At 75.1% G+C, this 54697-nt stretch carries 58 protein-coding genes (1 of these 58 running past the window's edge); 19 read left to right on the top strand and 39 right to left on the bottom strand.

Going from position 1 to position 54697, the window contains the following annotated elements:
* The 8 genes in view from ABT403_RS01760 to ABT403_RS01725 are tightly spaced (at most 14 nt apart) and all read right to left on the bottom strand, a layout consistent with a single transcriptional unit that may run on beyond the window.
* Window positions 1–258, bottom strand: partial view of a hypothetical protein gene (locus ABT403_RS01760; RefSeq protein ID WP_344167140.1) — the 5' end (the start) only. The gene continues 396 nt to the left of window position 1, outside the view; 258 of the gene's 654 nt are visible here — the first part of the coding sequence; the start codon lies at window positions 256–258; the stop codon falls past the left edge of the window.
* On the bottom strand, window positions 255–548 hold the full coding sequence (locus tag ABT403_RS01755) for a hypothetical protein (RefSeq protein WP_344167142.1): 294 nt from the start codon (window positions 546–548) through the stop codon (window positions 255–257). Before ABT403_RS01755 ends, ABT403_RS01760 begins: the two co-directional genes overlap by 4 nt.
* Window positions 545–2716, bottom strand: coding sequence for an ATP-binding protein (locus ABT403_RS01750; protein WP_344167144.1), 2172 nt, complete (start codon window positions 2714–2716; stop codon window positions 545–547). The genes ABT403_RS01755 and ABT403_RS01750 overlap by 4 nt, the downstream gene beginning before the upstream one ends.
* Complete coding sequence (locus ABT403_RS01745) at window positions 2716–3915, bottom strand: Pvc16 family protein (protein ID WP_344167146.1); 1200 nt, start codon at window positions 3913–3915, stop codon at window positions 2716–2718. Before ABT403_RS01745 ends, ABT403_RS01750 begins: the two co-directional genes overlap by 1 nt.
* On the bottom strand, window positions 3912–4619 hold the full coding sequence (locus tag ABT403_RS01740; protein ID WP_344167148.1) for a hypothetical protein: 708 nt from the start codon (window positions 4617–4619) through the stop codon (window positions 3912–3914). The genes ABT403_RS01745 and ABT403_RS01740 overlap by 4 nt, the downstream gene beginning before the upstream one ends.
* Window positions 4616–5335, bottom strand: a complete 720-nt coding sequence (locus ABT403_RS01735) for a hypothetical protein (RefSeq protein ID WP_344167150.1) — start codon at window positions 5333–5335, stop codon at window positions 4616–4618. The genes ABT403_RS01740 and ABT403_RS01735 overlap by 4 nt, the downstream gene beginning before the upstream one ends.
* Window positions 5336–5338: 3 nt before the next feature.
* Window positions 5339–5866, bottom strand: a complete 528-nt coding sequence (locus ABT403_RS01730; RefSeq protein WP_344167152.1) for a phage tail protein — start codon at window positions 5864–5866, stop codon at window positions 5339–5341.
* Window positions 5867–5880: 14 nt separating this feature from the next.
* On the bottom strand, window positions 5881–7473 hold the full coding sequence (locus tag ABT403_RS01725) for a phage tail sheath family protein (RefSeq protein ID WP_344167154.1): 1593 nt from the start codon (window positions 7471–7473) through the stop codon (window positions 5881–5883).
* A 172-nt stretch (window positions 7474–7645) separates the two neighbouring features.
* Between ABT403_RS01725 and ABT403_RS01720 the strand changes: the two genes are divergently transcribed.
* Window positions 7646–8485: a dienelactone hydrolase family protein gene (locus tag ABT403_RS01720; protein ID WP_344167156.1), complete on the top strand. Its 840-nt coding sequence runs from the start codon at window positions 7646–7648 to the stop codon at window positions 8483–8485.
* A 15-nt stretch (window positions 8486–8500) separates the two neighbouring features.
* Here ABT403_RS01720 and ABT403_RS01715 read toward each other — a convergent pair whose 3' ends face one another.
* Complete coding sequence (locus ABT403_RS01715) at window positions 8501–8977, bottom strand: hypothetical protein (protein WP_344167158.1); 477 nt, start codon at window positions 8975–8977, stop codon at window positions 8501–8503.
* 106 nt (window positions 8978–9083) lie between these two features.
* Complete coding sequence (locus tag ABT403_RS01710; protein ID WP_344167160.1) at window positions 9084–9686, bottom strand: CAP domain-containing protein; 603 nt, start codon at window positions 9684–9686, stop codon at window positions 9084–9086.
* 393 nt (window positions 9687–10079) lie between these two features.
* On the opposite strand from ABT403_RS01710, the gene ABT403_RS01705 reads away from it, so the two are divergent.
* Entirely contained in the window at window positions 10080–11417 is a 1338-nt protein-coding gene (locus tag ABT403_RS01705) for an MFS transporter (protein WP_344167162.1), read from the top strand.
* An 83-nt stretch (window positions 11418–11500) separates the two neighbouring features.
* Here the strand turns inward: ABT403_RS01705 and ABT403_RS01700 are convergent, their stop codons facing one another.
* The 4 genes from ABT403_RS01700 to ABT403_RS01685 all read right to left on the bottom strand — a co-directional run bounded on the left by ABT403_RS01700 (window position 11501) and on the right by ABT403_RS01685 (window position 15259).
* Entirely contained in the window at window positions 11501–12142 is a 642-nt protein-coding gene (locus ABT403_RS01700; RefSeq protein WP_344167164.1) for an isochorismatase family protein, read from the bottom strand.
* 93 nt (window positions 12143–12235) lie between these two features.
* Window positions 12236–13228: a GlxA family transcriptional regulator gene (locus ABT403_RS01695; RefSeq protein WP_344167166.1), complete on the bottom strand. Its 993-nt coding sequence runs from the start codon at window positions 13226–13228 to the stop codon at window positions 12236–12238.
* A 142-nt stretch (window positions 13229–13370) separates the two neighbouring features.
* The gene (locus tag ABT403_RS01690; protein WP_344167168.1) at window positions 13371–14552 is read right to left on the bottom strand and encodes a cytochrome P450; all 1182 of its coding nucleotides are present in this window, start codon (window positions 14550–14552) and stop codon (window positions 13371–13373) included.
* Window positions 14549–15259 carry a cyclodityrosine synthase gene (locus ABT403_RS01685; protein ID WP_344167170.1) on the bottom strand — a complete coding sequence of 237 codons (711 nt, stop codon included), beginning with the start codon at window positions 15257–15259 and terminating at the stop codon, window positions 14549–14551. The genes ABT403_RS01690 and ABT403_RS01685 overlap by 4 nt, the downstream gene beginning before the upstream one ends.
* Window positions 15260–15670: 411 nt before the next feature.
* On the opposite strand from ABT403_RS01685, the gene ABT403_RS01680 reads away from it, so the two are divergent.
* The 4 genes from ABT403_RS01680 to ABT403_RS01665 all read left to right on the top strand — a co-directional run bounded on the left by ABT403_RS01680 (window position 15671) and on the right by ABT403_RS01665 (window position 19797).
* Complete coding sequence (locus ABT403_RS01680; protein ID WP_344167172.1) at window positions 15671–16357, top strand: response regulator transcription factor; 687 nt, start codon at window positions 15671–15673, stop codon at window positions 16355–16357.
* Between the two features lie 87 nt (window positions 16358–16444).
* Window positions 16445–18520, top strand: coding sequence for a sensor histidine kinase (locus ABT403_RS01675; RefSeq protein WP_344167174.1), 2076 nt, complete (start codon window positions 16445–16447; stop codon window positions 18518–18520).
* A 185-nt stretch (window positions 18521–18705) separates the two neighbouring features.
* The gene (locus ABT403_RS01670; protein WP_344167176.1) at window positions 18706–18867 is read left to right on the top strand and encodes a hypothetical protein; all 162 of its coding nucleotides are present in this window, start codon (window positions 18706–18708) and stop codon (window positions 18865–18867) included.
* A gap of 204 nt (window positions 18868–19071) precedes the next feature.
* Window positions 19072–19797: a DUF4232 domain-containing protein gene (locus ABT403_RS01665; protein ID WP_344167178.1), complete on the top strand. Its 726-nt coding sequence runs from the start codon at window positions 19072–19074 to the stop codon at window positions 19795–19797.
* A gap of 27 nt (window positions 19798–19824) precedes the next feature.
* Here ABT403_RS01665 and ABT403_RS01660 read toward each other — a convergent pair whose 3' ends face one another.
* Window positions 19825–20532: a hypothetical protein gene (locus ABT403_RS01660; protein ID WP_344167180.1), complete on the bottom strand. Its 708-nt coding sequence runs from the start codon at window positions 20530–20532 to the stop codon at window positions 19825–19827.
* A gap of 202 nt (window positions 20533–20734) precedes the next feature.
* On the opposite strand from ABT403_RS01660, the gene ABT403_RS01655 reads away from it, so the two are divergent.
* Window positions 20735–21694 carry an SMP-30/gluconolactonase/LRE family protein gene (locus tag ABT403_RS01655; protein WP_344167182.1) on the top strand — a complete coding sequence of 320 codons (960 nt, stop codon included), beginning with the start codon at window positions 20735–20737 and terminating at the stop codon, window positions 21692–21694.
* A gap of 5 nt (window positions 21695–21699) precedes the next feature.
* Here ABT403_RS01655 and ABT403_RS01650 read toward each other — a convergent pair whose 3' ends face one another.
* Window positions 21700–22104: a DUF4440 domain-containing protein gene (locus tag ABT403_RS01650; RefSeq protein WP_344167184.1), complete on the bottom strand. Its 405-nt coding sequence runs from the start codon at window positions 22102–22104 to the stop codon at window positions 21700–21702.
* A gap of 175 nt (window positions 22105–22279) precedes the next feature.
* Between ABT403_RS01650 and ABT403_RS01645 the strand changes: the two genes are divergently transcribed.
* Window positions 22280–23602: a cytochrome P450 gene (locus tag ABT403_RS01645; protein ID WP_344167186.1), complete on the top strand. Its 1323-nt coding sequence runs from the start codon at window positions 22280–22282 to the stop codon at window positions 23600–23602.
* Here ABT403_RS01645 and ABT403_RS01640 read toward each other — a convergent pair.
* Entirely contained in the window at window positions 23577–24992 is a 1416-nt protein-coding gene (locus ABT403_RS01640) for an amidase (RefSeq protein ID WP_344167188.1), read from the bottom strand. The genes ABT403_RS01645 and ABT403_RS01640 overlap by 26 nt on opposite strands.
* A gap of 126 nt (window positions 24993–25118) precedes the next feature.
* Here ABT403_RS01640 and ABT403_RS01635 point away from each other — a divergent pair, with 126 nt between their 5' ends.
* The 3 genes from ABT403_RS01635 (at window position 25119) to ABT403_RS01625 (ending at window position 27323) form a co-directional block, all read left to right on the top strand.
* Window positions 25119–25835, top strand: a complete 717-nt coding sequence (locus ABT403_RS01635; protein ID WP_344167190.1) for a TetR/AcrR family transcriptional regulator — start codon at window positions 25119–25121, stop codon at window positions 25833–25835.
* 47 nt (window positions 25836–25882) lie between these two features.
* Window positions 25883–26656 carry a maleylpyruvate isomerase family mycothiol-dependent enzyme gene (locus tag ABT403_RS01630; RefSeq protein ID WP_344167191.1) on the top strand — a complete coding sequence of 258 codons (774 nt, stop codon included), beginning with the start codon at window positions 25883–25885 and terminating at the stop codon, window positions 26654–26656.
* Between the two features lie 142 nt (window positions 26657–26798).
* Window positions 26799–27323 carry a DUF5133 domain-containing protein gene (locus tag ABT403_RS01625; RefSeq protein ID WP_344167193.1) on the top strand — a complete coding sequence of 175 codons (525 nt, stop codon included), beginning with the start codon at window positions 26799–26801 and terminating at the stop codon, window positions 27321–27323.
* Between the two features lie 60 nt (window positions 27324–27383).
* On the opposite strand, the gene ABT403_RS01620 is transcribed toward ABT403_RS01625, so the two are convergent.
* The 3 genes from ABT403_RS01620 to ABT403_RS01610 all read right to left on the bottom strand — a co-directional run bounded on the left by ABT403_RS01620 (window position 27384) and on the right by ABT403_RS01610 (window position 29929).
* Window positions 27384–28592 (bottom strand): cytochrome P450 family protein, encoded by a 1209-nt coding sequence (locus tag ABT403_RS01620; RefSeq protein ID WP_344167195.1) that lies wholly within the window; start codon window positions 28590–28592, stop codon window positions 27384–27386.
* Between the two features lie 158 nt (window positions 28593–28750).
* A complete protein-coding gene (locus ABT403_RS01615) occupies window positions 28751–29152 on the bottom strand; it encodes a guanyl-specific ribonuclease (protein ID WP_344167197.1) in 402 nt (133 codons plus the stop codon).
* A gap of 318 nt (window positions 29153–29470) precedes the next feature.
* Window positions 29471–29929: a MarR family winged helix-turn-helix transcriptional regulator gene (locus ABT403_RS01610; RefSeq protein ID WP_344167199.1), complete on the bottom strand. Its 459-nt coding sequence runs from the start codon at window positions 29927–29929 to the stop codon at window positions 29471–29473.
* A gap of 129 nt (window positions 29930–30058) precedes the next feature.
* Here ABT403_RS01610 and ABT403_RS01605 point away from each other — a divergent pair, with 129 nt between their 5' ends.
* Window positions 30059–30355, top strand: a complete 297-nt coding sequence (locus tag ABT403_RS01605; protein WP_344167201.1) for a hypothetical protein — start codon at window positions 30059–30061, stop codon at window positions 30353–30355.
* A 76-nt stretch (window positions 30356–30431) separates the two neighbouring features.
* The gene (locus tag ABT403_RS01600; RefSeq protein WP_344167203.1) at window positions 30432–31067 is read left to right on the top strand and encodes a VOC family protein; all 636 of its coding nucleotides are present in this window, start codon (window positions 30432–30434) and stop codon (window positions 31065–31067) included.
* 200 nt (window positions 31068–31267) lie between these two features.
* Here the strand turns inward: ABT403_RS01600 and ABT403_RS01595 are convergent, their stop codons facing one another.
* Together ABT403_RS01595 and ABT403_RS01590 are read right to left on the bottom strand one after the other, a co-directional pair.
* Window positions 31268–32236, bottom strand: a complete 969-nt coding sequence (locus tag ABT403_RS01595) for an MASE1 domain-containing protein (protein ID WP_344168386.1) — start codon at window positions 32234–32236, stop codon at window positions 31268–31270.
* Between the two features lie 658 nt (window positions 32237–32894).
* On the bottom strand, window positions 32895–33845 hold the full coding sequence (locus ABT403_RS01590) for a PP2C family protein-serine/threonine phosphatase (RefSeq protein WP_344167205.1): 951 nt from the start codon (window positions 33843–33845) through the stop codon (window positions 32895–32897).
* A gap of 379 nt (window positions 33846–34224) precedes the next feature.
* Between ABT403_RS01590 and ABT403_RS01585 the strand changes: the two genes are divergently transcribed.
* Window positions 34225–35490: a serine hydrolase domain-containing protein gene (locus ABT403_RS01585; protein WP_425580314.1), complete on the top strand. Its 1266-nt coding sequence runs from the start codon at window positions 34225–34227 to the stop codon at window positions 35488–35490.
* A 22-nt stretch (window positions 35491–35512) separates the two neighbouring features.
* Here the strand turns inward: ABT403_RS01585 and ABT403_RS01580 are convergent, their stop codons facing one another.
* Both ABT403_RS01580 and ABT403_RS01575 read right to left on the bottom strand, forming a co-directional pair.
* Window positions 35513–36208, bottom strand: coding sequence for a phosphatase PAP2 family protein (locus ABT403_RS01580; protein WP_344167207.1), 696 nt, complete (start codon window positions 36206–36208; stop codon window positions 35513–35515).
* A 91-nt stretch (window positions 36209–36299) separates the two neighbouring features.
* Window positions 36300–36824, bottom strand: coding sequence for a GNAT family N-acetyltransferase (locus ABT403_RS01575; RefSeq protein WP_344167209.1), 525 nt, complete (start codon window positions 36822–36824; stop codon window positions 36300–36302).
* Between the two features lie 163 nt (window positions 36825–36987).
* Here ABT403_RS01575 and ABT403_RS01570 point away from each other — a divergent pair, with 163 nt between their 5' ends.
* The 3 genes from ABT403_RS01570 to ABT403_RS01560 all read left to right on the top strand — a co-directional run bounded on the left by ABT403_RS01570 (window position 36988) and on the right by ABT403_RS01560 (window position 39756).
* A complete protein-coding gene (locus ABT403_RS01570) occupies window positions 36988–38562 on the top strand; it encodes an alpha/beta hydrolase (RefSeq protein WP_344167211.1) in 1575 nt (524 codons plus the stop codon).
* A gap of 131 nt (window positions 38563–38693) precedes the next feature.
* Window positions 38694–38861, top strand: coding sequence for a hypothetical protein (locus ABT403_RS01565; RefSeq protein WP_344167213.1), 168 nt, complete (start codon window positions 38694–38696; stop codon window positions 38859–38861).
* Window positions 38862–38958: 97 nt separating this feature from the next.
* Window positions 38959–39756 (top strand): 3-hydroxybutyrate dehydrogenase, encoded by a 798-nt coding sequence (locus ABT403_RS01560; RefSeq protein ID WP_344167215.1) that lies wholly within the window; start codon window positions 38959–38961, stop codon window positions 39754–39756.
* A gap of 3 nt (window positions 39757–39759) precedes the next feature.
* On the opposite strand, the gene ABT403_RS01555 is transcribed toward ABT403_RS01560, so the two are convergent.
* Entirely contained in the window at window positions 39760–40401 is a 642-nt protein-coding gene (locus ABT403_RS01555) for a response regulator (protein ID WP_344167217.1), read from the bottom strand.
* Window positions 40398–41513 (bottom strand): sensor histidine kinase, encoded by a 1116-nt coding sequence (locus ABT403_RS01550; RefSeq protein WP_344167219.1) that lies wholly within the window; start codon window positions 41511–41513, stop codon window positions 40398–40400. Before ABT403_RS01550 ends, ABT403_RS01555 begins: the two co-directional genes overlap by 4 nt.
* A 146-nt stretch (window positions 41514–41659) precedes the next feature.
* Between ABT403_RS01550 and ABT403_RS01545 the strand changes: the two genes are divergently transcribed.
* Both ABT403_RS01545 and ABT403_RS01540 read left to right on the top strand, forming a co-directional pair.
* Window positions 41660–42250 (top strand): RICIN domain-containing protein, encoded by a 591-nt coding sequence (locus ABT403_RS01545; RefSeq protein ID WP_344167221.1) that lies wholly within the window; start codon window positions 41660–41662, stop codon window positions 42248–42250.
* 205 nt (window positions 42251–42455) lie between these two features.
* The gene (locus ABT403_RS01540; protein WP_344167223.1) at window positions 42456–42758 is read left to right on the top strand and encodes a DUF1876 domain-containing protein; all 303 of its coding nucleotides are present in this window, start codon (window positions 42456–42458) and stop codon (window positions 42756–42758) included.
* A 20-nt stretch (window positions 42759–42778) separates the two neighbouring features.
* On the opposite strand, the gene hypE is transcribed toward ABT403_RS01540, so the two are convergent.
* From hypE to ABT403_RS01480, 13 genes are all read right to left on the bottom strand, one after another.
* The gene (gene hypE / locus ABT403_RS01535) at window positions 42779–43840 is read right to left on the bottom strand and encodes a hydrogenase expression/formation protein HypE (protein WP_344167225.1); all 1062 of its coding nucleotides are present in this window, start codon (window positions 43838–43840) and stop codon (window positions 42779–42781) included.
* A complete protein-coding gene (gene hypD, locus ABT403_RS01530) occupies window positions 43833–45005 on the bottom strand; it encodes a hydrogenase formation protein HypD (protein ID WP_344167227.1) in 1173 nt (390 codons plus the stop codon). Before hypD ends, hypE begins: the two co-directional genes overlap by 8 nt.
* Entirely contained in the window at window positions 45002–45295 is a 294-nt protein-coding gene (locus ABT403_RS01525; RefSeq protein WP_344167229.1) for a HypC/HybG/HupF family hydrogenase formation chaperone, read from the bottom strand. Before ABT403_RS01525 ends, hypD begins: the two co-directional genes overlap by 4 nt.
* Window positions 45264–47639 (bottom strand): carbamoyltransferase HypF, encoded by a 2376-nt coding sequence (gene hypF, locus ABT403_RS01520; RefSeq protein WP_344167231.1) that lies wholly within the window; start codon window positions 47637–47639, stop codon window positions 45264–45266. The genes ABT403_RS01525 and hypF overlap by 32 nt, the downstream gene beginning before the upstream one ends.
* Window positions 47639–48466, bottom strand: coding sequence for a hydrogenase nickel incorporation protein HypB (gene hypB, locus ABT403_RS01515; protein ID WP_344167233.1), 828 nt, complete (start codon window positions 48464–48466; stop codon window positions 47639–47641). The genes hypF and hypB overlap by 1 nt, the downstream gene beginning before the upstream one ends.
* A 2-nt stretch (window positions 48467–48468) precedes the next feature.
* The gene (locus tag ABT403_RS01510) at window positions 48469–48846 is read right to left on the bottom strand and encodes a hydrogenase maturation nickel metallochaperone HypA/HybF (protein WP_344167235.1); all 378 of its coding nucleotides are present in this window, start codon (window positions 48844–48846) and stop codon (window positions 48469–48471) included.
* A gap of 102 nt (window positions 48847–48948) precedes the next feature.
* Window positions 48949–49053, bottom strand: a complete 105-nt coding sequence (locus ABT403_RS38990) for a DUF6893 family small protein (RefSeq protein WP_425580315.1) — start codon at window positions 49051–49053, stop codon at window positions 48949–48951.
* Between the two features lie 11 nt (window positions 49054–49064).
* Entirely contained in the window at window positions 49065–49595 is a 531-nt protein-coding gene (locus ABT403_RS01505) for a hydrogenase maturation protease (RefSeq protein WP_344167237.1), read from the bottom strand.
* Window positions 49592–51010, bottom strand: a complete 1419-nt coding sequence (locus tag ABT403_RS01500) for a hypothetical protein (RefSeq protein ID WP_344167239.1) — start codon at window positions 51008–51010, stop codon at window positions 49592–49594. The genes ABT403_RS01505 and ABT403_RS01500 overlap by 4 nt, the downstream gene beginning before the upstream one ends.
* Window positions 51007–51699 carry a DUF6084 family protein gene (locus ABT403_RS01495; protein ID WP_344167242.1) on the bottom strand — a complete coding sequence of 231 codons (693 nt, stop codon included), beginning with the start codon at window positions 51697–51699 and terminating at the stop codon, window positions 51007–51009. The genes ABT403_RS01500 and ABT403_RS01495 overlap by 4 nt, the downstream gene beginning before the upstream one ends.
* Window positions 51696–52331 (bottom strand): DUF5947 family protein, encoded by a 636-nt coding sequence (locus tag ABT403_RS01490; protein ID WP_344167245.1) that lies wholly within the window; start codon window positions 52329–52331, stop codon window positions 51696–51698. Before ABT403_RS01490 ends, ABT403_RS01495 begins: the two co-directional genes overlap by 4 nt.
* Window positions 52328–52855, bottom strand: a complete 528-nt coding sequence (locus ABT403_RS01485; RefSeq protein ID WP_344167248.1) for a NifU-related iron-sulfur-binding protein — start codon at window positions 52853–52855, stop codon at window positions 52328–52330. The genes ABT403_RS01490 and ABT403_RS01485 overlap by 4 nt, the downstream gene beginning before the upstream one ends.
* Entirely contained in the window at window positions 52852–54636 is a 1785-nt protein-coding gene (locus tag ABT403_RS01480; protein WP_344167250.1) for a nickel-dependent hydrogenase large subunit, read from the bottom strand. The genes ABT403_RS01485 and ABT403_RS01480 overlap by 4 nt, the downstream gene beginning before the upstream one ends.
* Between the last annotated feature and the right edge of the window lie 61 nt (window positions 54637–54697).

Raw genomic sequence — 54697 nt, 5'->3', positions numbered from 1 at the left:
GTGGGCGGCGGGGTCCGCCAGCTGTTCGGCGGCGTCGAACTCCGCCTCGAACTTGTACGTCTCGTGCGCGGGCCCCTTGAGCCGCTGGGCCTCCAGCCGGTCCCCGGGTTCGGGGCCGATGCCCTGCGCCTGGACGGTGCGGGTGAGGGAGTCGGGGTTGTACTGGAAGGGGACCGTCCGCAGGGGGCGTCCGGTGTCGGGGGCGAGGAGGACGAAGCCGCCGCGTACGGGGCGGGCCGCCCCGGGGAATCCGGTCACGGGCGCCGCTCCCCGGGCCGGGCGGGTGCGGCGGGGTCCAGGGCCGCGTACACGGACCGGGCGACGGCCCGCCCGTAAGCGGCCGGGCCGTCGGGGGGCGCGGGGGCGCCGAGCGGGGTCTCGGCGCGGCGGACCGCGCGGGGTTCCCAGGGGGCGGGGCGGGTGAGCAGGGCGGTGAGTTCGGCGGTGAGGGCCTCGCGGAAGGCCCGTTCGCGGTGGGCCGGCAGGGCGCGGGGGTCGAGGGCGGTGCCGTCGACGACGAGCCGGTCGATGTGCAGTGCGACCCTCATGAGAGCGCCTCCTCGCGGGTGCCGTCCGGCCGGGGCCGGGTCCAGGTGAAGTCCCGTTCGCGCACGGGGTGCTGGAGTTTGCGGAACTCCTCCCTGGCGGCCCGGAGCACGAGCGGCATGGTGATGACCCCGCCGTCGGCGGCCGCCAGGAAGGCCGCGTTCAGGGCGATGGTGCGGGTCATGGCCCCGCTGACGTCGAGCCGGGCCAGGCGGTCGTAGTCGAGTGCGTCGCGTCCGGGGGCGTGCTCGGGGAACGCCCGCCGCCAGATCTCCGCGCGCCGGGCGGCGTCCGGGAAGGGGAACTCGACAACGAACCGCAGGCGGCGCACGAGGGCCGCGTCCAGTGCGGCGCGCATGTTGGTGGCCATGATGGCCAGGCCCCGGTAGGACTCCATCCGCTGGAGCAGGTAGTCGACCTGCACGTTGGCGTAGCGGTCGTGCGCGTCGCGGATTTCGCCGCGCCGGCCAAGCAGGGCGTCCGCCTCGTCGAGGAGGAGGACGGCGCCGCCCGCCTCGGCGGCGTCGAAGAGGCGGCGCAGGTTCTTCTCCGTCTCGCCGATGTACTTGCTCATCACGCCGGACAGATCCGTGCGGTACAGGTCCAGGCCGAGTTCGCGGGCGAGGACCTCGGCGGCCATCGTCTTCCCGGTCCCGCTGGGCCCGGCGAACAGGGCCGTCACGCCCAGGCCCCGGGTCACGCGGTCGGCGAAGCCCCACCGGTCGTGGACGGTCTCCTGACGGGTGACCTGACCGGCGATCTGGCGCAGCAGTCCGGTCGCCTCCTCGGGCAGGACGAGGTCCTCCCAGCCGACCTCCGGGCACAGCCGCTGGGCGAGCCCGTCGAGCCGGGTCCGGCCGCGGGTCACGCAGGCCTCCCGGATCCCGTCGGGGCCGCCGGCGCGGGCGGCCTCGTGGATGGCGGGGACGTCCATGGCGAACTGCGCGGCGAGCAGGCCCGCCCGGCCGGGGCCGGCCGCCGGGCCCAGGGCCTCGCGCCAGGCGGCGGCGCGTTCGCGGGTGGTCGGCGGCGCGACCTCCACGACGACGGCGCGGCGGCCTTCGGGAGCGGGGTGGGGGTCGCGGGAGGCGAGGAACACGGGGGCGCCGACCCGGCTGAGGAAGCGGCCGACGAGGGCGGGTGCCTCGGGGGCGGCCTCCTCGTCGGCGTCGAGGTAGAGGGCGACGGGCAGCAGCGCGGCCTCCCTGTCCCACAGCCGGGCGAGGTGGTCGAGGTCGGCGGGGTGCGCGGGCAGCAGCGCGGCGGGCAGCCGGTACGGGGTCAGCCCGAACTCCCGGGCCGTGTGGGCCGCGACCAGGTGTTTGCTGCCGGGCTGCGGGCCGGTGAGGTGGAGTACCGGGGGTGTGGCGGACGGCTGGTCCCAGGCGGCGGCGCAGCGGTCGGCGGCGGCCCGCTGCGAGGGGGGCAGCGGGGTGCCGGGCCCCTCGTACGGCAGGGGGGTGACGAGGACGGCGAGGCGTTCGTCGAGGTGGCCGAGCCCCTTGACGTGGTCGACGACGCGTTCGTCGGCGCGGACGGGGCTGGTGACGAGGGCCGACCCGGCGGTGTGGCTGATCTCCACCAGCCGTCGTGCGCGCAGGGTGCCGTGCGGTGAGGCGGCCTCCCAGGTGGGGTCGGGCAGGACGGCGAGGGCGAGGGCGAACGTGGGGTGGGCCATGGCCGCGCTGCCGTGGGCGGCGGCGAACAGGGCACCGACGGCCGGGGAGAGTTCCTCGGCCAGGCACATCAGCAGCACGTCGCGTTCGAAGCGGCTGAGGCCGAGGCGCCGGGCGAGGGTGACGAGCGCGGGCGGCGGTTCGACGTCCTCCGCGGCGGCCACCCGGGCCGCGGCGGCGGCGAGTTCGGCGGGGGCGGGACCGGGGTGCGGGGCGGGGGCCGCGGGCGCAGGTGCGGGCGGGCTGGGGGCGCGCCGGCGCCACCGGGGCGGCGGCGGGGCCGGCCGGCCGGCCGGGGCGGCCTCGGGACCGGCACCGGCACCAGCACCAGCACCAGCACCAGCACCAGCACCAGCCGAGGCGTGGGCGCGGAGCAGGAGGCGCAGCCAGTCGAGGGAGGCGGCGAGGAACTCGGCGTTGCGCTCCTCCCACGCCGTTCCCGGGTCCGGGGCGGCGTCAGGGCGGGCGCCGGTGTCGGGGCGGGTGCGGGTCATCACGTCACCGTCAGCAGCTGGGTCGGGTCGTACGCGGGCGGGTCGGCGCCGGGGTCGGGGACGAGGAGGCTGTCGACGCCGTCGACGCGCAGCCGTACCCGGTGTGCGCCGGGCGGCGCCTGCGGCAGGGCGAAGACGGCGGCGGGGCCCGTGGCGGTGCGGGCGCGGTAAGCGTGTTCCCCGAGCAGCAGGAGGACCTGCTGGCCGGGGGCGAAGGGCGGGACGGCGGTCAGGGCGAACTCGGCGTTCCCGGAGGCGTCGCGGGTGACGGTGGCGGGCAGCGGGCCGGTGATCCTGGGGGCGAGGGCCAGGTACCAGGGGCCGACGGGCAGTTCGGCGCGCGGGGCGCCGGCGAGCAGGGTCACCGCGCACACCCCGGCGGGCAGGGAGCCGGGGAGGGTCAGGGCGAGGCTCCCGGGGTGGGCGGGGGCCGCCGGGACCGGCAGGTCGGCGATGGCCCCGGTGTTGACGTGGGTGAGCCGGACGGCGCCGACCCCGGCCAGGTTGGCGCCGTGCAGCTCGACGGTCTCGCCGGTACGGGCGGCGGCGCGGCCGGCCGGGTAGCGCACGGTGTCGACCCGGGGCGTGGTGGAGCGCACCGCGGCGGACGTGTGCGGGCCGCGTCCGTCCGTACCCCGGCGGAGCACGGGCAGCGGGGTGCGGGGCGGGCGCCGGCTGCCGATGAGCACGGCCCGTACCTCGAAGGCGGCGGTGAGCCGGTAGGGGGTCTGGAAGACGCTCCACAGCGAGTAGATGTCCTTCTCCTCGACCGGGTGCCAGGTGACGCGGATCGAGTCGGCCTGCCGGGCGACGTCGCTGTAGGGGGCGGTCTGCGCCAGTTCGGCGCGGGTCAGGACGGGCCGGGTGTGCAGGGCCTGGAGGGCGCCGCCGAGCAGCCGGTGGGCGAGGAGGTCGTCGCCGTCCGGCGCGAAGGGGGTCAGGAGGTAGCGCAGGACGAGCGGGAGGGCGGGCTCGCCGCTCTCACCGGGGGCCAGGCCCGGCGGGGGGTCGTTGCGCAGGGCCGGGGCGATCTCCGTCTGGTAGAGGAACAGGTTGACCTGGGCGTTGCGCGCCGTGGTGCTGACCTGGTGCGGTGGGTGGACGACGGCCGCCGCGCCGGGGGCGACGGCTTTGACGCCGTCGTCGACGAGGGCGCGCAGGGTCTCGGTGACGGCCTCGATGGCCCGGGCGTCGCTCACCGGGCACCGCCCGACCGGCGGCGCAGGTACTCCTCCAGGGGGACGGCCGGCTCGCGCGGCGGGCGCCGCACGGCCGCCGGGGCGGCGGGCGGGGTGGCGGAGCGGATCTCCAGGCGGCCGATGGTGATGTGGACGGTGGTCTCCTGCGGCCCCGGGACCGCTCGCGGGGGCGCCGGGCGGGCGGTCCCCGGCCCGGGGCGGGGCTCCTGCGGGGGCCCGGGGGGCGGGAGTTCGGCCCGGGCGGGGGCCGGCGGCCGGGCGATGGTCCGGGCCGCCGGGGGCGCGGCGGGGGCCGCCCCGGAGCGCGCCCGCGTCCCGGGATCCGGTACGGGGACGGGCGCGCCGGGGGCCGGTGCGCCCGGGGCCGTCACGGCGGTGCGGTCCTCCGCCGGCCGGGGTCGCGGACCGTCCGGCCCCGTGGGGGCGCCGGCGTGCGGGCCGGCGGCCCCGGGCTCGTGCGGCGGGGTCACGGCCGGGCGGGGGCCGGGCGGGGCCGGGGTGCGGGGGGCCGCCGGGCGGGGCGGGGCGGCTGCCCGCGCCGGGGCGTGCGCGGCGGTGGCGGCGGACCCGCCCGTGGGGCCGTACGGCTCGAACGGGCCGGTGGTGGCGGCCAGTTCGCGGGGCGGGTCGAAGGGGGAGGCCGTCCGGGGGCGGATGGCGCCCGGGTCGGGTATGCCGAGGGCCCGGTCCACGAGGTCGGTCATGCGCCGATCGCCTCCAGGTAGAAGCGGCGCCGGGCGGGGCCGAGGGCGAGGATGTCGGCCTCGGGCCAGCCGTAGGCCAGGGCGAGGGCGTGCACGTCGGCGAGCAGGCCGCGGGCGCAGGCGTCGACGTCGGCCCAGACGTGGGCCGGGACGTCGAAGGGGGCGGCCCAGCCGTGCCCGCACACGGCGCAAGTCAGATCGATCCGCAGGTCGGCGCGGGGGTCGGCCTCGGCGAGGGCCGCCGCGACGGCGGCGACCGCCTCCCGGGGCAACTCCCCTCCCCCGTCCACCGGTAGGCCCTCCACCTCCAGGACGCACCGGCCGACCAGCCGGCGCCGCGCGTCGGGGGCGGCCGGGTCGACGGCCAGCACGTCGAGGCCGGTCAGGGGCCGGTAGCGGACCCGTACGCCGCCCGCCGTCACGGTGGCCTCACCGGGCGGGGCGGGGGCGGGTTGCCGCAGGTCGGACAGCGGGACCGCGACGTCGAGCTCCTCCCCGCAGCCGGGACAGCGGGCCAGGCACTGGAGGTCTCCGGGGAAGCACGCGGCGCGCAGTTCGACGAGCAGCGCGTCGCGGGCCCCCAGCGGCAGTGCGCCGGCCTCGGCGAAGGTGTGCCCGCCGGCGGCCGCCGCGAGGGCCACGGCCCGGACGGCCGGGCCGTGTCCGGCGGCCGCCTCCCAGCCCGCCAGGAGTTCGGCCTCGGTGAGCGCGCGCACGGGTCACACCGCCGGGTCGTCGAAGGAGACCTCGGCCGCCGCCGGCAGGTCGACGTCGCGCACCCAGCCCTCGTTCTCCAGCCGGATGTGCTGGACGAGCACGGCGTTGGCGTTGGCGTCGAGGTCGGAGAGCGGCTGGTACTCCGAGACCCAGCAGTTGAAGACGTGGTACGAGAGCACCTTCTGGCCGGTCTCGTCGTGGACGTCGATGACGATGTCGCGGCGGAAGTCCTTGAGGGAGGTCTCCCGCCCGCCGGCCGCGTTGGTGAAGCTCCAGGTCTTGTTGGCCCACTTCTCGAAGTCGTGGCCGTTCACGGTGACTCCGCGTTCGAGGACGATCGGGTCGAACTCGACGCGGCCGGGCAGCTTGGCGCTGGTCGAGGGGTCGCCGCCGCTGCGGTGTTTGATCACCTCGGCGGTCCGCTTCATCCCGGTGATCTTGTGGACGCCGAGGAACGGCGCGGTGCCGTCGCTGTAGCGGACGCGGAAGCGGAAGTTCTTGAGCGGGTCGACCCGCGCGGTGGTGGCCATCGTCTCGCTCCTCCTCAGACCTGCAGCTGACCGGCGAGCTGCTCGATGTGGATGATCACGAACTCGGCGGGTTTGAGCGGCGCGAAGCCGACGACGACGTTGACGATGCCCCGGTCGACGTCGTTCTGCGGGTTGTTCTCGCGGTCGCACTTGACGAGGTAGGCCTCGCGCGCGGTGGCACCCTGGAAGGCCCCCTGCCGGAAGAGGCCGTTCATGAAGGCTCCGACGTTGAGCCGGATCGAGGACCACAGGGGTTCGTCGTTCGGCTCGAAGACCACCCACTGGGTGCCCCGGTAGAGGCTCTCCTCGATGAACAGCGCGAGCCGCCGCACGGGGAGGTACTTCCACGGGTCGGCGAGCCGGTCCGCGCCGCGCAGGGTCCTCGCGCCCCAGGCCACCGGGCCGATGACGGGGAAGGAGCGCAGGCAGTTGACGCCGAGCCGGTTGAGCCGGCCGTTCTCCGGGTCGGTCATGGGGACGGTCAGGTCGCTGACCCCGGCGAGCGAGGCGTCGGTGCCGGCCGGGGCCTTCCAGACGCCGCGCTGGACGTCGGTGCGGGCCATGACCCCGGCGAGGGTGCCGCAGGGCGCGACGGTGACGGGCACCCCGTTCTGCGCCGGGTCGGGAATGACCAGCTCGGGGAAGTACACGGCGGCGTTGCGCGCGGTGTCGCCGGCGACCGGCGGGGTGGCCATGCCGCTGACGGCCGAGTCGATCCCGGTCCAGGAGGCCGGGGGGTCCACGAGGTACAGGGCCCGGCGCTCCAGGCAGAGGGCGGCCGCGGGGGCGCGGACGGCGGCGGGGGCGCCGGGGAGGCACAGGAGGTTGAAGATGTCGGTCTTCAGGAGCTGGTAGAGGCCCTTCTTGTCGGCCTGGCCGGTGGCACCGCCCTGGTAGTCGGCCGGGCCCGGCGCCGCGCCCTCGGCCCCGCCGAGGGCCTGGGTGTAGCGGGTGGGTTTGGCGTCGTCGAAGGGGTCCTGGCTCGGGTCGGTGGCGGCGATGGGCGCGTGGGCGGTGGGGACGGCGTTCAGCACCGCGCCGGTCGCGGGGACGGCGACCAGGGCGGAGGAGACGAGGGCCTTGTCGAGCGCGTTGGCGTCGGCGGGGCGGGAACTGACGTTCAGGAAGCGCTCGGTGGCGCCGGTGTCCCGGTCGAAGACGGTGAGGTTGTACAGGGTGGGGGCACCGCCGGCCGGGACGGTCTCGCTGGTGTCGTGGTCGACGCGGACCCGCAGGGCGTCGCCCCAGGTCCCTTCGCCGCGCGCGACGAGGGGGACGGGCGTGGAGCCGGGGAGCTGGAGGGCCGAGGCCTTGGCGTTCTTCGTGTCGTCGGAGTCGCCCGTGTGCACGAGCCGTACGACCTCGGCCTCGCTCCCGCCGTTGGCGTAGAACTGGTACACGGCGTACCCGAGGGCCCGGCCGGGGGCGACCCCGCCGAAGACGCGCTGGAAGTCGGCGAAGCTCGTGAGGTGGACGGGCCGGTCGGTGGGTCCCCGTAAGGCCGTCCCGACGAACGCGGCGACGGATGTCGGGACCCCGGTGATGGTGCGGACCGCGCTCTTGACCTCGTCGATGTACACACCTGGATACGTCGGGTTCACCGGCACGTCCGGCCCCCCTCTCGGCTCGGCTGCGGAGCACTCTGCCAGAGCCCGCGTGACCGCAGCGTCACCATCGCGTCACGATGCGTCACCCCTTCTGGAGTCGCGCCGCTTGACCAACCGGCGCTACGTGTCGGTAACTTGAGGCCGTCCATGAGGTTCGACGGAAGGGGAGGCCGTGGCGGACCACGACCTGACCGGCTTCGGCAAGAGCACGTTCACCCACGACGGCGCCACCCGCCGGGTACTGCGCCGGGGAACGGGGCCGGCGGTGATCATCATGGCCGAGGTCCCCGGTGTCACCCCCAAGGTCCTCGAGTTCGCGGAGCACGTCGCGGACGCCGGCTGCACGGCCGTCCTCCCGGTGCTCTTCGGCACGCCGGGCCGGGACGCGAACCCCGCGAGCGCGGGCTGGCCGGGTACCGCCCGCACCGTGGCCTCGACCATGTGGCAGGTGTGCGTGAGCCGGGAGTTCACGCTCCTGGCGACGGGGCGCAGCTCGCGGGTGGTGCGGTGGCTGCGCGCGCTGGCCGCCGCCGAGCACGAGCGCTGCGGCGGGCCCGGGGTCGGCGCCGTCGGCATGTGCCTGACCGGCGGCTTCGCGCTCGCCATGGCCACGGACGAGCGGCTGGTCGCCCCGGTACTGGCGCAGCCCTCGCTGCCGCTGCCCTGGACGCCGGGCCGGGCGGGCACCATCGACATCAGCCCGGGCGAACTGGCCGTGGTCCGGGGGCGCTGCGAGCGCGAGGGGCTCCAGGTCCTGGGGCTGCGGTTCAAGGGGGACCGCCTCTCCCCCGGGGACCGGTTCGCATTCCTGCGCCGCGAGCTGGGCGACGCGTTCGTCGCCGTCGAGCTGGAGGACGCCGCGGCGAACCCGCAGAGCCCCATGCCGGCGCACTCCGTCCTGACGGAACACCTCGTGGACGAGCCCGGCCAGCCGACCCGGCAGGCGCTGGACACCGTCCTCGACCTGTTCCGCGGGAAACTCCTCGGGCAGGAGCCCGCGACCGCCGGGTGAGCCGTACCGCCCGGTTCACCACACGAGCTTGTAGGTGACGTCCTTGTCCACGGGCGCCGGCGCGGAATCCGTGTACAGCAGCCGGATCACGGTGAAGCGCTGGACCCCGGGATGGGTGGGCCAGGGGCGCGGCGCGCTCAGGGTGACCGTCACGGGGTAGGAGCGGAACCGGCCCGCCGCGCAGTCCGGACGGCAGTCGTTGACCATGTCGGTGCCGGTGGCGGTCGCCGTGCTCGCGCCCCAGGTCCGCCAGTGCAGCCCGGCGAGGCGGTTGTTGCCGTCGCCACAGGCGAGGATGTACTCCTCGGGCTGCACCTGGGCGGCGGAGAAGCAGTCCACGACCACGACGGGGTACGGGTCCGCGGGCGCCTGCGCGGCCGCGGGCGCGGCCACCATCGCCGCCGCCAGGGCGGCCGCCGCGCACACCGGGCCGGCCTTCCGCGGCCACGGCCGGGGTGCGCGGGGGCGCCGCCCGTCTCCTGAAGCGTCCACGAGCCCCTCCTCGCCAGTCGGCCCGGCGGCCGGCGCTGCCGCCGCCAGGTCCAGCTTTGCCCATCCGCGCGGGCCGCGCACCCGCAGGGCGCGCGGCCCGCCGCCGTCACTGCTGACAGCGCCCGAAGGTCACCACGTACGTACCCGCCCCGCTCGCCCCGGCCCCGGCCCGGTCGGCCGCGCCGTCCTGGGCCCAGCTGCCGTACTCGCGCAGCGAGCCGTCCAGGATGATCCTGCGGTGGCCCGGGCTGTTCATCCACCAGGTGACGGCGGCCTTCGGGGTGCCCGATCCGCCCCAGCCGGTGTACGCGATCTCGGCGACCGCCCAGGACCTGGGGTTGGGGCAGTAGCCGGCGGCCTTGATGCGGCTCTCCGGGGTGGAGCCGGTCTGCGGGTTGCGGTGCGCGTCCTTCCCCGGCCCCCACCACTTCAGCTGCACGGCCGCCGCGGTGTGCTGCTGGGCGGCCGCCGTGAGGGAGGGGTTGGTGGTCAGGGGTTGCAGTCCGCGCTGCGTCCGCTCGGCGTTGATGAGGCACGCGACGGCGAGCCGCGCCGCGTCGGCGGCGTTGCCCGGCGAGCGGGCGGAGGCGGCGGGGTCGCAGTACGCGGCGGACGCGGGGGCGGCGGCCACCGGTACGAGCGTGGCCGCCAGGCATCCGGCCGTCGCCAGGCTCAGCGCGATCCGGGCCGGCGAAGCGATTCTTCTCACGGGTCCCACCTCCTGCGAACACGACAGGACCAGGAATCAGGAACGGGGTATCGGGAACGGGGTGTCGGGAACGGGGTCTCTCGCGACGGAGACCACCGGGACCGCCGGCCGGCGCCGTGGCGTTCCGGCGCGGGGCTCCCGTCCCAGCCTGCCATCGCACCCCTCCGCCCGCCACGCGGCCGCCCCCGGGCCGGCCGGGGTACGCGGTGCCCTCCCGGTGACCCGGGGACCCGCCGATTCCCGGGACGGCGGCGGGGCGTGTGCGGTTTTCTTAGCGGAGCGTCAGGTCTGGGTGACGGGGCTTGTCCGGGTGCGGTGGCCGTTCCAGGCTGGGCACTTCCCCGCATCCGGGGTGCCTCCCCTCCCCATCAGGGACTTCCGTCTGGAGCCGCCATGTCCTCGTCCGCCGTCTCCCTCGCTCCGCCGCCCGGGGACGAGCGCCGCAGGCGCCGTCTCGCCCTCGTCGGCGGGTCGCTCGGCAACCTCGTGGAGTGGTACGACTGGTTCGTCTACGCGAGCTTCGCCATCTACTTCGCCGATTCCTTCTTCCCCGGCGACAACCCGACCACCCAGCTGATGAACACGGCGGGGATCTTCGCCGTCGGGTTCCTGATGCGTCCCGTCGGCGGGTGGATCCTGGGGCGGGCCGCCGACCGGCACGGGCGCAAGAGCGCGCTCACGCTCACCGTCACCATGATGTCGGTCGCGGCCCTGCTGATAGCCGTCGCCCCGACCTACGGCCAGGCCGGCTACTTCGGCGCCGTCGTGCTGCTGCTGGCGCGGCTGCTCCAGGGGATGAGCATCGGCGGGGAGTACGCGGCCAGCGCCACCTACCTCACCGAGGCCTCGGCGCAGGGCCGGCGCGGGCTCGGCTCCTCGTTCCAGTACGTGTCGATGACCTGCGGTCAGCTCCTGGGCCTGGGGATCCTGATCACGATGCAGCACACGCTGACCAAGCAGCAGCTGGGCAGCTGGGGCTGGCGGATCCCGTTCGTGCTCGGGGCGGTGTTCGCGCTCGTGGTGTTCTGGCTGCGGCGCCGGCTCCAGGAGACGGACGCGTTCAGGGAGGGCGGGGCCCACGACGACAGCGCGCGCGGTTCCCTCAAGGCCCTGTGGGAGCACCGGCGGCAGGCGGGGCTGGTCATGGCGCTGACCCTCGGCGGCACCGTCGCGTACTACACGTACACCACCTACCTCACCAAGTACCTGGTCGGCAGCGCGGGCATGGCCAAGAACACGGCCACGCTGGTGAGTTTCACCGCCCTGGCGCTCTTCGCGGTGCTCCAGCCCTTCGCCGGGATGCTCTCCGACCGGATCGGGCGCCGCCCCCTGCTGATCACCTTCGCGGCGGGCTGCACCGTCGGCACCTACCCGATCATGACGGCGCTGGGCTCGGCGTCCTCGTACTGGCAGGCGCTGGGCCTGTCCCTGCTGGCCCTGGTGATCGTCACCGGCTACACCTCCATCAACGCGGCGGTGAAGGCCGAGCTGTTCCCCACCCGGGTCCGGGCGCTGGGCGTGGCGCTGCCGTACGCGATCGCCAACGCCCTCTTCGGCGGCACGGCGGAGTACGTGGCGCTGTGGTTCAAGAACGGCGGGCACGAGAAGGCGTTCTTCTGGTACGTGTCCGGGTGCGCCCTGGTCTCGCTGGTGACGTACGTGCTGATGCCGGACACGCGGGGCGCGGCGCTGAGCCGGGCCGAGGAAGAGGAGGCGGCGGCGCGGCGGTAGGGCCGCGCGCGGCGGGTGCGGGCCGGCCGGCCGCCGTGCACGTGCCGGGCGGGGCGCGGTCACGGCGGCGGGCCGGCCCTTCGTCACGCGCGCAGGGCGTCCGCCGTGGGGACGACGACGCCGAACATGTCGGTGATCGTCGTCAGGGCGGCGGCCTGGAGGGCCGCGGCGGGCAGGACGGTGCCGTCCGGGGCGGTCAGGGCGCGGGTGGCGGTGGCCTCGGCGACGACGGTGGGCCGGTAGCCGAGGTTGAAGGCCTGCTGGGCGGTGAAGGTGACGCACATGTGCGTCATGAACCCGGCCAGGACGAGGTCCTTGCCGCCGCCGGCGCCGAAGCCGAGGCCTTCGAGGGTCTTCTCCAGGCCGGTGGCCTGGAAGGCGTCGGGGAAGTGCTTGACCACGACCGGCTCGCCCTCGGCCGGGGCGACCTCGTCGCTGAGGGCGCCGATGTGCTCGCGGACGTCGTACGGGCTGCCCTCGCCGCCGTCGTGGACGACGTGGACGACGGGGGTGCCGGCGGCACGGGCCCGCTCCAGCAGGCGGGCGGCGGCCGCGAGGGCCTCCTCGGCGCCCTCCAGGGCCATCACGCCGGTGCGGTAGGTGTTCTGGAAGTCGATCAGGACCAGGACGGAATCGGCCAGCCGGGGCGGCTCGTTGTCCAGTCCGCTCAGCACGCGCAGGGTGGTGGACGCGGTCGGGGTGGTGGTGGTGGTCGTGGTGCTCATCGGGTGCCTCTCATCGGGATGCGTGGCGCCGGAAACGGGCAGGGCACGGCGGCCCGCCCGGCACGGCGCCGGTGGGAAGGGGTGGGGTACCGCCTAGGCGGTCTGCGTGCGGAAGCGGCGGCGGTAGGCCGCCGGGGTGGTGGCGAGCTGACGCCGGAAGGCCCGGTGCAGGGTCTCCGCGGAGCCGAGTCCGGAGCCGGCAGCCACCTGGTCGAGCGGGCAGTCGGTGGTCTCCAGCAGGCGCCGGGCCAGTTCGACGCGGACCGCTTCGACGTAGGCGGCGGGGCTGGTGCCCGTCTCCTGTTTGAAGACGCGGGCGAAGTGCCGTTCGCTCAGGCACATCCGGGCGGCCAGAGCCGGCGCGGACAGGTCGGCGTCGGGGTGGTCGGCGATCCACAGCCGTAGTTCGTCGATCTCCCGCCGCCCGGCGGCCGGGCGGCTGAGCGGAACCGAGAACTGGCTCTGGCCGCCCTGCCGCTTGAGGTACATCACCAGCTGCCGGGCCACGGCGAGCGCGGTCTGCTCGCCGAGGTCCTCGGCCACCAGGGCCAGCGCCAGGTCCAGGCAGGCGCTGATGCCGGCCCCGGTCCACAGCCGTCCCCGGTCGGTCCGTACGAAGATCGGGTCCGGGTCGACCGTGACGTCCGGGTGGTCGGCGGCGAGCTGGGCGGCGGTCGACCAGTGGGTGGTGGCCGTCCTCCCGTCGAGCAGCCCGGCGGCGGCCAGCAGGTGGGCGCCCACGCACACCGACGCGACGCGCCGGGCGTGCGGGGCGGTCTGGCGCACCCAGGCGACGACCTCCTCGTCGACCCGGGCGACCGGGCCGTCCCCGGTCATGTCGACCGCGCCGGGCACGAGCAGGGTGTCCACCTCCGCGCCGACCTCGGCGAAGGTCACGTCGGTCAGCAGCCGTACGCCCGCCGACGTGCGCACGGCCCCGGCGGCGGGCCCGGCGAGGCGGACCTCGTACCCGGCCCGGCCCGCGGTCTCGCGGTTGGCCAGCGCGAAGACCTCTGCGGGGCCGGTGACGTCGAGGAGGTCGACATCGGGGAAGACCGCGATGACGACACGGTGTGCGGTGGGCATGCGCCCATCCTCCCCGCGGCCGCCGTACGGCCGCAATGACGCTTCCCCGTCACATTCGGACACCCGGCTGAACGGCCGAGGCCCCCCGCCCCGCGTCCGGGGTGGGGGGCCTCGTCGTGCCGTCAGCGGGACCGGCCGGCGGCTACCACATCACCGGCAGACGCTCGGGCAGGCGCTTCATGAAGCCGGTGCGCCACACGAGCTGTTCGACGGGGACGGCCAGCCGCAGCCGGGGCATCGCCGCGAGGACGGCGCGCAGGCCGATCTCGGCGTGCTTCTTGCCGAGGGCGGTGGCGGGGCAGTAGTGGGAGCCGCCGCCGAAGGAGAAGTGGGCGGAGGAGTTGGCCCGCGTGAAGTCGAGGCGGTGCGGGTCCGGGAAGACGGAGGGGTCGAAGTTGGCGCCCTCCGGCAGGACGAGCACCAGCTCGCCCTTCTTCACCTCGACGTCGCCGAGGGTGATGTCCTCCATGGCCAGGCGGGGCAGGCCGTCGCCGATGGACAGGTTGATCCGCAGGAGTTCGTCCACGGCCTGGGGCATCAGCTCCGGGTGGTCGGCCAGGTGGTCGGCCTCCTCCGGGTGGGTGAGCAGGGTGACCAGGGCCATGGCGAGGAAGCCGGCGGTGGAGATGACGCCCGCGCCGAACAGAGTGACGCCGACGGTCGCGAACATCTCGTCGCTGACGTGCTCGTAGCCCTCGGTGCCGCGCAGCTTGGCGAGGTCACCGATCAGCCCCTCCTCGGTGTCGTCGAGGCGGGCGGTCATGTACGCGATGTCGCGGTCCCAGTTCAGCCGGGCCGCGGGGATCTCGCGGGGGCTGTTCATGAACGCGATCGGCAGGGACTCGGACAGCAGCGGGGCCGCCTCCTGCGGTATGCCGAGGATCCGGCAGTGCATCGCCTCCGAGAAGGGGTCGGTGAACATGGACCGGATGTCGACGGGGGCGCCGTGCCTGAGCATCCGCTCGACGAGCTCGGCGGCGTGTCCCTCCATCCACTCCTGGAGGCCGGGGGCCTTGGGGTTGATGGCCTTCATGACGGCCTTGCGCAGGCCGGCGCCGGTGATGTTGCCCATGTTGTTGACGACCTCGGGCGGGATCGTCAGCGCGTACTGGCGCGGCACCCCCGGGTCGGAGGTGTTCTTGAGGCTGAACCGGTCGTCCTCGAGCACCTTCTTGACGAGCTCGTAGGAGGAGACCAGCCAGGCCTCGGCTCCGGCGATGGTGCGGACCTTCACCACCGGGGCGAGCTCGTCGAGCTGGGCGGGCAGGTGGGTGCCGTCCCACGTGAAGGGGAAGTCGAGGATCGGCTCCGCGTGGGTGGTCACAGCTGGTCTCCTTCGGTGGCGGGGGTGACGACGGCGTGGCCCTGGTTGCGGGAGGCCCGCAGTCCGGCGCCGCGCGAGTAGAGCAGGTCCGCCATGGGCAGCGCCTGGTGGTAGCAGTTCAGCGACGAGGGGACCCCGAGGATCGCGGGGGTGTCGAGGAACAGGGGTGCCTCGGCGCACACGTAGTCGAGGCAGACCTTCCGCTGGTGTTCGGTGGCCTGCTGGCCGCCGAGCACCTTCGAGGACAGGAAGATGTCCACGAGTTCGTTGGCGGTCTGGGCGAACGCCGGATCGGTGCCGAGCCGTTCCAGCAGGTCCGCGTGCATGCGGTCGTAGGCGGGGATGCCCTGGAGGGAGGACATGGGCCTCCCGCGCAGGCGGGTCCCCGAGGGGTCGATGTCGGCCACCGCGTTCGTCACCTTGGCGCGTACGCCGCGGAGGTTCTTGACCGTTTTTCGACGGGCCTCGTCTTCCGGATAGCCCATGGCCACATACATTTCGGCCACGTGCAGATCGGTGTAGATGAGGTCGGCCTGCCGGAAGTTGTCGAGGGCCCATTCGGCGAGCGCGTGGACCCGCTGGGCGGAGAAGTAGGAGTTGCCGGGCGAGATGCCGATGACAGCGTGATCGCCTTCACCGGCGATGACCTGGCAGTGCGGGGTGTAGGGATCAACGCGGAAAGCACTGATCCGAGTTGCTGTGGTCATGGGAGTGGTCACGTCCCTGTCGCCGCGATTCCCCGATCGGACCCCGTGTCCCGGGTGCGGCGGCGACGCTCAGAACCTATCCGCAAAGCACGGCTCCGGTTGGATTACCGCACAGTTCGTCTCGGCTTCTGGACTGGGATGTTGCCCCAGTCAACAGCCGTGACCTGTGGGGTTGTTGTTCTGCCCCGCAAGGTGGCGATGAGATGGGTTCGCTGGCTCATTGCCGCCTTTCCGCTACAAGATCGCCGGATGGGTCACATGTGCCCGGTGGCCGGATGTGACAGGCCGGAAACCGTTCCCCTTCCGGGTCCGTTCCAGCGTCCCCCTTCCGGGTCCGTTCCGCCGGACGCGGACGGCGGGTCCGGGGCGGGCCTTCCCGGGTTCGGGACCGTGATCGCCCATAGTGGGCCCATGCAGTCCGAGAAGACGCAGGTACGTGTGGTGATCGTCGAGGACCACCCGCTGTTTCGCGAGGGGCTGAGGTCGGCACTGGAGAGCGCCGACGACATCCACGTCGCGGGCGAGGCCCGGACCCTCTCCGAGCTGTCCGCGGCCGTGGCGGCCGGCCGGCCGCAGGTGGTGGTGATGGACCTGACCCTGCCGGACGGCTCGGGCATCGAGGCCACCCGCCGGCTCGGCGAGGAGCACCCGGAGCTGAGGGTGCTGGTGCTGACCATGGCGGACGACGACGGCACCCTCCTCGCCGCCCTGCACGCGGGGGCGCGCGGCTACCTGGTCAAGGGCGCCGGGCGCGAGGAGGTCCTGCACGCGGTGCGCACGGTGGCGGCCGGGGGCGCGGTCTTCGGGCCCGACGTGGCCGCCCGGATCGCCGCCCTGGTCACCGGCGGGCCCCGGCGCGACGCCGGACGGGTGTTCCCCGCGCTGACCGCCCGCGAGGTGGAGGTGCTGGACCTGGTCGCCCGGGGCTACGACAACCGCCGGGTCTCGCGCGAGCTGTTCGTGGCGGAGAAGACCGTGCGCAACCACCTCACCCACATCTTCGAGAAGCTCGACGTCGCCACCCGGGCCGAGGCCGTCGCCCGCGCCCGGGACGCCGGGCTCGGAGCCGCCGGGGAGACGGGCGGCACGGCCGGCTGAGACCGGGACGCCGACGGGACCCCGGTCCCTTCCGCCCGGGACGGCGGCCGGGCCACCCTGGCGGGATACCTGCTCGTGGAGGGCGTCATGGACGAGGCGGCAGCGTACGGACGCCGGCAGCCGGGACCTCCCGGCCCGGTCTCCACGGTGTGCCTCGTCGCGTTCGTCTCGACGGCCGTGTGGTTCGTGCTCCGCTTCGCCGACGCGGGCGTGCCCCGGCTCCAGCGGTCCGGGTTCTCCGACTTCGCCGCCAAGGAGCTCCTGTGCCTGGGCACCGTCCTGTTCGGGGCGCTCGTGATGGCCCGCTCCCCCGCCCGCCCGCTGGCCTGGCTGCTGCTCCTCGCCCCGACGGCCGTGCTGGTCGCCGAGGCGGCCCTGGCGTCGGGGGCGGCCGTCGGGGTGTCGGGGGCGGCGGCCGTCGTGCTGATGCTGGGCAGCGTGCTCGGCGAGGCCGTCTGGGACACCGCCGTCCTCACGCTGCCGCTGTGGCTGCCGTCCGGGCGCCCGCCCCGGGGCGCGGCGGGGCGGGTGCTGCTCGCCGGCTCCGCCGTGTGGGCGCTGGCCGAGACCTGGTGCGCGTACGCGGTCAGGGCCCCGTACGGCATGCCCTCCCCGCTGGACGCGGGCGCCTGGGAGGGGTTCACCGGGCAGGTGTGCGCCCTGCTGCGGCCCCTCGCGGGCGTCCCGCACCCGGTCCTGCCGCTGCTCGCGGCCGCGGTCATGGCCGCACGGTGGCCGGGCTGCCGCCGACGCGGGGAGGTCCTGTGCGGGGCGCTGCTGTGGCCGCTGCTGACCGTGTACGCGGCGGTCTTCGTGTGCACCAACGTGGTCGCGTTCCTCTACGAGGAGCTCGGCGAGGAGGCCTCCAAGCTGATCCTGTACCTCCCGGTGGTGCTGTGGCCGCCGGCGATCGCGTACGTGTTCGTCCGCGACCACGCCTGGCGGCCGGGCGGCGCGGTGCACCGGGCTCCGCTGCCGCTGGTGTGGGTGACGGGGGCGGTGGTGGCGTACGTGCTGCTCGTGCTGCCGCTGTCGGGGTGGCTCTCCGGCACCCCCGTCGCCTTCGGCCTGCTGCTGAGCCTGGGGGCGGTGGCGGCCGGGTTCGGCGCCCCGTACGCGATGCGCCGGGTGATGCTGGCGGCGGACCGCAACGTCCAGGGCGAACGGGCGCGCTCGTACCGGGCCGTCCGGGAGCTGGCCGGCCGGCTCAGCGCGGCGGTGCGGCCGGACGTGGCGCCGGGGCTGCTGTGCGACACCGTGGCGGAGGCCCTCGCCCTGCCGGCCGTCCGGGTCAGCCTGACGACGGCGGACGGGCCGCACGTGGCGGCGCTGCGCGGCGAGGCCGCGCAGGCGTGGTGGCAGCGGTTCCCGCTGCGGCACGAGGACGCCGTCATCGGCTGGCTGGAGGTGGGGCGGCGGGCCGACGAGGACGGGCTGGCGCCGCTGGACGCCGGTGTGCTGCGGCTGCTCGCGGACCAGGCGGCGCCGTCGGTGGCCTTCCTGCGGCTGTACGAGGACCTCCAGGCCAGCCGGGAGCGGATCGTGCTGGCCCGCGAGGAGGCCCGCCGCCGGATCCGCCGCGACCTGCACGACGGGCTGGGGCCGGCCCTTTCGGGGCTGCGGCTCCAGCTCGACACCGTGCTGGCGGCCCTGCCGGCGGACGAGGAGGTGTCCCGGCGGCTGGGCATGGTCTCCCAGGGGGTGGCCGAGGCCATCGGCGAGCTGCGCCGGATCACCGACGGGCTGACCCCGGAGGCCCTGGACCGGGGCGGTCTCGGGGCGGCGCTGCGGGTGCTGGCCGAGAGCCTGGCCGCGCCCCGGCTGACGGTCGTGATCGCGCTGGAGCCGGATCCGCTGCCGCCGTTCCCGGCGGGGGTGGAGGTGGCCCTGTACCGGATCGCGGCCGAGGCGCTGCACAACGTGGTGCGGCACGCGCGGGCGGGGCGGGCCCGGCTGTCGGTGCGGGCGGGTGAGGGGCGGGTGGTGGCGGAGGTCGCCGACGACGGTACGGGCCTGGTCGCGGACTCGGGGCCGGGCGGGCTGGGGCTGCGCTCGATGGCCGAGCGGGCGTCCGAGCTGGGCGGCACGCTGACGGTCGGGCCGGCGCCGGGCGGCGGGACGCTGGTCCGGGCGGAACTGCCGCTGCGGGACCGGCCGGAGTGAGGGACCGGCCGACGTGAGGGACCGGCCGACGTGAGGGACCCGCAGGGCGGGCGGGGCTGGGACGGGAGCGGTCGGGACCAGCGGCTCATGAACCCGGGACGGCGGGCGGGCCATCGTCTTCGGTGACGGATCCCCCGTCCGCCGGCTCCGAACCCGGGGCGGCGCGACCGAACGGAGGACTCACCATGACCCCCAAGCCCTGTGACCGCCGTACCGGACCGGCCCTGGCCGGATTCGCCTCGGGGGCGGCGGCCGCCCTGGCCCTGCTGGCCCTGCGCTACCGGCGCGGCAGATCCGGCGCGCCGGCCCCCAGGCCGACCCGGCGCTGTCCGAACCCGCCGTGCTGAACACCGCCGGGCGTGCCCCCTCCCCCGCACGGGGAGGGGGCACCGCCGTGCCGGGGTGCCCCCCGGACCGCCGGATGCCACGTCGTCCAGGTCATGTCACGAAACCGCCACAGCGGCCCGCCCCCGGAACCCGGGCGGCGCGCGGCGCGTGTCCGTCGACGCGAGTGCCGGCGCGGGACCGGTCGTGAACCACGGGAGCACCCCATGCAGTACGCAGCAGGACTTCGGCGCACCGCCACGGCACTGGCGGCGGCCGCCGCAGCCACCGCCCTGATGACGGGCTGCGGCCCGGCAGGGGACACGGGCGCGGCCGCCCGGCCCTCCTCCCCGCCGGCGGCCTCGGGACCGGCGGCGACGCCCGCCGGGGCCGCGACGGGCGGCACGGGGGGCTCGGGCGGTGCGGGCGGTTCCGCCGGGTCCTCCGCCACCGGCGGCACGGGCGGCGGCGGGGCGAAGCCGACGCCCTCCGCGCCGGGCGGCGGCGGCAAGGCGAAGGCCTGCACGATCGAGGACCTGGAGGTCTCGCCGGCCCACCAGGCCGACGTCCGCCCGACCGGTACCGGTACGGGGGCCGTCGTCATCTCGGTCAAGAGCCGCTCGACCTGCACCCTGCTCGGCTTCCCCCAGGTCGCGGGCGCGGGCAACGGCTCGCCCGACAAGAACCTCCCGCTGGCCACCACCAACAGCGGTACGGCCGCCCCGGTGTCCCTGACCCCGGGCGCCCGCGCCTGGACGAAGCTGACCTTCGTCAACGTCCAGGGCGAGGCGGACGGCTACTGCGTGTCCGGCTCCACCCCGGTCGTGTTCCCCAGCCTGGTCATCCGGGTCCCGGGGGCGGGTTCGCACCAGATCGGCATGGACGACGGGCAGTTCGCCGAGTGCGACAACAAGGTGACCGTCACGGCCTTCTCCGCGACGAAGCCCTCCTGATCCGGCCGGGGGTGGCGGGGGGACGGGTCAGGAGATCCCGTACCACTGGCTGCCCCAGCCGGTGTTGATCGTGCTGGTGGACTGCTCGGCGAGGTTGAGGGTGGGCGGCAGCGAGGTCTGGCCGGTCAGGACCGTGCTGTAGCGCAGAGCCGGGGGCGCGAGGCCCGCGTTGACGGAGATGCCTGCGCCGGTGGCCTTCAGGGTGAGGGCGTTGGTGGCCCAGTTGCCGTTCAGCAGGAGGGCGATGAAGTAGGTGCCGGCGGGGGCGGTGAAGGGCTTGGTGAGGGGCAGCGGCTTGGCCACCGCGTCGGTCATCAGCTGGGGCGAGACGTCCGCGGTGGACGCGACGAGCTTGCCGGTGGCGTCGTACACGCCGAGGTAGCAGTTGGAGAGCTGGGCACCCGTGTCGATGCCGGCCAGCCCCAGCCAGATGTTGGACCAGGTGATCTGTTCGCGCAGGCCGACGCGGACCAGGGTGATCCGTCCGCCGACGCCGGCGGCCGACTGGGCGGTGACGTGTCCGGCGTCATTGGGGTCCCCGGTCCAGGCCAGCAGGTTCTGGTCCTGCGGGCGGGGCCCCTCGTACCCGGAGGCGCCGCCGGGCGCGGGGGCGGGTGCGACCGCCGGGGCGCTCGCGGCCGGGTGCGGACCGCCGTCCGGGGACGTGCACCCGCTGAGGGCGAGCAGTGCTGCGAGGGCGGCGGCGAGGCCGGCGGTGGTGGTACGGGTGCGCATGGTCCCCCCATGTGGTGCGGATGTGCCGGGGGTCATCGTCACATGCGTGCCCGCGACCGTCGCGGGCGCCCGGTGCGCGGGGCGGGCGGGGTGCGGTTCCGGCCTTCGCCCGGGCGGAGTTGGGCCGGGAAGGCGGTCGCCGGGCGGGGCCCGTGGGCCGATACTGCACGGGGCGGACCGGAACGGCCATGGAGGGGAACCGATGGGGTCGAGCAGGACGGGGCGCAGCGCTGTGCGCCGGCGCGGGCGCGCACTGGCCGTGCTGGCCGTACTGGGGGCGCTGGGCGCGGGGGTCCTCGTACCGGCGGGGACCGCGCGGGCGGCGCAGCGGTGCGCTTCCGCCGGGGCGGGCGGGCCGGTGCAGGTGGGGTACGTCCCGGACTGGGTCGAGTCGATCGCCGTGGACCGGCGGGGCCGGATGTTCGCCACCGCGTACTTCAGCGGCCGCGTGTACCGCATTGACGCGCCGGGCGCGGCTCCGGTGGCGCTCACCGGGAACATCGGCGCCGACGGCGGGATCGTGGTGCGCGAGGACGGGCGGCTGCTGGTCGGTACGGGCAACGACCTCGCGCACTCGCTGACCGGCGGCCTGCTGCCGGTCTCGAAGCTGCTGGAGGTGGATCCGGAGACCGGGGCCGTCTCGGTGTACGCCTCGGGGCTGGGCGGGATCGACGGCGTGGCGCTCGCGCCCGACGGGACGGTGTACACGACGACCCTGGGCGGTTCGGGCATCGGACGCGTCACCCCGGACGGCCGGGTGGACCCCGCATGGGCGCGGGTGCCGCAGCCCAACGGGATCGCCGTGTCCCCCGACGGGTCGCAGGTGTACGTGGTGCAGACGACCCTGGCCCCCGGGGTGTACCGGATCCCGGTGGACGACCCCGGCCACCCCCGCCGGTGGGTGTCGGCCGGGGGAACCGACGCCCTGGCCCTCCCGGACGGCCTGACCCTCGACGCCCGCGGCCGGCCGCTGATCGCCACGCACGCGGCGGGTGAGGTGTGGCGGGTGGAGGACGGGAGCCTGTGCGCCGCGGCCTCGGACCCGGCGCTGCGGCTGTCCACGCAGCTCGTGTACGGCCGGGGCGAACAGGGGTTCGCGGCGGGACGGCTGTACCGGGCGGGGGTCGACGGGAGGATCTACGAGGTACCGGCCGGGGGTTGACTTCCCTAGAAGTCGTCCCAGGCCATCGAGCTCATCCGCCAGCCCGCCGGGGTGCGGACGAACTGGGTGGTCTTGTGACCCCCGCCCTCGAACCACCGTCCTTCCAGGCGGCCCGACTTGCGGTACTCGCTGAAGCGGTGGGCGATCGAGCCGAAGATCTCGGTGCGTTCGGACACCTCCCACTCCGAGAACTCCGTCAGCGTCCCGTCGGTGAGGATCGTGCGCCGGGGTGCGATGAAGGCGTCGAGGTCGTGGACGACGGGTTCGCCGCCGACGTTCTTGATGATCATTCCTTCGGGTATGAACACCCTCCGGACGGCGTCGACGTCCGGGGCGGCGCCCGCGGTGTTGGTGAACGCGCCGAGGAACACCCGCATCAGCTCGTCGAGTTCGGTCTTCACGTCGGACACGGATGCCCCTCCCACGGGTCCACGGGCCGCACGGCCCCGTACGGAGGCGATCGTATGCGGACAGCCGCCGCTCCAGAAGATCCGTACGGCCGGTACGGCGGGGTCCGTCCGCGTACAGTCCGTGCTGTCCCGCACCTCACGACGGCCGGGCCGCCGGCCGGACAGGAGAAGCCCCGTGGCCGCACACGCCGTGCCCGAACTGGACCCCGCCGAGGTGGAGCGGTGGCGCGCGGAGGGCGGGGAGCTGATCGACCTGCTGGCGCGGGCCCGCGAACGGCACGGCGGGGTCACCGCCGTCCGGCTGGGCCCGCGGCCCACCGTCCTGGTCACCGGGCCGGAGGCCGTGCAGCACGTCCTCGCGCTGCGTCCCGACCGGTACGTCAAGCGCTCCCACCGCGCCCGCCTGCTGATCGGCGACGGGGTGCTCGCCGCGACGGGTGAGGCCTGGAAGCGGCAACGACGGCTGCTCCAGTCGCAGTTCACCGGTACGGGGATGCGCCGCTACGAACGGCGGATCGCCGGCGCGGCGCGGGCCGCGGCCGGGCGGTGGGAGGGGTACGCGCACACCGGGGAGGTCTTCGACCTCGGGGAGGAGATGCGGCACTTCGCGCTGGACACCATCTGGCGCTCGCTGACCGGGCATCCGCTGGACCCGGTCACCGCTCGCGAACTGGCCTCCGTCGCGGCCGTGGTGGCCGCCCTTCCCCAGCTGCCCGCCGATGCCGTGGAGGCGCGGGACCTGGTGGCGCGGGACCTCGCCCGGATCGACGCGGTGGCCCGGGAGGCGGTGACCGCCGCGCGGCGCGGGGAGCCGGGGCCCGACGGGCCGGGGCTGCTCCAGGTGCTGGTCGACGCTTCGCGGGAGCGTCCCGAGTACACCGACCGGCTGGTGCGCGACGAGCTGGTGACCCTGCTGGTGGCCGGGCACGAGACCACCGCCACCACCCTGACCTGGCTGTACCTGCTGCTCGACCGGTACCCGGGGGCCCGCGAGGAGGCGCTCGCCGCCGGCGGCGAAGGGTCGCCGGCGCGCAGGGAGGCGGTGCAGGCGCTGGTCAGCGAGACCCTGCGGCTGTACCCGTCCGCCTGGATCCTGCCCCGGTACACGGCGGAGGCCGACACGGTGGCGGGGTACGCGGTGGAGGCGGACAGTGACGTCCTGGTCTGCCCGTACCTGACGCACCGCGATCCGGGGCTGTGGCCGGACCCGGAGCGCTTCGACCCCCGGCGGTTCACGGACGGGGGCCGCCGCCCCGGCGGGACGGGCGCCTATCTGCCCTTCGGGATCGGGCCCCGGGCCTGCCTGGGCACGCAGTTCGCGCTGCGGGAGTCGACGGCGCTGCTGGAGGCCCTGCTGCCGTCGCACGTCCCGGTGCTGTCCTCCGTCCCGCGCGGGGCCACCTACAGCATCACGGTCCGCCCGGACGGGCCGACGCCGGCCACGCTCGCACCGGGCCGCCGGGACCGGCCCGTCAGGACCGGGGGTCGACGGGGGTGAGGACCCCGAGCCGGTCCTCGACCGCCTGGGCGGCGTCGAGGCACAGGTCCTCGCGGAAGGCCCGGCCGATGATCTGCACGCCGGCGGGGAGCCCGTCGCGCAGGCCGGTGGGGACGGCCACGGCGGGTACGCCGATGAAGCTGGTCGCCGTGCACAGGCGCATCCCGGAGGCGACCCGGTCCCGGCCGGCCCGGTCGCGCGACTCCAGCCCCGGCTCGACGGGCGGCTCGGTGAACGAGGGGCCGAGGACGAGCGGGTGGGCGTCGAGGAACTCGGCCCAGGAGCGGCGGAGGTTCAGCCAGGTGCCCGTCAGCCGGACCAGTTCGTCGGCGGTGGCGGGCGGGGTGCGGTCCATGGCGAACCGAAGGTAGCGGTCACCGCCCTCGCCGAGGAGGGTGCGGACCGCCGGCCAGTTCGGGGCGAACTCGGTGAGGGTGATGCGGTCGTACGCGTCGAGGGTCTCGTCCAGGCGCGGTACGTCGGCCACTTCACGCACCCGGTATCCGGCGTCGGCGAGGGCGGCGGCCGCGTCGGCGACGGCGGCGCGGACCGCCGGGTGGACCCCGCGGCCGCCGGGGTCCGTCACGACGGCGACCTCGACGGGGCCGGGGAGCGGGGGTCCGTAGGCGGGTACGGGGACGGCGCGCGGGTCGCGGGGGTCGGTGCCGGCCAGCGCCTCGTAGGCCAGGCGCAGGTCGGCCACGCTGCGGGCGAGGGGGCCGTCGGTGACGAGCGCCTGGGAGGCCGGGCCGGGGTCGTCGGGGCCGAGGACGCGGTGGTCGGCGGGGAAGCGTCCGGTGGTCGGCTTCAGCCCGGCGACCCCGCAGAACTGGGCCGGGACGCGGATGGAGCCGCCCGAGTCGTTGCCGAGGCCGAGGGCGGCCATGCCGGTGGCGACGGCCACGGCGTCGCCGCCGCTGGTGCCGCCGGGGGTGCGGGCGGGGTCCCAGGGGTTGGCGGTGTCGCCGAAGAGCTCGCTGCGGGTGTGCATCCCGGCGAGGATCAGGGTGGGGATGTTGGCGTGGCCGATGGGAATGGCCCCGGCGGCGCGCAGCCGGGCCACGGGCGGCGCGTCGGCCCGGGCGACGAGGTCGCGGAAGCGGGGGACGCCGAAGGTGGTCGGGACGCCCTCCACGGGGGTGGTCTCCTTCACCGTGAAGGGGACGCCCGCGAGGGGGCCGAGCTCCTCGCCGGCGGCGCGCCGGCGGTCCGTCAGCGCGGCGTCCGCGCGGGCCCGTCCGGCCATCAGCTGGGTGACCGCGTTCACCTGGGGGTTGACCTCGGCGATGCGTTCCAGGTGGCTCTCGACCAGCTCGGCGGCGGAGACCTCGCCGCCGCGCACCGCCCGCGCCTGTGCTGCGGCCGTCATCTGCCACAGGGCTTCCCGCATGACTCGTACGCTCCCGTCGTCGTCGTTCCGATGCATCCGCATCGGATACCTCGGACCCTATACGGGATCCGATGCGCCCGCATCGAATAAACTGCGGGGCACGCGGCACGGAGGGAGGCGGGGCACATGCCCAGGCAGGTGGACCACGAGGGGCGCAGGCGGCGGATCGCCGAGGCGGTGTGCCGGCTCGCCGACGAGAGCGGCCTGGAGGGGGTGACCCTGCGCGACGTCGCGGGGCGGGCCGAGGTGTCGATGGGCGCCGTCCAGCGGTGTTTCCGCACCAAGGAGGAGATGCTCCGGTTCACGCTCGGGCAGATCGGGGAGCGGATCGGCGAACGGGTACGGGCCCGGCTGGTGCGGGGCCCGGCGCAGTCGGCCGCGTCCGCCCTGGGCCACGCGGCCACGGAGGTCGCCCTGCTGCGCGAGGAGCACCGCGCGGAGGCCCGGGTCTGGCTGGCGTTCGTCGCGCAGGCGGCCGTCAGCGCCCCGCTGGCCGAGACGCTGCGGACCGCCTACGCGGAGCTGGAGGCGATGTTCACGCGGCTCCTCGTAAAAGCGGAGGGGGCCGGGGCCGGCCCGTCGCCCACGCCCCTGGACCCGCAGCGGGAGGCCCGCACCCTGCTGGCGCTCGCGGACGGTCTCACCACACACGTGCTCATCGGCCACCTCACCGCGCGCCAGGCCCGGGAGGTGCTCCACGCGCACCTGGCCCGGCTCTGGGAGCGCGAGGGGGCCGGCGGAGCCGGTGGCCCCGGTGGAGCCGGTGGAGCCGGTGGAGCCGGTGGAGCCGGTGGAGCCGGTGGAGCCGGTGGAGCCGGTGGAGGGGCGTCGTCGGGGCTGTGAAAGAGTGCCCGGGGCATCCATTCGACAGGCCAGAAGGGCACACCGGCATGAACAGAGCCGACCAGATCGACCACCGGGCGGCCGTGGCGGCGGAGGCCGCCCGGTTCGCGGACCTGGTCCGGGGCGCCGACATGGCGGCCCCCGTACCCACCTGCCCCGGCTGGGACCTGACCGATCTGGTCCGGCACACCGGGAGCGTGCACCGCTGGTTCTCGGTGCTGCTGCGCGGGCGCATTCAGACGCCGCCGACCAGCCGTGACGTGGACCTGCGCCTGCCGGAGCGGGCGGACGGGTACGCCGACTGGCTGGCCGAGGGCGCCGCCGAGGCGGCCGAGGTGTTCGCCGCCACCGACCTGGACGCACCCATGTGGGTCTGGGGGGCCGACGGCCACGCCCGCTTCTGGGTGCGCCGGATGGCCTTCGAGACCCTGGTCCACCGAGTCGACGCGGAACGGGCCCTGGGGCTGCCCTCCGCCCTGGACCTCGCGCTCGCCCGGGACGGCGTGGACGAGTTCCTGGTGAACCTCCCGTTCGCCGCCCTCTTCGCGCCCAAGGTGGCCCACCTGCGCGGAGCGGACCGGACCATCCGCTTCACCTGCACGGACACCGAGGGCTCGTGGCTGGTCCGGCTGCGCCCCGACGGCTTCGGCGTGGTCCCGGACGGAGCCGGCGACGAGGTTCCCGCCGACGCCCTGGTCCGCGCCCCGGCCGCCGATCTGCTCCTGCTGCTCTACGGCCGCCTGGACCGTTCGGCGGCGACGGTCGAGGCGGGCGGGGACCAGGAGCTGCTCGACCTCTGGTTCGCCAACTCGGAGTTCTGACGCCACCGCGCGGGCCGGAGCCGCGATGCGGATCCCCAGCCGGTGTGACAGCGTGGTAGCGGACCCGTCCCGCGAGGGGCGGGCCGGCCTGACGTGCTCGTCTTCGCCGCCGTGCGCGGCCTCGGGCTGAAGGGATCCTCTCGTGGCGTCTCCTGGTGATCCGCCGTCCCCGGCCCTCACGGCCGAGGTCGCTCCCGCGCGCGGAGGACCGCCCGGGGAGGGCCCGACCCACACGTGGGCGGTGGGCCTGCTGATGGCGGCGGCCCCCTGCTCGGTGCGCGAGGCGAAGCAGATCCTGCTGGCGGCGGCCGAACTGGCCCGCGTGACCGCCGTGGAGGTGGCGGCGGCGATGGTCGCGGGCACCCTCGGCATACCCATGCCCGTACGGATCGAACGGGCCCTGCGCCGGTCCCTGGAAGCGGCCCGCGCGCCGAGGCACCCGGGGGCGGTCCAGACGATCGGCATCCTGCCGAGCCGGCTGCGCACCGAGGAGGTCCTCTCCCGGCTGCGCGGCTGCCAGGCCCGCCTGGCGGCCGCGCCCACGGATCCAGGCACCCTCAGGGCGATGGACGACGTGGCCTACACCCTGTGCGTCCTGATGGGCCGCCCGAGCACGCACCAGGCGGTCCTGGCGGCGGAGGAACACCTGTCGGCCGCCGCCGACTAGCTCCGGCCGCAACCGGCTGGAACCGGTCCCGGGACCCCGGTCGGGGCCCCGGGAGGCGGGTCACCAGCTGACGGGCAGCCGCTTCACACCGCGGATCAGCATGCCGGGGACCCAGGGCAGCTTCGCCTCGTCGACGTCCCCGGTCAGCTCCGGGAAGCGCTCCAGCAGCGACCGCAGGGCGATCCGGCCCTCCAGACGGGCCAGCGGGGCGCCGAGGCAGTAGTGCAGCCCGTGCCCGAAGGCGATGTGGCCGCGGGCGTCACGCCGGATGTCGAACCGGTCCGGGTCCTCGAAGCGGGCCGGGTCGCGGTCGGCGTCGGCCATGGCGATCAGGACGGTGGAGCGCTTCGGGATGACCACGCCGGCCATCTCCACGTCCTCCAGCGCGAGGCGCTCGGTACAGGTCTCGACCGGCCCGTCGTAACGGAGTATCTCCTCGATCGCGCCGTCGAGCAGCCCGAAGTCCGCCCGCAGGGCGGCGAGCTGGTCAGGGTGGGCGAACAGGGCGCGCATCCCGTTGCCGATCATGTTGACGGTGGTCTCGTGGCCGGCGATGAGCAGCAGGACGGACATGCCGATCAGCTCGGACGGCGAGAGCCGGTCGCCGCCCTCGTCGACGGCGTGGATCATCGCGCTGAGCAGGTCGTCGCCCGGGTCGGCGCGCTTGGCCTCGATGAGGCCCGTCAGGTACCCGATCATCCCCGCGTAGGCGGCGGCCTCGGCCTCCGGGCTGGTGCGGGCGACCGCCTCGTTGGACCAGGCGCGGAAGGCGTCGCGGTCCAGGCCGGGCACACCGAGCAGCTCACAGATGACGGTCATCGGCAGCGGGAAGGCCAGCGCCTCGAGCAGGTCGCCCCGGCGTTCCTCGTTCGCCTCCATGGCGTCGAGCAGCTCGTCGGTGATCTGCTGGATGCGCGGCGCCAGCTCCTCGATGCGGCGCGGAGTGAACGCCCGGGCGACCAGGCGGCGCAGCCGGGTGTGGTGCGGCGGGTCGGCCATCAGCATGTGGGCGAGCGCGGGGTTGTCCTGCTCGACGTTGATGATCTGGCTGATGTCTCCCGAGCGGAGCCAGTCACGGCTCAGCCGCGGGTCGTTGAAGGCCGTACGGCAGGCCTCGTAGCCGACGATCAGCCACAGTTCCTCGCCGTCGGGCGTCCGGACGTGGTGGACGGGGCCGCGTTCGCGCAGCTGCGCGTAGACCGGGTAGGGGTCGCGGACGAAGTCCGGACTCAGCTCCAGCAGATCGACCGTCTCGGTCCCAAGCGCCATTGCAATCCCCCTGAATGCATGTGTTGCCTTGCACGTCACACGCCGATGCGTGTGTACCCCACAGTAGTCGTGGAGTGACCGGAGCGGGGGACCGGGGGCCCTCCCCCGCGGCCGCGCGGGCCGCCGGGGAAGGTCTCAGGGGGTGTCCGAGTCCGCTGTCAGCAGCCGAAGTTGACGCGCCGGAAGGTGGCGTAGTGGTCGGCCGTGTAGTAGTCCTCCCGGTACTGGTTCCCGGTGACGATCCGCCGGGCCCCGCGCGTCGGCGAGCCGGGGGTGATCACCGTGTACTCGTGGTAGTAGCCGGCGGTCTGGGCCGGCAGCACGCGCTCGCGGTTCTGGAAGACGACGCCGTCCTGGGAGTAGGGGAACGGGCCTCCCTGGTCGATGAGTTCGAGGGTGTCGTACGCCTCGTCGGGCAGCGCGGAGTAACAGACGCTGCCGACGGAGGCCACGGCGGCGGATACGGGGGCGGGGGCGGCCGTGGCGGCCGTACCGGTGAACAGGGTGGCGGCGACGGCGGCCGCGGCGGCGACGGCCGCGAAGCGTGGGGGAATCCTCATGCGCACCACACAACGCGCGTAGAGCGGGGACGGTCAACGCCAACGGCCTTGTGTTCCCCGCCTGTTCACCACCCCGGCACGGACTCCCCCACTCCGCCAACCACCGTTCCCCTGAGCCCACGCCTCCCCGTGACGGCGGGGCGCTCGCGATGCCGCGCCGCCCACGACGCGCCACAGTCTCCGGACACCGAGCCCGGGCCGACGGACTCGGCCCACCGCCGGCTTTCTCCCCACACGAACGGCAGCGGTGGGATGTTCAGCGGCGTACGGCCACCGTCCCACAACACCCCACCCGGGCGGGGCGGGCGCCGTGCAGGGTCAGGACGGGGTGCCGTGGTCCTGCGGGAGGCCCGTGCCGCCCAGGCGGGTGAGGAGGGTGGCCAGCTGCTCGATGTCGGCGCCGGCCCAGTCCGGGGCCGCGAAGACGTCGGCCGCGACCTGTTCGGCGGCCTTGAGGATGTCGGTCAGCCGCTCGCGGCCGGTGTCCGTGAGGGCCGCGTACGCCACACGGGCGTCGCGGGCATCGGCCTCGCGGACGATGAGGCCGATCCGCTCCAACGGCGCCAGCCCCCGGGTCACGCCCGAGGCCGTCAGGCCGAGCGCCCCGGCGAGGTCCACCCGCCGCATCCGGCCCCCCTCGGCCCGCCCCAGGTGCAGCAGCACCAGGAAGTCGGCGAGACTCACCCCGAACAGGGACCCCAGCCGGGAGTCGAACTTCCGGACCAGGGCGGTCTGGGCCTTCACCAAGCGCAGGGACACATCCAGCGCATCACTCATTGCTACCTCCTTGACCGCTCAAGCATATCTCAGAAACTTGCGGAGTCAAGGAGTTGTGCAGCACCCCCGCCACAGCCGGCCGCCGGCCGTCGCGTATGTTCGTCCCGTTCCCGAACCGGAGGCGATGCCATGGGGCTCCTGCCGCTGCTCCTGCTGAACGCCTTCGCGCTGGCCGCCTTCGCCTTCGGGCGGCTCACCGTGCGGATGGTGCGCCGCGCGCCCGGGTGGGCGTACGCGCTGGTCCCGCCGCTGACGGTGATCGCCACCGGCTGGGCCGTCGGCTGGCTGCTGTGGCCCTCGTACGCGGCGGGCCCCGCCGTCCTCGTCTGGTGGCTCTGCGGGCTGGCCGGAACCGTCACCTGGTGGGTCTGCCAGGCCCGCACCCACCGGCTCCCCCGCCGCCCTCGCCGCCGTCCGGTCGCCTGAGCCGTGTCTTCGGATCGGGCCGGAGCGGCGGGCGTGGCGTCGCGATTCGTGCGGTTCGTCCGGCGATGATGGCTCGGTGCGACTTGATCACGTGTCCTATGCGGTGGCCCGCGACAGCTTCGTCTCGACCGTCCAGTGGATCGGGTCGGCCCTCGGCGCCGGGTTCGTGGACGGGGGCGTGCACCCGCGGTTCGGCACCCGCAATTTCATTCTCCCGCTGAGCGGCGGCACCTACGTCGAGGTCGTCACCACACTCGACCACCCCGCCGCCGACCGCGCACCCTTCGGCCAGGCGGTCGCACGCCGTGCCGCCGAGGGCGGCGGCTGGCTCGGCTGGGTGGTCTCCGTCGACGACATCGCCCCCGTCGAGGCCCGCCTCGGCCGCACCTCGGCCGAGGGCCACCGCGTCCGTCCCGACGGGTTCGACCTGAGGTGGAAGCAGATCGGCCTGCTGGAACTGATGGAGGACCCGCAACTGCCCTACTTCCTTCAGTGGCTGGTCCCCACCGAGGAGCGTCCGAGCGCCGGCCCGCGTACCTCCACCACCATCCACGGGCTCTCCATCGCCGGCGACGCCGCCTCCATCGCCGAATTCCTCGGCGAACCGGCCGACCACCCCCTCGACCAGATCGACGTCACCTGGGTCGAGGACGAGGAACCGGGCCTGGTCTCGGTCGAGTTCGCCACCGCCCACGGCCCGGTCACGATCTGACCGGGGCCCGGCGGCCCCGCCGGAGCAGCCGGCCGGGGTCTCCCGGCTGAAGGATCCTCCGCGAGGCCCGCCGCAGGCGCGACGGCCTCCCTCACACCGTCCAAGCCGTCGCCACCTTGCGCACCCTCGCCCCGGCCGGGGTGAACCAGCAGGTCAGCGGCGGCCTCGGGCTGCCCCCGCCGTGGCTTCGGCGAAACCCTTCAGTGCCGGCCCCCCGGGCCCTCGCCGCCGCCCGGGGAGAGCTGGGCCACGACCTCGGCGAGTTCCTCGCAGGCCTCCTCGATCTTCAGCCGGACGTTGTTCTGCTCGGTGACCAGGGCCGCCAGCAGGAGCCCGGTCAGTGCCGCCGCGCCGTTGAGGGCCTGGAGGTTGACCATGAGCTCCAGCAGGCTGCGGCCGGTGAACGGTCCGGCGTGATCGGTCGCCGCCCAGATCGACAGGACGGACACCAGCAGGGCGCACGGCGCCGCCCCGGCCAGCTGGAAGCGCACGGCGGCCCAGATGATCAGCGGGAAGACCAGGAACAGCAGGGACAGGGTGCTGTGCGTGGCGAGGACGGTGGCGGCGGCGGTCGCGGCCATCATGGCCACCGCCTCGGCCACCCGGTAGGGGTCGCGGGGCAGCCCGGCGCCGCGCAGCGCCAGCAGCAGCGGGGTCACCAGCAGCACGCCCATGGCGTCCCCGGCCCACCAGGCCGACCAGGTCGGCCAGAAGCTCGCGGCCGGCAGGTTGCCGGTCAGCACCAGCGTCCAGGCGCCGGCGGTCGCGCTGATCAGCATGGGGACCAGCCCGCCCAGGAAGACCAGCGCGAGCCCGTCGCGGAGCCGGTCCAGCTCGGGGCGGAATCCGGCCGCGCGCAGGAGCAGCAGGGCGCACACCGGGGCCAGTACGTTGCCGGCCACGATGCCGAGGTCGACGACGTGGAACGCGGCGATCCCCTCGATGGCGAAGTAGGTGCCGAGGGCGATTCCGGGCCAGACGCGCAGGCCGAACCGCAGGAGGGCGGCGACCGCGATCCCGGTGGGCGGCCACAGCGGGGTGACGACCGCGCCCGCGACCACGACCTGCCGCAGCAGGCCGAGCCGGCCGGTCGCGTAGTAGGCGGCGGCCACGCCGAGGATCAGCAGGAGCGCTGCGCACGAACGGCGCCATTCCAGGGTGCGCACCAGAGCATCAGACAACAGCCCGGACGTCCCGGCCGGGCGTGACACGCCCGAGCGGCCCGCGGACCGGTCCGGCACGGGCGCCCGGGCGTGCGGGGCGCCGGTCGTTCCGGCGCGGCACCGGGGTGACGCAAGGCGCCGGCCGGTCCGGCGGCGTACGCGGCCCCCCATCGACGGGCCCGGACCCGCCCCCGAGGCCGTGACGGCCCTCCCCGTACGCGGCCGCCTGCGCGGCGCCCGGGCGGGCGGGGCCGCCGGTCAGTGCGACGGCGTGCGCGGGGCCACGCCATCGGACCCCGGACCCGCCCCCCCCGGGGGCCGGGGCGGGCCCTCCCGTCGGCGCCCGCCTGCGCGGCGGCCATGCCCCCGGACCCGCCCAGGGGCCGTGGCGCCCCTTCCCAGATGCAGCCGCCTACGCGGCGCCCGGGCTTGCGGGGCCAGCCGGTCAGCGCGGGGACGTGCGCGGCGGCCACGCCACCCGGGCCCGTACCTGCCCGCCGGAGCACCCCTTCCCGTACCCAGCCGCCTGCGCGGCGCACGGCCGGACGGGGACGCCAGTCACCAGGGCCGCGGGCGCGGGAGCCGCGCCATCCGACCCGGACCCGCCGGGGCGGACCCTCCCGTCGGCGGCCGCCTGCGCGGCGCGGGCGGGCGGGGGCGCCGGTCAGTGCGCCGGGGGGCCGGGGGCGGGCGGCGGGTCCTGGGGGACCTCGGTGTCGGCGGACGCGGCCGCGTCTTCGGGGGCGGAGCCCTCCCCGGCCGTGTCCGGGCAGGGTGCGGCGTCCTCGGGGGCGGCGCCGGGGCCGTCGTGGCTGAGGACGAGCACCGCCGCGTCGTCGGCGTGACCGGTGGAGTCGGCCACCTTCATCACCTCGGCGGCCAGCTCGTCCGGGTCCCCGCCCGCCGCCTCCCGGACGATCCGGGACACCCGCTCCAGCCCCGCCTCGATCGGGAACGACGGCCCCTCCACCACGCCGTCGGTCAGCAGCACGATCGACCCCGCCGCAGTCAGCCTGCGCCGGGTGACCCCGTACCCCGCCCCGGGGACCAGGCCCAGCGGCGGCCCTCCCGCGTCCTCGGCGATGCCGTGGCGGCCGTCGACGGTGGCCCAGACGGCCGGCACGTGGCCCGCCCGGGCGCCCTGGAGCTCGCAGGTGTACGGGTCGAAGCGCAGCAGGGTGCACGTGGCGAACAGCTCGCTGTCCAGGGAGAGCAGCACGTCGTTGGCCCGGCCCAGCACCTCCCCCGGGTCCGGGACCACGGCCGCGACGGCGCGCAGGCAGACCCGGACCTGTCCCATGAAGGCGGCGGCCGCGACATCGTGCCCCTGGACGTCGCCGATGGAGAAGGCGAGGGCGCCCTCCGGCAGCGGGAAGCCGTCGTACCAGTCGCCGCCGATGTCCAGGCCGTGCTGGGCGGGGGCGTAGCGGGCCGCGGCCCGCAGTCCCGGCAGGGCGGGGAGGGAGGCGGGCAGCATCTCGCGCTGGAGGGCCTCGGCCAGCTCCACCCGGGCGTGGTGCAGCTGGGCGCCCTCCCGCGCCTGGGCGGTGAGCCTCCCCAGCTGGGTCAGCAGATCGGCGCTGGCCGGCCGGGAGGGCCGCCGGCGCGGGGTCACCGACCACTCCGGGGTGCGTCCATCTGCCTCTCTGCTCCCGCCGTGCGAAAGACCCGCGCACATCATATTTCGGCTCGGCTCGGACCGCCCGGCGCCGAGGGACCCGGGCCGGGCGGCCCGGTTCCCGGGGCGCGCCGCCGTCCCGCCCGGGGCCCTCCGCCCCCGGGGCCCTGCGGGCTCCGTTCCCGGCCCCGCCGGACACTCCGCCGGGACCGGCGCATCCCGCACCGGGATTCTCGTACGAACGGACAACGACTTTCAGCCGCACGGACGATGACGGAACCTCAGGCGGCCTCGGCGGCGTCGATAGGGTCGTGATCACCCCGGCCACGCCCGGGGCCCCGGGAAACCGCACCCACCCACCCCGCCGAGGAGCAACGTGCGCCTGTCCGCGAACCGCCGTCCCCTGAACCGCCGTCTGGCCGTGAGCGCCACCCTGCTGGCCGTGGTCGCCGGCGTGGCGCCCGCCACCGCCGCCCAGGCGGCGACCGCCCCCTCCGCCGAGGCCCTGCGCACCGCGGGTCCCGTGCTGCCGGCGCCGGACATGGAGGCCGTCGACCAGGCGCTCCGCAACACCCTCGCCGCGGGCGCCCCGGGCGCGCTGGCCCGGATCACCGAGGGCGGCCGCGCGCTGAGCGCGACGGAGGGCGTGAGCGACAAGGGCACCGGCGCGGCCATGGACACCCGGGCCCGCTTCCGGATCGGCAGCGTCACCAAGACGTTCTCGACCGTCGTCCTGCTCCAGCTGGTCAACGAGAAGAAGATCGAGCTGGACGTCCCGGTCAACCGCTACCTGCCGGGGCTGCTGCCCGACGACCGGATCACGGTGCGCCACCTGCTGACCCACCGCAGCGGCCTGTCGGACTACACGAACGCCATGTTCGACAAGACCGTCCCCGGCTTCGAGGCCGTCCGCAACAAGGTGTTCACCTACCAGGAGCTGGTGAACCTCTCGCTGGCCGAGCCCAGGACGACCGAGCCCGGGGTCTCCTACCAGTACTCGAACACCAACTTCGTGGTCGTCGGCATGCTGATCGAGAAGGCCACCGGGAACCCGGTGGCCAAGGAGTACGACCGCCGCATCATCAAGCCGCTGAAGCTGCGCGACACCTCGTACGTCCACCCGGGCACGCGGATCGCCGGGCTCCACACCCACGGCTACCTCACCCCGGACGAGGCCGGCGCCCCGCTGGTCGACTCCACCGAGCAGACCGTGTCCTGGGCGCAGTCGGCCGGTGCGATGATCTCCAGCCCGGCGGACCTCAGCACCTTCATGTCCGCGCTGGTGGGCGGCAAGCTGGTCGCGCCGAAGCTGCTGGACGAGATGCTGGTCATGACCCCGACCGACGCGGCCAAGACCCGCTTCTACGGCCTGGGCCTGCGCCGGTACGACCTGTCCTGCGGTACCTCGGTCTACGGGCACACGGGCACGGTCCAGGGCTTCTACACGTACGCGTTCACCACCCGCGACGGCAAGCGCAGCATGACGGCGATGGCGAACACCTCGAACCGGGGCGCCGCGAACACGGCCCTCGGCGCGACCCTCGAGGGCGCGTTCTGCGGGAAGAAGCCGGCCGCCGCCAAGGCCCGCGGCTTCGCCCCGGCCCCGGCCGAGGTGGACCTGCCGGAGCGCGACGTCCGCTGACGGCCTCCCGCCGGGGACCCGCCTAGGGCGGTCCCCGGCGGGCGTACCAGCGGGCGTACCGGCGGGCCGTGAGGACGGCGAGGGCCAGCCAGGCCGTGGCCAGGCACCAGCCGGCGAGTACGTCGGAGAGCCAGTGCATCCCGAGGTAGACACGGCTCAGGCCCACCGCCGCGCCCCAGACGAGGACCAGTGCGGCCGCGATCCGGGGCGGGCGCCCGGAGTGGCGCAGGGCGAGGGCCGCGAGCAGCAGTCCGGCGGTCAGGGCCCCCGTCGTGGCGTGACCGGAGGGGAAGGACCAGTTGTCGGCGTGGACCGCCCAGTCGGCGGCCGGCGGCCGCGGCCGGGCGAAGGCGTACATCAGCCCGCGCCGCACCGCCTGACCCGCGGCGAGGCACAGCGCGAACCCGGCGACGGCCGTGAGCCGCTGCCGGGCGGTGCGGCCGGCGTACAGGCCCGCCAGGACGGCCAGGGCGTACGGCGGCACCCCCGTGCCGGTGTCCGTGACCGCCCGGGCCACGGTCAGCGCGGCGGACGGCCGGTGTCCGACGGACCAGGTGTGCGGGCCGGTGTCGAAGGGCAGCGGACCGGTCGGTGCCAGGACCACCCACAGCGCCAGCAGCGCGAACCCGGCCGAGGCGGTGAGGGCCACCACCCGGGCGGCGGGGCCGGCGCCCGGCGGGCGGGCCGGCCGCCTGCGGTCGGGGACGGGTTCGGCCATGCGACTGCCTCTCACGGTCCGGGCGGGCCCGGTGTACGGGGTTCCCCGCACTGTAGCCGTGCCGGGTGGGACGCCAGGGGACGAGACCCCGTCAGAGGCCGATCCAGTAGCGGCGCTTGGGGCCGATCAGGGTCTCCCGTACGTCCTCGAGCACCCCGCCGGCCCGCTCGATCGTGCGCCGCGAGGCTTCATTGCCGGGGTCGCAGGTCAGCAGGACCTGGTCCATCCCCAGCAGGCGGGCCTCGTGCAGGGCCTCGCCCAGGGCCCAGCCGGCCAGCCCGCGCCGGCGCGCCGAGGGGCGGACGCTGTAGCCGATGTGGCCGCCGGCGTCGAGGAGGAACGCGTTGAGGTAGTGCCGCAGGTCGATGGCGCCCAGGTAGGTGTCGCCCTCGGTGATCCACCAGTACGTGGCGTGGACGCGGCCCTGTTCGACCGGCGCCGTACGGTCGGCCTGGACGCGCAGCCGCTCGGTCCAGGCCGCGAAGCCCTCGGGGGTCTCCACGTCGTCGTCTGAGCCCAGTCCGGCGCCGTCCATGTGGGCGTCGGCCCCCCATTCCGCCCGGGCGTCGAGCCAGGAGGCGTGCAGGTGCGGGGAGGGGGTGATCAGTGCGGGCATACCCCGACCGTAACAGTCCGATCATCGGACTATTCAGCTCCGCCCGTGCCCTGCCCGTGCCCGGCTCCGCCCACCCCGGGGGATCAGGCCGGAGACCGATCGGATAGTTTGCCATCCGTTTACCCGATGCCCCGACGCCGCCCGCGCCCCCAGGAGCTCCCGCATGCCCCACCCCATACGCCGCCCCGCACGGACGGTGGTCCTGGCCGCCGCCACCCTGCTGGCGGTCCCCGCCCTGGCGGCCTGTGACGGCGGCGGGGCCCCGGCGGCGCCGAAGCCGTCCGCCCCGGCGAGCGCCCCCGCCCCTGCCCCGCCGGCCGCGCTGCCCGCCGCCCTCACCGGGCAGAAGCCCGACTGGGCGCCCTGCCCCGCGCCCTCCACGGCGCAGGGCGGCGGGAAGGCCCCCGGCGGGGCCTGGGAGTGCGCGACGATGAAGGCGCCCCTGGACTACGCCAAGCCGGACGGCGAGACCCTGGACGTGGCGCTGATCCGCAAGAAGGCCACGGACCCGGGCAAGCGCCTCGGCTCGCTGGTGTACAACTTCGGCGGCCCCGGCGGCTCCGGCGTCAAGACGCTCCCGCACGCCGCGAAGGACTACGAGAAGCTGGGCGCCGTCTACGACCTGGTCAGCTTCGACCCGCGCGGCGTGGGTGCCACCGCCCCGGTCGTCTGCCTGGACGACAAGGCCCTGGACGAGGGGCCCGGCCCCTCCGACGCCGACCCCCTGGCGCCCGTCCGCACGTACACCGAGGCCTGCCGGCGGAACTCCGCCAGGATCCTCCCCCACGTCTCGACGGCGGACACGGCGCGCGACATGGACCTGATGCGCCAGGTGCTCGGCGACCCGAAGCTGAACTACTTCGGGATCTCCTACGGCACCCAGCTGGGCGGCGTCTACGCCCACCTGTTCCCGAAGAACGTGGGCCGCACCGTCTTCGACGCCGTGGTGGACCCCACCTCGGACGAGCTCCAGGCCGGCCTCAACCAGGCCAAGGGGTTCCAGCAGGCGCTGGAGCACGCCATGGAGTTCTGCCGGGACAAGTACGCCGCGAACTGCCCCACCGGCGGGAGCGCCGAGGAGGGTGACCGCAGGATCGGTGAGCTGCTGAAGAAGCTGGAGACGGAGCCCGCCGCCACCAGGAGCGGCCGCAGGCTCACCGCCGACCAGGCGCTCACCGGCATCGCCGCCACCCTCTATGACAAGGACACCTGGGACTACCTGGTCCAGAGCCTGGCCGAGCTGCGGCTGCGCGGTACCGGGACCAACCTGCTCGCCATCGCGGACGCCTACGGCGGGCGCGGCCAGGACGGCCACTACAGCAACACGGACGCCGCCCACACGGCGATCGGCTGCGCCGACACCAACCGCCGCTACACGGTGGAGGAGATGCGGGCCCAGGAGCCCGCCTTCCGCGCGGCCTCCCCGGTCTTCGGCCCGTTCATGGCCAAGGGCCTGCTCGCCTGCACGGAGTGGCCCGTGCGCGGCACGGCGGACAAGCCGCAGGTGGGCGCCGAGGGGGCGGCCCCGATCCTCGTGGTCGGCAACACCGGCGACCCGGCCACCCCGGTCGAGGGCGCGAAGCGGATGGCCGACGCGCTCGGGCGCGGCGTCGGCGTCAGCCTGACGGTCAAGGGCGAGGGGCACGGGGTCTACGGGACCAACGCCTGTGCGACCAAGGCGGTCGACGCCTTCCTCCTCGACGGGACCGCGCCGGCCGACGGGACCACCTGTTCCTGAATTCCGCTTTGCCCCCTGCGTGGGCCTTTGCCCCGGCGCTCGTACCGACCTGTGTTCGGGTGCCGGGATTCCGCCACCTACACTTGTGCCGCCCGGCCGCCGGTGCCGGCTTCAGGGGAGCGACGTCCTAAGTGAGCAGCACCAGCAGTGAAGCGCCGATCTACGACCGGCTCGTACGCGAGCGCGGCGATGTTCCGGGTCAGGTCCGCCGCGAGGCGGAGGAGATCCTCCACCACCTGGCACAGGTGATGGCCGGACGTCCCCCGTCCGGCGGGCTGCAGGGCTGGCGCACCCCGTAACGGGGCCGCCCGGTGGCGGTCCCCGCCACCGGCGGTGGCCGGACTGTGGGGGCGGCACACATCGGCAGCGACGGCGCCGGTCCCTAACGTTCGGACCATGACGAGCGGATCTTCGAGCGGACCTTCCGGCGGACCTTCGGGCGGACCTTCCGGCGACGTGGCGGGCCGGGTCGCCCTGGTGACCGGCGGCGGCAGCGGTATCGGGCGGGCCTGCGCCGAGGCGCTGGCCGGTGCCGGGGCCCTGGTGCACGTCGTGGACGTGGACGCGGGGGCGGCGCAGGCCGTGGCCGCGCGGATCGGCGGCAGCGCCCACCCGGCCGACCTCGCCGACCCCGCGGCCGTCGAGGCCCTGCCGTCCGCCGTGGACATCCTGGTCAACAGCGCTGGGCTGCAACACGTCGCGGCCATCGAGGAGTTCCCGCCGGAGCGGTTCGAGCTGCTCCAGCGGGTGATGGTGCACGCCCCGTTCCTGCTGCTGCGCCGGACGCTGCCGTACATGTACGGGCGCGGGTGGGGTCGGGTGGTCAACATCTCCAGCGTGCACGGGCTGCGGGCCAGCGCCTTCAAGTCCGGGTACGTGGCCGCCAAGCACGCGCTGGAGGGCCTCAGCAAGGTCACCGCCCTGGAGGGCGCGCCGCACGGGGTGACCAGCAACTGCGTGAACCCCGGCTACGTCCGCACCCCGCTGGTGGAACGGCAGATCGCCGCCCAGGCCGAGGCGCACGGCATTCCCGCCGAGCGGGTCGTCGAGGAGGTGCTGCTGCGCGGCTCCGCGATCAAGCGGCTGATCGAGCCCGAGGAGGTCGCCGCGGTCGCGCTGTGGCTGTGCGGCCCGCACACCGGGCACGTCACCGGCGCCTCGCTGCCGATGGACGGCGGCTGGACCGCCGCCTGAGCCTCAGCCGTCCGGGCCGGTGTCGAGCGCGTCCTCGCGGACCCGGCGCGCGAGGTCGGTCTTGGTGTACGCGGGCCGGCCCGCCTCCTGGTACTTCTCCTTGACCCGGTCCAGGTAGTACTTGGCGGTGTGCGCGCTGATCCCGGCCCTCCGGGCCGTGGCCTTGAGGGTGAGCCCGGACGCGTAGTCGACCAGCACCTGGCGCTCGCGGGGGGCCAGCCGGGGCCGGTCCGGGCGGGTGTCGTGGACCCAGGCGAAGGCCAGTTCGGGCGAGTGCGCCGTCGCGCCCGAGGCCACGGTCGCGACGGCCGCCGCCAGGGTCTCCAGGTCGTGGTCCTTGGTGAGGTAGCCGTCCGCGCCGGCGGCCACCGCCGCCAGGATCCGGGTGCGGTCGGCCACCGTGCTGATCACCAGGACCCGGCTGCCCGAGGCCCGTACGCGCCGGACGTTGTGCTCCGGGGTGGAGCCGTCCCGCAGCACGAGGTCGAGCAGGACCACGTCGGCCGCCCGGGCCCGCGGGCGCGCCAGCAGGGCGTCGACCGTCGGGACGGCGGCGACGAGGCACAGTCCCTCGGCCCCGGCCAGCCAGGAGCTCAGCCCGTCCAGCAGCATCCGGTCGTCGTCGACCGCGGCGACGGTGATCACGCCGGCCAGCGCAGTTCGACCCGGGTCCCCTCGCCGGGGGCGCTCTCCACCACGGCGGCCCCGCCGATCCGGGCCATCCGCGCGTGCACCGAACGCGGCAGGCCGGTCCCGCAGGAGCGGGCCGCGGTGGACGGGTCGAAGCCGGCGCCCCGGTCCACGACCGTCACCGCCACGCCCCGGCCGCGTCCGACGGCGGTGAGGAAGGCGCGTCCGGTTCCGGCGTGGCGGCGTACGTTGTTCAGGGCCTCGCCGACGGCGGCCGCCAGCGCGTCGGCGACGTCGCGGGGCACGGCCGGCAGCCGGTGGTACTGGGCGCTGACCGCCAGCCCCAGGCATTCGGCGGAGCGGACGGCCGCCTCCAGCGCCGCGCCCGTGGCCGCCGTTCCGGCGGCGGGGCCGTCCGCCGGGTGCGGGGTCTCGTCCCGCTGGATGAGCCGCCTGAGGTAGGCGGCCTCGCGGGCGCAGCGTTCCCGTACGGGCGCGGCGTTGGCGTCCACGCCTCCGGCGGCGATGGTGGTGAGGGTGGCCAGCACCGTGTCGTGCAGGGCGGCGTGGTGGGCCATCCGCTCGGCCTGGCGCACCCGCCGGGCCTCGGCGGCGACGGCCTGTTCGCGGGCGGCGTCCAGCAGGGAGCCCTGGCGGCGCAGGTACCACCAGAACACCCAGGCCATGGCGGCGGAGGAGAGCACCGCGTTGAAGTGGCCGAGGAGTTCCGCCGAGCGGGAGCCCGCCACGAGCAGGTGCAGCGCGAGCGAGGTGGCGAGCAGCAGCAGGACGCAGGCGGCGGCGCCGCGCAGGCCGAGCCCGACGGCGGCGGCCGAACTCGCCGATCCGCCCAGCAAGAGCAGCCAGCCGCTCTGGTCGACGGCCGGAGCGCCGATCGCCCGGAGCGCCAGCCACGGCAGGGCGCAGCCCGTCACCAGGACGTCGGCCCACACCCAGCGGCGGTCCAGCCGGCCCCGGGCGTGCGCGGTCCCGTACAGCAGCAGGCTGAGGGTGACGGCGGTGGCGAGGACCGCCCAGGCGGCGGCCGATCCGGGCGTGTGGCGGGCCACGAAGGTGAGGCCGGCGCTGAGGTGGCTCGCCCGGTACAGCCCGGTGGCGAGCATCATGAACCGCCGCGCGCGCTGAAGACCCGAGCCCCCACCCACCACTGCCTCCGCCGTGAACACACCCCCCTGAACGGGTGGGTTCCGGGTACTCAGTTGATCTCGCTAGGTTCGTCGGGTCAAGGCCGTCCTCGGACAGGAGAGAACGCGTGGCTCGAAAGTCAACCCGTCTCGGCAGGCGCGGAGTCGTGGCCGCCCTGGTGGGGCTGCTCGCCCTGGTGGTACCGGTGTCCTCGGCCGGGGCGGCGGAGAATCCCTCCATCGTCTACACCACGAGTTTCCACAACGCGGCGCTCTACAAGCTGCACGCGGCCGTCAGCTGGAAGTGCCTGGACATCCAGGGCGGCGGCGCGCCCGCGGACGGCAAGGTCATCCAGACCTTCGACTGCAAGGACGAACTGCACCAGATGTTCACCTTCCAGCGCGTGGGCGGGGACAACTTCACCGTCGGCGCCTTCGGCGTCTACTGCCTGGGCACGCAGGGCGGGAGCACGGCGCCGGGCACCCCGCTGAACCTGCGGAACGGCTGGGGCTGCTCCACCTTCACCTGGAACTACCGGGGCACCCCGCAGTACCCGAACCGCTGGGAGCTCGTCGAGGCGAGCACCGGGCAGTGCGTCCGGGACACCGGACGGCGCTCCCCCGTCGTGCTGGGCGCCTGCGGCAGCACGACCACGCCGTGGCCGGAGGTCTGGGCCCCGGAGTTCAACCGCTATCACGACTACGACCAGCTCGGCTGAGACCGCTCCGGTCGCGGCGGCCCGGTCCGGGGCCCGGCGGGGGCCTTCCGGCGGACCGGCCGGGCGCGGCGGGGGCCGCGTGAGGCGGCGGTGCGGCACCGCGGGTTCAGGCCCCGCGGTGCCGTGCCGCCGTCGTCCGGGCTTTGCGGGCGGCGGCCCCGGGGGGATCCTGGGAACGGGGGACGAGGCACGCAGGAGGCAGGCCATGACACACGCCGAGGAGTGGAGGGTGGACCTCTACCTCGTGGAGGAGGACGGGACGACCCGCGCCCGGGCCGTGCTGGACAACGGTAAGACGACGATCACCGGCAGCGGCCGGGCGCGGTGCAATCCGCAGGACGTGGACGTCCCCGCCATCGGCGAGGAGCTGGCGGCGGGCCGGGCGATGCGCGACCTCTCCGCCCGCCTGATGCGCGCCGCCGACAAGGACCTGGCCGCCGTGGGCGCCGTGCCCGTCCCGCCGCGCACCGGGTACGGCTGGCCGGACGACGCCCGCCCGGGCGGGTAGCCGGGCGGGCGGCGGTCCGGTCAGCAGATGCGGGGCAGCTGCTCGCCGAGCGGCAGGTCGACCACGCGGGTGCCGCCGAGGCCGGTGCGGGCCACGACCAGGCCCGGGTGGGCCTCGACGGCCTCGCCGACGACCGCCGCGCCGCGGCCGAGCGGGTGGGCGCGCATGGCGTCGAGGACGGCCTCGGCGTGCTCGCGGGGGACGAAGGCGACGAGTTTGCCCTCGTTGGCGACGTAGAGCGGGTCGAGGCCGAGGATCGCGCAGGCGTTGGCCACGGCCGCCGGGACCGGGACGCGTCCCTCGTGCAGGACGACACCGGTGCCGGAGGCGGCCGCGATCTCGTTCAGGGCGGCGGCGAGCCCGCCCCGGGTGGGGTCGCGCAGTACGTGCAGGTCGGGGGTGACCGCGAGCATCGCCCGGACGAGGCCGCCCAGGGCCGCGCAGTCGCTCTCGACGTCCACGCCGAACTCCAGGCCCTCCCGGACGCTCATGATGGCCACCCCGTGGAGGCCGATCTCCCCGCTGACGATCACGACGTCACCGGGGACGACGCGTTGCGGGCGCAGGTCGACCCCGTCGGGGATCAGCCCGATCCCCGCGGTGTTGACGTAGAGGCCGTCCCCGTGGCCGGCCTCGACGACCTTGGTGTCGCCGGTGGCCACCTCCACGCCCGCGGCCCGCGCGGCGGCGCCCATGGCCTCGGCGACCCGGGCGACCGCGGCCATCTCGACGCCCTCTTCGAGGATGAACCCGCAGGACAGGTAGGCGGCGGCGGCTCCGCTCATGGCCAGGTCGTTGACCGTGCCGTTGACCGCCAGGTCGCCGATGCTCCCGCCGGGGAAGAACAGGGGCCGCACCACGTAGGAATCGGTGGAGAAGGCCAGCCGGACCCCGCCGAGGGTCAGGGCGGCGGAGTCCCCGAGCTGGGCGAGGGCCTCGCCGCCGAAGGCCGGGGCGAACAGGTGCTGGACCAGCTCGGCGGAGAGGGCTCCGCCGCCGCCGTGGCCCATCACCACGCGGGGCCGGTCGCGCAGGGGGGCGGGGCAGCTCCAGCCCGTGATGTCGAGTGCGGTCTCAGGCAACGGGGCTCGCCTCCAGCGGGGCGGTCGGGCCGGCGGGCGGGGCCGGGGTGGTGGCGGGCCGGGCCTGCGGGGGCCGCAGGTCCAGGCGCCGGTAGAGGTAGTACGCGGCGCAGGCGCCCTCGCTGGAGACCATGGTGGCGCCCAGCGGGGCGCGCGGGGTGCACAGGGTGCCGAAGGCCTCGCACTCGTGCGGTTTGATCAGCCCCTGGAGCACTTCCCCGCTGCGGCAGGCGGCCGGCTCGCGGGTGGTGATGCCGGTGACGGAGAAGCGGTGTTCGGCGTCGTACGCGCGGTACCGTTCGGAGAGCCGCCAGCCGCTGTCCGGGATGACCCCGATGCCGCGCCAGGCCCGGTCGGTGACCTCGAAGACGTCGGCGAGCATGGCGAGCGCGGCCGGGTTGCCCTCGGGGCGGACGGCGCGCGCGTAGGCGTTCTCCACGGTGTGCTCGCCGCGTTCCAGCTGCCGTACGGCCCGTCGTACGCCTTCGAGGATGTCCAGGGGTTCGAAGCCGGTCACGACGATCGGGACCCGGTGGCGGGCGGCCAGGTCCGGGTACTCGGCGGTGCCCATGACGCTGCACACGTGTCCGGCGGCGAGGAAGCCCTGGACCCGGCAGCTGGGCGAGCGCATGATCGCCTCGATGGCCGGGGGGACCCGGACGTGGGAGACGAGCAGGCTGAAGTTGGTGATGCCGAGCTTCCGGGCCTGGTGGACCGTCATGGCGTTGGGCGGGGCCGTGGTCTCGAAGCCGATGCCGAAGAAGACCACCTCGCGGTCCGGGTTCTGCCGGGCGATCCTCAGGGCGTCCAGGGGTGAGTACACCACCCGTACGTCACCGCCCTCGCCGCGCACCTGGAAGAGGTCGCGGCCGGTTCCCGGGACGCGGAGCATGTCCCCGAAGGAGCAGAAGATCACGCCGGGCCGGGAGGCGATCTCCAGGGCCTTGTCGATGACCTCCAGCGGGGTGACGCACACCGGGCAGCCCGGGCCGTGGATCAACTCGACCTGTTCGGGCAGGAGTTGGTCGATGCCGTGGCGGATGATGGTGTGGGTCTGACCGCCGCAGACCTCCATCAGCGCCCAGGGGCGGGTCACGGTGGAGTGGATGTCGTCGAGGAGCCTGCGGGCGAGCGCCGGGTCCTGGAACTCGTCGATGTACTTCACCGCCGTGCCTCCGTCTCGTCGCCGAGCCGCTCGGCCTGTTCCCAGGGGTCGCCGAACTCCTCCTGGAGCATGCCGAGTTCGGCGAACAGGTCGAGGGTCTTGCGGGCCGACTCCTCGTCGAGGCGCTGGAGGGCGAAGCCCACGTGCACGATGGCGTACTCACCCACCCGGAGGTCCGGGAGGTACTCCAGGCACACCTCCTTCTGTACGCCGCCGAAGTCGACGGTGGCCATGCGGGTGCCGTCCTTCTCCCCGATCTCAAGCACTCTGCCGGGTACCGCCAGGCACATGGGCCTCTCCTCGTGATGGGTGTCGCGTTGCGGTGGCGGCCGCCACCATGAGCTGGCCGAGCGCCAGTCCGCCGTCGTTGGGCGGCACCCGGTGCTGGCGCAGGACGGTGAACCCCCGCGCGCGCAGCGTCCGGGCGCACGCGGAGGAGAGGAGCGTGTTGCAGAAGACCCCGCCGGTCAGGGCGACGGTGTCCAGGCCGTGGGCGGCGCGGGCGAGCACGCACAGGTCGGCGACCAGGGCGGCGACCGCCGCGTGGAAGCGGGCGGCGATCAGCGGCCGGGGCGTACCCGCCCGTACGTCGGCCACCGCCGCGGCCAGGACGGGCGCGGGGTCGGCGACGACCGGGCCCGGCGTACCGGCGGCGGGCAGCCGAAGGCCGAAGGCGTACGCGCGGCCGTCCGGGGGTGCCTGGAGGGCCGCGGCCTCCAGTTCGACGGCGGCCTGGGCCTCGTACCCGGCGTGCTGGCGGACCCCGGCCAGGGAGGAGACGGCGTCGAAGAGCCGGCCCATGCTGGAGGTGGGGACGCAGTTCAGCCCGCGTTCCAGCTGGGTCTCCAGGACGCGCAGTTCGTCCGGCGGGCAGGCGGCGGTGCAGGGCAGGTCCGGGGTCCGGGCGAGCCCCGCGGCGCGCAGGTGGGACAAGGCCATGCGGTACGGGCGGCGCACGGCGGCGTCACCGCCGGGCAGCGGGACGTAGGCGAGGTGGGCGAAGCGGGTGTAGCCGGCGTAGTCGGCGAGGAGGACCTCGCCGCCCCACACCGCTCCGTCGTCCCCGTAGCCGGTGCCGTCGAAGGCGACGCCGATCACCCGGCGGCTCCCGTCGTGGCCGTGTTCGGCGAGCGCGGAGGCGATGTGCGCGTGGTGGTGCTGTACGGGCACCAGTGGACGGCCCGCCGCGTGCTCGCGGGCCCAGCGGCCGGAGCGGTAGCCGGGGTGGCGGTCGGCGGCGAGCAGGGCGGGGGCGACTCCGGTGAGGGCCGACAGCTGCCGCTGGGCGTGGGCGAAGGCCTCCTGGGTGGCGAGGTCGTCCATGTCGCCGATGTGGGCGGAAGGCCAGGCGCGGCGGCCTTCGCCGAGGCAGAAGGCGTTCTTGAGGTCGCCTCCCGCGGCGAGGGCGGCGGGGACCGGCAGGGGCAGGGTGAGCGGGAGCGGGGCGTAGCCGCGCGAGCGCCGCAGGACGAGGGGCTCGCCGTCGCAGACCCGTACGACCGAGTCGTCGCAGGGGACGTGGATGGGCCGGTCGTGGGTGAGCCAGGCGTCGGCGATGCCGGCGAGGCGTTCGAGGGCCTCGGCGTCGTCGGTGACGATCGGCTCCCCGGAGAGGTTGCCGCTGGTCATGACCAGCAGGCGCGGGCCCGGGGGGTCGCCGGGCAGGCCGAGCAGCAGGTGGTGGACGGGGGTGTACGGGAGCATCACGCCGAGGTCGGGGCTGCCGGGGGCGACGCCGTCGGCGAGGCCGGGGGCGGTGGCGGCCCGGCGGCGGAGCAGGACGACGGGGCGGACGGCTCCGGTGAGCAGCTCCCGTTCCTCGGGGCCGAGTTCGGCGAGGCGCTCGACGTCCTCGACGCCGCGGGCCATCAGGGCGAAGGGTTTGTCCCCGCGTTCCTTGCGGCCGCGCAGCGCGGCGACGGCGCGGGGGTTGCCGGCGTCGCAGGCGAGGTGGTAGCCGCCGAGGCCCTTCACGGCGAGGACGGCGCCGCCGGCCAGCAGCGCCCGGGCCCGCGCGACGGGGTCGGCGCCGGCGCTCTCGCGGGGCGGGCTGCCGGTGAGGAGCCTGAGCCGGGGTCCGCAGGCGGGGCAGGCGACGGGCTGGGCGTGGAAGCGGCGGTCGGCGGGGTCGGCGTACTCGCGGGCGCAGTCGGGGCACATCGGGAAACGGGCCATGGTGGTGTGGGCCCGGTCGTAGGGCAGCCCGGTGACGATGGTGAAGCGCGGTCCGCAGTGGGTGCAGGTGATGAAGGGGTGGCGGTGGCGGCGGTCGGCCGGGTCCGCGAGTTCGGCGAGGCAGTCGGCGCAGGTGGCGGTGTCCGGGGAGACCAGGGTGCGGGGCGGGCCGCCGGTGCGGGAGGCGACGATGGTGAAGCCGGCGCCGCCCGCGAGGGGGACCGTGCGGTGGTCGACGGTGTCGACGACCGCCAGCGGCGGGGCGTCGGCGGCCAGCCGCTCGCAGAACGCCGCCACCGCCGACGGGGGGCCCTCGACCTCGGCGACCACCCCCTCGGGGGTGTTGGTGACATGGCCGGCCAGGCCGAGGGTGGTGGCGCGGGTGTACACGTACGGGCGGAACCCGACGCCCTGGACCACGCCCCGGACGGTGACGCGGCGGCGTTCCGCGGCCTCCATCAGTGGAGTCCGGCCGTGGCGGCGGGGGCCGGGTGGGGCTCCGACGGCGCGTGGCCGTGATCGTGATCGTGGTCATGGCCGTGATCGTGGCCGGGACCGTGAACGTGGCCGTCGTGATCGTGGACGTGGGGGGCCTGAGGCTGCCGGGACATCACGGGGGTGTGGGCCCGGGTGCCGCCCGCGACGGCCAGGGCGTGGTCCAGGAGGAGGCCCGTTCCCTCGGTCGAGCGGGACGAGGTGCGCAGGATCCGCACCCCGGGGTTGACCCTGCGGACGTTGGCGCGGAAGGCCTCCTCGTCGAACTCGGCGGCCTCCGCGATGTCGGTCTTGGTGATGACCACCAGCTGGGCCAGCCCGTACGCGGTCGGGTACTTCAGGGGCTTGTCCTCGCCCTCCGTCACCGAGGCCAGGACCACGCGCAGGGACTCGCCCAGGTCGTACGAGGCCGGGCAGACCAGGTTGCCGACGTTCTCGACGAACAGGATGCGGGTGTCCGGCGGGAGCCAGCCGTCCAGGTGGCGTCCGAGCATGCCGGCTTCGAGGTGGCAGAGGCCGTCGGTGAGGACCTGCTTGACCGGGGCGCCCGAACGGGCCAGCCGCGTCGCGTCGTTCTCCGTCGCCAGGTCGGCGGTGAGCGCCGCGACGGACACGCCGCGTGCGCGGGCGAGCGTCAGTTCGCGTTCCAGCAGCGCCGTCTTGCCGCTGCCGGGACTGGAGAGCAGGTTGACCACCGTCGTCCCCCGGGCGGCGAGTTCGCTGCGCAGGGCCTGCGCGGCCCCGTCGTTCTTGGCGAGCACCGCTTGGCGCAGTTCGACCTCTCGGCACACGGTCAGGCCTCCTCGGGGATCGGTTCGAGGGCGTCGTCCCAGACCACGCGGAGGATCCGCAGTTCGCGCCCCGACAGGAGCTCCACGGCGGTCGCCTGCCCGCAGCCGGGACAGCACAGGTCGGGGGGCATGCCGACGGCCCACTCCCCCGCGCAGGCCGCGCAGCGGGCGCGGGCCGCCACGCGGTGGGTGACGAGCTCGGCGCCCGCGAGGGGGGTCGCGGTGCGGGCGAGTTCGAAGGAGAAGGCCAGCGCGTCGGGGACGACGCCGGCCAGTTCCCCGATCTCCAGCTCCACGCGGCTGACGGAGCGTGCCGCTCCGGCCTGGGCCGCTTCCGTCACCTGGTCCACGACGGCCATGGCGATCGACATCTCGTGCATCGGACTCCGTCCTGCCGGGCCTCATTACAGCGGCCGGCCCGGGGCGGCGGAGGCGGGCGCGCCGACGCGCGGCCCGCCCGGTACCCCGTTCGGACGCGGGGGTCACATACGGCGGATCCGCAGGTAGCGCTTGATGTCGGGGAGGGTCTGCGCGAGTACGGCGGCCAGGGCCAGGGCCGCGGCTCCGCAGACGAAGGCCTTCTTCATGGGGGTTCTCCTCAGTTCGCGAGTTCGCACCGGTCGCAGGGCTCCGGCCCGGGCCCGGGTTCCCCGGCCGGCAGGAGGTCCAGGAGCATCCGTACGGCTTCCGGCACGGCGGCGGCGACGGGGGCGCTCAGCCCGATGCCCTCCTGCACGCAGGCCGGTTCGCAGCCGACGACGTAGGTGCGGCGGGGCGGTGTGGTACCGGTGCCGGCGCACAGGGTGCCGAGCAGCCCGAGGACCGCGTCGGGGGACATGTGGTGCCCGTCGAGTACGGGGCGGCCGCCGCCCGCGGGGCCGGCCGCGGACGCCTCGATCAGGTACAGGGTGCCGGGGGCGCCGCCGCGTTCGGTGGCGTCGACCAGGACGAGGGTGTCGTAGCCGTCCAGGAGCTGGTAGGCCAGGTGGACGCCGCGCACGCCGAAGTCGGCCACCTCCACGTGGCCGGGCAGCGGGTGCGCGGACAGGGCGCGTACCGCCTCGACGCCGAAGCCGTCGTCGCCGAGGAAGACGTTGCCGATGCCGGCGACCAGCACCCGGCCGCTCACGCCTCCTCCAGGGCGGTGACCTCGTCGGGCTGGAAGTAGAGGAACCGGCCCTGCTCGCGGCGGATGTCGGCGCCCGGGTCGCCCTCCACGGTGACGGCGAGGTGGACTCCCCCGTCGACGTCGTGCAGGACCTCCTCGACGCGGGCGGCGCGGCCCTGGAGGAAGAGGTCCTGGGCGTCGGTGCGCCGCAGCCCCGGGCGCAGCAGCACCCGGCTGCCGGGGCCGACGGGCGTGCCGCCGACGAGGACGCGGGCGGGCCCCGGCACCGCCGCCGCGGCCGGGTCCCACCAGGGTTGCCCGGGGGTGAACAGGGTGTCCGGCGGGGGCTCCTCGGGGGCCGCCCCGGCGGTGGCCCCGCGCAGGGAGCGCACCGCTCCGTGCAGCCGTTCCAGGACCTCGGGCGGCAGGGTGTCGGCGAGGTCGACGACGGCGGCCGCGCGCGGGTCCGTACCGCGCGCCTCGCGCTTCTCCTCCTCGGTCAGGGCGGCGGTGCGCAGGGCGAGGATCTCGTCGATCTCGGTGGCGTCGTACATGGCCCCGGCGCTCTCGGGGGCGATGGCGGGGTGGTCCTCCAGGATGATCGGGGAGGAGAGGACCACGTCGGCCCCTCCGTCCTCGCCGGCCAGGACCGGCCAGGTGTGGAGGTTGGCGCAGGCGGCGACGGCGGTACGGGCCCATTCGGGCGGGTCGGTCATGGACAGGAAGGTGCCGGGGTTCAGCCCCAGCAGGAGGTGGGCGGCGACGAGGGAGCGGGGCAGGGCCTCCTCGCGGGTGGCGCCGGGGCCGTCGGGGGTCCAGGGGCTGGTGTTCTCGACCACGGCGGTGAGCTTCAGGACCCGGTAGGGGCCCTCCGGCTCTTCGGCGTGCAGGCGTACGACGCCCTCGGCCTCCTCGGTGCGCCGGACGAGGCGGCCGACGGTCCGGCCCCGGTCGTCGAGCACCGGTTCAATCTCCTCGCGGGCCGGGCGGCGGAAGGGGAGGACGATCTCCTTCTGCGTCAGTTCGGGTACGGCGACGCGCAGTTCGACCCGTTCCTCGGTGCCCTCGTCCCAGGGGACGAGGACCCGGTCGGGCAGGCGGAGTTCGGCGACGTCGGTGAACGTGCCGTCGTCGCGGGCCTGCTGGACGGTGCGCCGCTGGGCGTGCAGGAAGCGCAGTTCGAGGGAGAGGGTCGCGGCGCCGCGCGGTTCCATCAGGATCTCGGTGCGCTGGAGGCTGTGTTCGCCCTGGGCGGGGGCCCAGGCGGGCGGGACGAGGACGCCGAACTGCCAGCGCATCCGGTTCTTGGCGGCGGAGGCCCGGTACGGGTAGAGGACGTAGCCCTCGAAGAGGACGGCGTCCGCCACCCGGCGGGCGGCGGCGAAGCGCCGTCCGCCGCGGTCGGCGGGGGTGGCCGTGGGGGCGGTGGCGGTCACGGGGCGGCCCTCTCGGTGACCCGGGGGGCCGGGGCCCCCGGCAGCGGGAGCGGGGGCGGCGCGGGTTCGGCGGCGTCCAGCAGGGCGCGCAGGGTGGTCTCCCAGGAGGTGAGGGCGTGGCGGGAACGGAAGGCGAGCAGTTCGGCCATGGTGTCGCGGGGCAGCCGCAGCCATCCGCAGCCGGGGAAGTGCTGTTCGACCATCTCGTGCCAGACGGCGACCGGCATCCGGCAGGAGGCCTCGCGGTCCCAGGGCACGGGTTCGACGTGGAAGCCGCCGGCTCCGGTGAAGGCCGTGCCGGAGAAGAGCAGCAGCAGCGGCACCTCGCCGTCGCGCAGGGCGTTGAAGTACCGGGTGGAGGCGACGTCCATGTCGTAGGTGCAGGGGACGGCGAGGTCGGTCTCGGTCTCCCCGGTGAACCCGGGCACCATCAGCCCGACGTGGGCGAACTGCACCGGCCGCAGCGTGCTGCCCCAGCGGGAGCGCTCGCCGAACAGGTCGGCGAGGGCCTCGGCCTCGCCGGCGGTGTAGCCGCGCCGCGCCGGTTCGACGCGGATCTGGCAGCGCAGGGCGAGGGCGTGGACCCGGGTGCCGGGCGGGGCGGTGATCCGCAGCCGCAGGACCAGGGTGGGTCCGGCGGCGTACGGGTCGGCGCGCACCCCGGTGCAGGTGAAGGTGAGGTCGGTCATGAGGGGCCGGCCTCCGCGAGCACCTTGGCGCGGGCCTCGACGTGCGCGAAGAGGGTGTCGAGGGCGGCCCGCGCCTCGGCGCCGCCGTCGAAGCCGCGCCAGAGCAGCCGCATCCGTCCGACGAGCTCGTAGCAGAGGTCGATGGGGACCAGGTGGCAGGTGGTGCGGCCGGGCGTGTGGTGCAGCAGGAGGGCCTCCACGTCGGGTTCGAGGAGTGCCGCGAGCCGTCCCGCGCCGAGTACGGACTGCCAGGTGTCCGGGTCGAGTTCGCTCTCGGTGGCGCCGGCCGGGCTGGGGTAGAGGGCGACCAGCCGGCCGAGGGCGGCGTTGCGGAAGAGGAAGGCCACGCCGACGGGGATGCGCAGCAGCTCCCAGGCGGCGTCGTCGAGGTGGTGGCCCGGGTCGCTGAGGTAGCGGTCGGGGACGGCGCGGTAGCGGCCCGTGGGGGTGCCCGGCCGGTCGAACAGCAGGGCGCAGGCGGTGCAGGCGCACACCAGGGCCCGCTTCTCGGTCTCCACCAGGTGGCGGTGGCCGTCCGGGGGGACGGGTGTCCCGCACAGTTCGCAGTGTTCGGGGCGGGGCGGGCGGGGGCCGGTGAACCGGCGCAGCCCCTGGGGGCGGGGGCCGGTCACGGCACCCGGGCCGGGGTGTGGGGGCGGGTGCCGATCTGGAGGAGGGGCGCCGCGGGCGCGGCCGTTTCGAGGTCGACGCCGGTCACCTCCGGGGCGAAGCAGGCCAGGGCGTCCTCCAGGGCCGCGCGGCCGGCGTCGCCGGAGCCGGACCCGCAGCCGCAGCCCGCGGCCCCGGCGGGCAGGGCGCGCAGCCGCAGGACGCCGGTGGAGGCGTCGAAACCGAGGCGCTCCACCGGGACGTCCGCGGCGCCGAGGGCCCGTCCGATGCGCGTGTCGAGGTCCTCGGGGTGCAGGCCGTGCAGGGTGAGCAGGCTCGCCACCAGGTCGTCGTCGAGGAGCGGTGCCATCGCCCGGGCGCCGAGGCGTCCGGTGATCCGGGCGAGGCCGGCCCCGTAGAACTCCATGAGGACGCGGACGAGTTCCTCGGCGGCCGCGCAGGCGGCGCGGTCGCCGGAGCCGGCCAGCCGGTCGAGGACCTCCTCGACGCGGCGGCCCGCCTCCCGGGCGTCGGCGGCGGCGCTCATCCGCCCAGTCCGCTCAGGCCGGTGGGCACGTGCATGGTCTTCACGGTCTTCCCGCCGCCGACGTACATGTGGACCCCGCAGGGCAGGCAGGGGTCGAAGCTGCGCACGGCGCGCATGATGTCGATGCCCTTGAAGTTCTCCGGGGTGTTCTCCTCGAAGATCGGGGTGTTCTGCACGGCGTCCTCGTACGGGCCCGGCGTGCCGAAGGTGTCGCGGGTGCTGGCGTTCCACGGGGTGGGCGGGTACGGGTGGTAGTTGGCGATCTTCCCGTCGCGGATCACCATGTGGTGGGAGAGGACGCCGCGGACGGCCTCGGTGAAACCGCAGCCGATGGACTGGTCCGGGACCTCGAACTTCTCCCAGGTCTGAGTGCGTCCGGCGCGCACCTCGGCCAGGCCCCGCTCGGCGCAGTGCAGGGCGATGCCGGCCGCGTACGCCTGGAAGTAGGTGCGGGCGCGGTTGCGTTCGAGCGCGTTGGACCACTTCGGGATCCTCCACTCGAAGGTGGTCTCCGGCTTGGTCATGGTGCGCGGCAGGGTGATGACCACGCTGTGGCCGGTGGCCTTGACGTAGCCGACGTCGACGAGCCCGGACAGGGCGGTGGACCACAGGCGGGCGATGGGGCCGCCGCCGGTGTCGAGCGGCAGGTGGTCCTTGCCGTCGAACCAGCGGGGGGACATCACCCAGCTGTACTTGTCGTCGAAGTTCCGCTTCTGCGGGGCGGGGATGGTGTGCTGGTTCCAGGGGTGGCGGGGGTCGACGGGGTTGCCGAGCGGGTCGTGGGTGACGAACTGCTCGCGGCCCTCCCAGTCGTCGTAGTAGGAGCTGCCGAGCAGGATGCGGATGCCGAGGTTGATCTCGGTGAGGTCGTTGGTGACCAGTTTGCCGTCGACGACGACGCCCGGGGTGACGAACATCTTCCGTCCCCAGTCGGTCATGTTGGCGTACGTGAAGTCGCAGTGCTCGGGGTCGTTGAGGGCGCCCCAGCAGCCGAGCAGCACGCGCCGGCGGCCGACCTCCTCGTAGCCGGGGAGGGCCTCGTAGAAGAAGTCGAACAGGTCGTCGTGGAGCGGGACGACCTTCTTCATGAACTCGCAGTACCGCATGAGGCGGCTCATGTAGTCGGTGAAGAGCTGGACGGAGGCGATGGTGCCGACGCCGCCCGGGTAGAGGGTGGAGGGGTGCACGTGGCGGCCCTCCATCAGACAGAACATCTCGCGCGTGTACCGGCTGACCTGGAGGGCCTCGCGGTAGAACTCGCCCTCGATGGGGTTGAGGGAGCGCATGATGTCGGCGATGGTGCGGTAGCCGTGGTCGCCGGCGTGCGGGGCCTCGGTGCGCTCGGCGAGTTCGAGGACGCCGGGGTTGGTCTCGCGGACCATCTTCTCGCAGTAGTCGACCCCGACCAGGTTCTCCTGGAAGATGTTGTGGTCGAACATGTACTCCGCCGACTCGCCGAGGTTGATGATCCACTCGGCGAGGTGGGGCGGCTTCACCCCGTAGGCCATGTTCTGCGCGTAGACGGAGCAGGTGGCGTGGTTGTCCCCGCAGATGCCGCAGATGCGGCTGGTGATGAAGTGCGCGTCGCGGGGGTCCTTGCCGCGCATGAAGACGCTGTAGCCGCGGAAGACCGACGAGGTGCTGTAGCACTCGGCGACGCGCTTCTGCTTGAAGTCGATCTTCGTGTGGATGCCGAGGCTGCCCACGATCCGGGTGATCGGATCCCAGGCCATCTCGACCAGGCCGCTGCCGTCTCCGGCCGCGTTCGTCTTCGGTGCCATCGTCTGTGCCGTGACCCTTCGTTCGCTACGGGGTGGGGGTGGGATCGGTCGGGATGGGCGG

Source organism: Streptomyces sp. NPDC000075 (assembly GCF_040301925.1).
In the GTDB taxonomy this organism is placed as follows: domain Bacteria; phylum Actinomycetota; class Actinomycetes; order Streptomycetales; family Streptomycetaceae; genus Streptomyces; species Streptomyces polychromogenes.
Note: the sequence above shows the minus strand (reverse complement) of the source record. Positions and strands in the feature narration are given on the sequence as shown.

Coding starts and splice junctions, on each gene's coding strand:
- ABT403_RS01755 (WP_344167142.1), bottom strand. CDS start 548: ATGAGGGTCGCACTGCACATCGACCGGCTCGTCGTCGACGGCACCGCC.
- ABT403_RS01750 (WP_344167144.1), bottom strand. CDS start 2,716: ATGACCCGCACCCGCCCCGACACCGGCGCCCGCCCTGACGCCGCCCCG.
- ABT403_RS01740 (WP_344167148.1), bottom strand. CDS start 4,619: ATGACCGACCTCGTGGACCGGGCCCTCGGCATACCCGACCCGGGCGCC.
- ABT403_RS01730 (WP_344167152.1), bottom strand. CDS start 5,866: ATGGCCACCACCGCGCGGGTCGACCCGCTCAAGAACTTCCGCTTCCGC.
- ABT403_RS01705 (WP_344167162.1), top strand. CDS start 10,080: ATGTCCTCGTCCGCCGTCTCCCTCGCTCCGCCGCCCGGGGACGAGCGC.
- ABT403_RS01700 (WP_344167164.1), bottom strand. CDS start 12,142: ATGAGCACCACGACCACCACCACCACCCCGACCGCGTCCACCACCCTG.
- ABT403_RS01695 (WP_344167166.1), bottom strand. CDS start 13,228: ATGCCCACCGCACACCGTGTCGTCATCGCGGTCTTCCCCGATGTCGAC.
- ABT403_RS01685 (WP_344167170.1), bottom strand. CDS start 15,259: ATGACCACAGCAACTCGGATCAGTGCTTTCCGCGTTGATCCCTACACC.
- ABT403_RS01680 (WP_344167172.1), top strand. CDS start 15,671: ATGCAGTCCGAGAAGACGCAGGTACGTGTGGTGATCGTCGAGGACCAC.
- ABT403_RS01675 (WP_344167174.1), top strand. CDS start 16,445: ATGGACGAGGCGGCAGCGTACGGACGCCGGCAGCCGGGACCTCCCGGC.
- ABT403_RS01670 (WP_344167176.1), top strand. CDS start 18,706: ATGACCCCCAAGCCCTGTGACCGCCGTACCGGACCGGCCCTGGCCGGA.
- ABT403_RS01665 (WP_344167178.1), top strand. CDS start 19,072: ATGCAGTACGCAGCAGGACTTCGGCGCACCGCCACGGCACTGGCGGCG.
- ABT403_RS01660 (WP_344167180.1), bottom strand. CDS start 20,532: ATGCGCACCCGTACCACCACCGCCGGCCTCGCCGCCGCCCTCGCAGCA.
- ABT403_RS01655 (WP_344167182.1), top strand. CDS start 20,735: ATGGGGTCGAGCAGGACGGGGCGCAGCGCTGTGCGCCGGCGCGGGCGC.
- ABT403_RS01640 (WP_344167188.1), bottom strand. CDS start 24,992: ATGCGGGAAGCCCTGTGGCAGATGACGGCCGCAGCACAGGCGCGGGCG.
- ABT403_RS01635 (WP_344167190.1), top strand. CDS start 25,119: ATGCCCAGGCAGGTGGACCACGAGGGGCGCAGGCGGCGGATCGCCGAG.
- ABT403_RS01630 (WP_344167191.1), top strand. CDS start 25,883: ATGAACAGAGCCGACCAGATCGACCACCGGGCGGCCGTGGCGGCGGAG.
- ABT403_RS01620 (WP_344167195.1), bottom strand. CDS start 28,592: ATGGCGCTTGGGACCGAGACGGTCGATCTGCTGGAGCTGAGTCCGGAC.
- ABT403_RS01615 (WP_344167197.1), bottom strand. CDS start 29,152: ATGAGGATTCCCCCACGCTTCGCGGCCGTCGCCGCCGCGGCCGCCGTC.
- ABT403_RS01610 (WP_344167199.1), bottom strand. CDS start 29,929: ATGAGTGATGCGCTGGATGTGTCCCTGCGCTTGGTGAAGGCCCAGACC.
- ABT403_RS01605 (WP_344167201.1), top strand. CDS start 30,059: ATGGGGCTCCTGCCGCTGCTCCTGCTGAACGCCTTCGCGCTGGCCGCC.
- ABT403_RS01580 (WP_344167207.1), bottom strand. CDS start 36,208: ATGGCCGAACCCGTCCCCGACCGCAGGCGGCCGGCCCGCCCGCCGGGC.
- ABT403_RS01575 (WP_344167209.1), bottom strand. CDS start 36,824: ATGCCCGCACTGATCACCCCCTCCCCGCACCTGCACGCCTCCTGGCTC.
- ABT403_RS01570 (WP_344167211.1), top strand. CDS start 36,988: ATGCCCCACCCCATACGCCGCCCCGCACGGACGGTGGTCCTGGCCGCC.
- ABT403_RS01560 (WP_344167215.1), top strand. CDS start 38,959: ATGACGAGCGGATCTTCGAGCGGACCTTCCGGCGGACCTTCGGGCGGA.
- ABT403_RS01550 (WP_344167219.1), bottom strand. CDS start 41,513: ATGATGCTCGCCACCGGGCTGTACCGGGCGAGCCACCTCAGCGCCGGC.
- ABT403_RS01540 (WP_344167223.1), top strand. CDS start 42,456: ATGACACACGCCGAGGAGTGGAGGGTGGACCTCTACCTCGTGGAGGAG.
- ABT403_RS01525 (WP_344167229.1), bottom strand. CDS start 45,295: ATGTGCCTGGCGGTACCCGGCAGAGTGCTTGAGATCGGGGAGAAGGAC.
- hypF (WP_344167231.1), bottom strand. CDS start 47,639: ATGGAGGCCGCGGAACGCCGCCGCGTCACCGTCCGGGGCGTGGTCCAG.
- ABT403_RS01510 (WP_344167235.1), bottom strand. CDS start 48,846: ATGCACGAGATGTCGATCGCCATGGCCGTCGTGGACCAGGTGACGGAA.
- ABT403_RS38990 (WP_425580315.1), bottom strand. CDS start 49,053: ATGAAGAAGGCCTTCGTCTGCGGAGCCGCGGCCCTGGCCCTGGCCGCC.
- ABT403_RS01495 (WP_344167242.1), bottom strand. CDS start 51,699: ATGACCGACCTCACCTTCACCTGCACCGGGGTGCGCGCCGACCCGTAC.
- ABT403_RS01485 (WP_344167248.1), bottom strand. CDS start 52,855: ATGAGCGCCGCCGCCGACGCCCGGGAGGCGGGCCGCCGCGTCGAGGAG.
- ABT403_RS01480 (WP_344167250.1), bottom strand. CDS start 54,636: ATGGCACCGAAGACGAACGCGGCCGGAGACGGCAGCGGCCTGGTCGAG.